53 protein-coding genes and 1 pseudogene (2 of these 54 running past the window's edge) are annotated in these 57,671 nt (G+C 49.7%); 22 read left to right on the plus strand and 32 right to left on the minus strand.

Going from position 1 to position 57,671, the window contains the following annotated elements; genetic code table 11:
• Positions 1–393 carry the beginning of an NAD-dependent succinate-semialdehyde dehydrogenase gene (locus ICL55_RS28075; RefSeq protein ID WP_188103890.1) on the minus strand. The gene continues 963 nt to the left of window position 1, outside the view, so only the first 393 of its 1,356 coding nucleotides appear in the window; its start codon is at positions 391–393; the stop codon falls past the left edge of the window.
• Positions 394–516: 123 nt separating this feature from the next.
• Here ICL55_RS28075 and ICL55_RS28080 point away from each other — a divergent pair, with 123 nt between their 5' ends.
• Entirely contained in the window at positions 517–1,674 is a 1,158-nt protein-coding gene (locus tag ICL55_RS28080) for an MFS transporter (RefSeq protein ID WP_188103892.1), read from the plus strand.
• Positions 1,675–1,935: 261 nt separating this feature from the next.
• Here ICL55_RS28080 and pyk read toward each other — a convergent pair whose 3' ends face one another.
• Together pyk and pfkA are read right to left on the minus strand one after the other, a co-directional pair.
• Positions 1,936–3,423 (minus strand): pyruvate kinase, encoded by a 1,488-nt coding sequence (pyk, locus tag ICL55_RS28085; RefSeq protein ID WP_188103894.1) that lies wholly within the window; start codon positions 3,421–3,423, stop codon positions 1,936–1,938.
• Between the two features lie 12 nt (positions 3,424–3,435).
• On the minus strand, positions 3,436–4,416 hold the full coding sequence (gene pfkA, locus ICL55_RS28090) for a 6-phosphofructokinase (RefSeq protein WP_168869406.1): 981 nt from the start codon (positions 4,414–4,416) through the stop codon (positions 3,436–3,438).
• 176 nt (positions 4,417–4,592) lie between these two features.
• Between pfkA and ICL55_RS28095 the strand changes: the two genes are divergently transcribed.
• Positions 4,593–6,677, plus strand: coding sequence for a prolyl oligopeptidase family serine peptidase (locus tag ICL55_RS28095; RefSeq protein WP_188103896.1), 2,085 nt, complete (start codon positions 4,593–4,595; stop codon positions 6,675–6,677).
• 184 nt (positions 6,678–6,861) lie between these two features.
• Complete coding sequence (locus ICL55_RS28100; protein WP_188103899.1) at positions 6,862–7,758, plus strand: SDR family oxidoreductase; 897 nt, start codon at positions 6,862–6,864, stop codon at positions 7,756–7,758.
• Between the two features lie 3 nt (positions 7,759–7,761).
• On the opposite strand, the gene ICL55_RS28105 is transcribed toward ICL55_RS28100, so the two are convergent.
• The 3 genes from ICL55_RS28105 to ICL55_RS28115 form a co-directional block, all read right to left on the minus strand.
• The gene (locus tag ICL55_RS28105) at positions 7,762–8,721 is read right to left on the minus strand and encodes an HU domain-containing protein (RefSeq protein WP_188103901.1); all 960 of its coding nucleotides are present in this window, start codon (positions 8,719–8,721) and stop codon (positions 7,762–7,764) included.
• A gap of 134 nt (positions 8,722–8,855) precedes the next feature.
• Entirely contained in the window at positions 8,856–10,505 is a 1,650-nt protein-coding gene (locus ICL55_RS28110; RefSeq protein ID WP_188103904.1) for a porin family protein, read from the minus strand.
• Between the two features lie 53 nt (positions 10,506–10,558).
• Positions 10,559–13,639, minus strand: coding sequence for a tetratricopeptide repeat protein (locus ICL55_RS28115; protein ID WP_188103906.1), 3,081 nt, complete (start codon positions 13,637–13,639; stop codon positions 10,559–10,561).
• Between the two features lie 233 nt (positions 13,640–13,872).
• Here ICL55_RS28115 and ICL55_RS28120 point away from each other — a divergent pair, with 233 nt between their 5' ends.
• From ICL55_RS28120 to ICL55_RS28135, 4 genes are all read left to right on the plus strand, one after another.
• Positions 13,873–14,292 (plus strand): DoxX family protein, encoded by a 420-nt coding sequence (locus ICL55_RS28120; protein ID WP_188103908.1) that lies wholly within the window; start codon positions 13,873–13,875, stop codon positions 14,290–14,292.
• Between the two features lie 117 nt (positions 14,293–14,409).
• The gene (locus ICL55_RS28125) at positions 14,410–14,820 is read left to right on the plus strand and encodes an acyl-CoA thioesterase (RefSeq protein ID WP_188103910.1); all 411 of its coding nucleotides are present in this window, start codon (positions 14,410–14,412) and stop codon (positions 14,818–14,820) included.
• Between the two features lie 106 nt (positions 14,821–14,926).
• Positions 14,927–16,174, plus strand: a complete 1,248-nt coding sequence (locus ICL55_RS28130) for a CinA family nicotinamide mononucleotide deamidase-related protein (protein ID WP_188103912.1) — start codon at positions 14,927–14,929, stop codon at positions 16,172–16,174.
• A 71-nt stretch (positions 16,175–16,245) separates the two neighbouring features.
• Entirely contained in the window at positions 16,246–17,583 is a 1,338-nt protein-coding gene (locus ICL55_RS28135; protein ID WP_188103914.1) for a dihydrolipoamide acetyltransferase family protein, read from the plus strand.
• Positions 17,584–17,826: 243 nt separating this feature from the next.
• On the opposite strand, the gene ICL55_RS28140 is transcribed toward ICL55_RS28135, so the two are convergent.
• The 3 genes and pseudogenes from ICL55_RS28140 to ICL55_RS28150 form a co-directional block, all read right to left on the minus strand.
• Positions 17,827–18,144 (minus strand): RNA recognition motif domain-containing protein, encoded by a 318-nt coding sequence (locus ICL55_RS28140; RefSeq protein WP_078672202.1) that lies wholly within the window; start codon positions 18,142–18,144, stop codon positions 17,827–17,829.
• Between the two features lie 307 nt (positions 18,145–18,451).
• Positions 18,452–20,233 (minus strand): annotated as a pseudogene (locus ICL55_RS28145) (S8 family serine peptidase); the annotation flags it as partial.
• Positions 20,234–20,252: 19 nt separating this feature from the next.
• The gene (locus ICL55_RS28150; protein WP_188103918.1) at positions 20,253–20,699 is read right to left on the minus strand and encodes a hypothetical protein; all 447 of its coding nucleotides are present in this window, start codon (positions 20,697–20,699) and stop codon (positions 20,253–20,255) included.
• 438 nt (positions 20,700–21,137) lie between these two features.
• Here ICL55_RS28150 and ICL55_RS28155 point away from each other — a divergent pair, with 438 nt between their 5' ends.
• Positions 21,138–21,854: a hypothetical protein gene (locus ICL55_RS28155; RefSeq protein ID WP_188103919.1), complete on the plus strand. Its 717-nt coding sequence runs from the start codon at positions 21,138–21,140 to the stop codon at positions 21,852–21,854.
• Here the strand turns inward: ICL55_RS28155 and ICL55_RS28160 are convergent, their stop codons facing one another.
• The 7 genes from ICL55_RS28160 to ICL55_RS28190 all read right to left on the minus strand — a co-directional run bounded on the left by ICL55_RS28160 (position 21,855) and on the right by ICL55_RS28190 (position 32,614).
• The gene (locus ICL55_RS28160; protein WP_188103920.1) at positions 21,855–22,478 is read right to left on the minus strand and encodes a DUF4230 domain-containing protein; all 624 of its coding nucleotides are present in this window, start codon (positions 22,476–22,478) and stop codon (positions 21,855–21,857) included.
• A gap of 98 nt (positions 22,479–22,576) precedes the next feature.
• Positions 22,577–23,080 (minus strand): cupin domain-containing protein, encoded by a 504-nt coding sequence (locus ICL55_RS28165; protein ID WP_188103921.1) that lies wholly within the window; start codon positions 23,078–23,080, stop codon positions 22,577–22,579.
• A gap of 48 nt (positions 23,081–23,128) precedes the next feature.
• Positions 23,129–23,581, minus strand: coding sequence for a GNAT family N-acetyltransferase (locus ICL55_RS28170; protein WP_188103922.1), 453 nt, complete (start codon positions 23,579–23,581; stop codon positions 23,129–23,131).
• A gap of 41 nt (positions 23,582–23,622) precedes the next feature.
• Positions 23,623–24,438: an AraC family transcriptional regulator gene (locus ICL55_RS28175; RefSeq protein WP_188103923.1), complete on the minus strand. Its 816-nt coding sequence runs from the start codon at positions 24,436–24,438 to the stop codon at positions 23,623–23,625.
• A gap of 270 nt (positions 24,439–24,708) precedes the next feature.
• A complete protein-coding gene (locus ICL55_RS28180; protein ID WP_188103925.1) occupies positions 24,709–27,546 on the minus strand; it encodes a S9 family peptidase in 2,838 nt (945 codons plus the stop codon).
• Between the two features lie 209 nt (positions 27,547–27,755).
• Positions 27,756–29,429 carry a RagB/SusD family nutrient uptake outer membrane protein gene (locus ICL55_RS28185; RefSeq protein WP_188103927.1) on the minus strand — a complete coding sequence of 558 codons (1,674 nt, stop codon included), beginning with the start codon at positions 29,427–29,429 and terminating at the stop codon, positions 27,756–27,758.
• An 11-nt stretch (positions 29,430–29,440) separates the two neighbouring features.
• On the minus strand, positions 29,441–32,614 hold the full coding sequence (locus ICL55_RS28190; RefSeq protein WP_188103929.1) for a SusC/RagA family TonB-linked outer membrane protein: 3,174 nt from the start codon (positions 32,612–32,614) through the stop codon (positions 29,441–29,443).
• A gap of 303 nt (positions 32,615–32,917) precedes the next feature.
• Here ICL55_RS28190 and ICL55_RS28195 point away from each other — a divergent pair, with 303 nt between their 5' ends.
• A complete protein-coding gene (locus ICL55_RS28195; RefSeq protein WP_188103931.1) occupies positions 32,918–33,667 on the plus strand; it encodes a DeoR/GlpR family DNA-binding transcription regulator in 750 nt (249 codons plus the stop codon).
• Here ICL55_RS28195 and ICL55_RS28200 read toward each other — a convergent pair.
• The 4 genes from ICL55_RS28200 to ICL55_RS28215 all read right to left on the minus strand — a co-directional run bounded on the left by ICL55_RS28200 (position 33,664) and on the right by ICL55_RS28215 (position 37,667).
• A complete protein-coding gene (locus ICL55_RS28200) occupies positions 33,664–34,554 on the minus strand; it encodes a DMT family transporter (protein WP_188103933.1) in 891 nt (296 codons plus the stop codon). The two genes, ICL55_RS28195 and ICL55_RS28200, sit on opposite strands and share 4 nt — an antisense overlap.
• Before the next feature lie 114 nt (positions 34,555–34,668).
• Positions 34,669–35,409, minus strand: coding sequence for a polyprenol monophosphomannose synthase (locus tag ICL55_RS28205; RefSeq protein WP_188103935.1), 741 nt, complete (start codon positions 35,407–35,409; stop codon positions 34,669–34,671).
• A 73-nt stretch (positions 35,410–35,482) separates the two neighbouring features.
• Entirely contained in the window at positions 35,483–36,256 is a 774-nt protein-coding gene (locus tag ICL55_RS28210; protein ID WP_078672215.1) for a 3'-5' exonuclease, read from the minus strand.
• 55 nt (positions 36,257–36,311) lie between these two features.
• The gene (locus ICL55_RS28215) at positions 36,312–37,667 is read right to left on the minus strand and encodes a UDP-N-acetylmuramate--L-alanine ligase (protein WP_188103937.1); all 1,356 of its coding nucleotides are present in this window, start codon (positions 37,665–37,667) and stop codon (positions 36,312–36,314) included.
• Positions 37,668–38,146: 479 nt separating this feature from the next.
• Here ICL55_RS28215 and ytxJ point away from each other — a divergent pair, with 479 nt between their 5' ends.
• The 3 genes from ytxJ to aroQ are packed head-to-tail and all read left to right on the plus strand — an operon-like array spanning position 38,147 to position 39,557.
• A complete protein-coding gene (gene ytxJ / locus ICL55_RS28220) occupies positions 38,147–38,479 on the plus strand; it encodes a bacillithiol system redox-active protein YtxJ (protein ID WP_188103940.1) in 333 nt (110 codons plus the stop codon).
• Positions 38,480–38,513: 34 nt separating this feature from the next.
• Positions 38,514–39,083: a UbiX family flavin prenyltransferase gene (locus tag ICL55_RS28225; RefSeq protein ID WP_188103942.1), complete on the plus strand. Its 570-nt coding sequence runs from the start codon at positions 38,514–38,516 to the stop codon at positions 39,081–39,083.
• 51 nt (positions 39,084–39,134) lie between these two features.
• The gene (gene aroQ / locus ICL55_RS28230) at positions 39,135–39,557 is read left to right on the plus strand and encodes a type II 3-dehydroquinate dehydratase (RefSeq protein ID WP_188103944.1); all 423 of its coding nucleotides are present in this window, start codon (positions 39,135–39,137) and stop codon (positions 39,555–39,557) included.
• Positions 39,558–39,658: 101 nt separating this feature from the next.
• On the opposite strand, the gene ICL55_RS28235 is transcribed toward aroQ, so the two are convergent.
• Positions 39,659–40,585, minus strand: a complete 927-nt coding sequence (locus tag ICL55_RS28235) for a terpene synthase family protein (protein WP_188103946.1) — start codon at positions 40,583–40,585, stop codon at positions 39,659–39,661.
• A 181-nt stretch (positions 40,586–40,766) separates the two neighbouring features.
• Here ICL55_RS28235 and ICL55_RS28240 point away from each other — a divergent pair, with 181 nt between their 5' ends.
• Positions 40,767–41,534 (plus strand): hypothetical protein, encoded by a 768-nt coding sequence (locus ICL55_RS28240; protein WP_188103948.1) that lies wholly within the window; start codon positions 40,767–40,769, stop codon positions 41,532–41,534.
• Positions 41,535–41,649: 115 nt separating this feature from the next.
• On the opposite strand, the gene ICL55_RS28245 is transcribed toward ICL55_RS28240, so the two are convergent.
• The 4 genes from ICL55_RS28245 to ICL55_RS28260 form a co-directional block, all read right to left on the minus strand.
• Positions 41,650–42,750 carry a M42 family metallopeptidase gene (locus ICL55_RS28245; RefSeq protein WP_188103950.1) on the minus strand — a complete coding sequence of 367 codons (1,101 nt, stop codon included), beginning with the start codon at positions 42,748–42,750 and terminating at the stop codon, positions 41,650–41,652.
• A gap of 62 nt (positions 42,751–42,812) precedes the next feature.
• Positions 42,813–43,655, minus strand: a complete 843-nt coding sequence (locus ICL55_RS28250) for a UbiA family prenyltransferase (protein ID WP_188103952.1) — start codon at positions 43,653–43,655, stop codon at positions 42,813–42,815.
• Positions 43,656–43,742: 87 nt separating this feature from the next.
• Positions 43,743–45,281, minus strand: a complete 1,539-nt coding sequence (locus tag ICL55_RS28255) for an acyl-CoA carboxylase subunit beta (protein ID WP_188103954.1) — start codon at positions 45,279–45,281, stop codon at positions 43,743–43,745.
• 90 nt (positions 45,282–45,371) lie between these two features.
• Complete coding sequence (locus ICL55_RS28260) at positions 45,372–45,821, minus strand: hypothetical protein (protein ID WP_188103956.1); 450 nt, start codon at positions 45,819–45,821, stop codon at positions 45,372–45,374.
• Positions 45,822–45,968: 147 nt separating this feature from the next.
• Here ICL55_RS28260 and ICL55_RS28265 point away from each other — a divergent pair, with 147 nt between their 5' ends.
• From ICL55_RS28265 to ICL55_RS28275, 3 genes are all read left to right on the plus strand, one after another.
• Positions 45,969–46,952 (plus strand): LuxE/PaaK family acyltransferase, encoded by a 984-nt coding sequence (locus tag ICL55_RS28265; RefSeq protein WP_188103958.1) that lies wholly within the window; start codon positions 45,969–45,971, stop codon positions 46,950–46,952.
• Between the two features lie 157 nt (positions 46,953–47,109).
• Entirely contained in the window at positions 47,110–47,616 is a 507-nt protein-coding gene (locus tag ICL55_RS28270; RefSeq protein WP_188103960.1) for an ester cyclase, read from the plus strand.
• A gap of 50 nt (positions 47,617–47,666) precedes the next feature.
• Entirely contained in the window at positions 47,667–48,242 is a 576-nt protein-coding gene (locus ICL55_RS28275) for a Crp/Fnr family transcriptional regulator (RefSeq protein WP_188103962.1), read from the plus strand.
• A 1-nt stretch (position 48,243) separates the two neighbouring features.
• Here ICL55_RS28275 and ICL55_RS28280 read toward each other — a convergent pair whose 3' ends face one another.
• The gene (locus tag ICL55_RS28280; RefSeq protein ID WP_188103964.1) at positions 48,244–48,969 is read right to left on the minus strand and encodes a hypothetical protein; all 726 of its coding nucleotides are present in this window, start codon (positions 48,967–48,969) and stop codon (positions 48,244–48,246) included.
• Between the two features lie 340 nt (positions 48,970–49,309).
• Between ICL55_RS28280 and ICL55_RS28285 the strand changes: the two genes are divergently transcribed.
• The 4 genes from ICL55_RS28285 (at position 49,310) to ICL55_RS28300 (ending at position 51,707) form a co-directional block, all read left to right on the plus strand.
• Positions 49,310–49,642 carry a hypothetical protein gene (locus tag ICL55_RS28285; RefSeq protein WP_188103966.1) on the plus strand — a complete coding sequence of 111 codons (333 nt, stop codon included), beginning with the start codon at positions 49,310–49,312 and terminating at the stop codon, positions 49,640–49,642.
• Positions 49,643–49,716: 74 nt separating this feature from the next.
• Positions 49,717–50,541, plus strand: coding sequence for an HvfB family MNIO-type RiPP peptide maturase (locus ICL55_RS28290; RefSeq protein WP_188103968.1), 825 nt, complete (start codon positions 49,717–49,719; stop codon positions 50,539–50,541).
• Positions 50,525–51,274 carry an HvfC/BufC N-terminal domain-containing protein gene (locus ICL55_RS28295; protein WP_188103970.1) on the plus strand — a complete coding sequence of 250 codons (750 nt, stop codon included), beginning with the start codon at positions 50,525–50,527 and terminating at the stop codon, positions 51,272–51,274. The genes ICL55_RS28290 and ICL55_RS28295 overlap by 17 nt, the downstream gene beginning before the upstream one ends.
• A 4-nt stretch (positions 51,275–51,278) precedes the next feature.
• The gene (locus tag ICL55_RS28300; protein ID WP_188103972.1) at positions 51,279–51,707 is read left to right on the plus strand and encodes an HvfX family Cu-binding RiPP maturation protein; all 429 of its coding nucleotides are present in this window, start codon (positions 51,279–51,281) and stop codon (positions 51,705–51,707) included.
• Here ICL55_RS28300 and ICL55_RS28305 read toward each other — a convergent pair.
• Positions 51,704–52,456 (minus strand): NAD(P)H-dependent oxidoreductase, encoded by a 753-nt coding sequence (locus ICL55_RS28305; RefSeq protein WP_188103974.1) that lies wholly within the window; start codon positions 52,454–52,456, stop codon positions 51,704–51,706. The genes ICL55_RS28300 and ICL55_RS28305 overlap by 4 nt on opposite strands.
• A gap of 119 nt (positions 52,457–52,575) precedes the next feature.
• On the opposite strand from ICL55_RS28305, the gene ICL55_RS28310 reads away from it, so the two are divergent.
• Positions 52,576–53,430 (plus strand): AraC family transcriptional regulator, encoded by an 855-nt coding sequence (locus tag ICL55_RS28310; protein ID WP_188103976.1) that lies wholly within the window; start codon positions 52,576–52,578, stop codon positions 53,428–53,430.
• On the opposite strand, the gene ICL55_RS28315 is transcribed toward ICL55_RS28310, so the two are convergent.
• The 4 genes from ICL55_RS28315 to ICL55_RS28330 form a co-directional block, all read right to left on the minus strand.
• Positions 53,431–53,856 carry a response regulator gene (locus ICL55_RS28315; RefSeq protein ID WP_188103978.1) on the minus strand — a complete coding sequence of 142 codons (426 nt, stop codon included), beginning with the start codon at positions 53,854–53,856 and terminating at the stop codon, positions 53,431–53,433.
• A 129-nt stretch (positions 53,857–53,985) separates the two neighbouring features.
• Positions 53,986–54,822 carry a ThuA domain-containing protein gene (locus ICL55_RS28320; RefSeq protein ID WP_188103980.1) on the minus strand — a complete coding sequence of 279 codons (837 nt, stop codon included), beginning with the start codon at positions 54,820–54,822 and terminating at the stop codon, positions 53,986–53,988.
• A gap of 40 nt (positions 54,823–54,862) precedes the next feature.
• Positions 54,863–55,612 (minus strand): SDR family NAD(P)-dependent oxidoreductase, encoded by a 750-nt coding sequence (locus ICL55_RS28325; protein ID WP_188103982.1) that lies wholly within the window; start codon positions 55,610–55,612, stop codon positions 54,863–54,865.
• A 76-nt stretch (positions 55,613–55,688) separates the two neighbouring features.
• Positions 55,689–56,267: a Crp/Fnr family transcriptional regulator gene (locus ICL55_RS28330; RefSeq protein ID WP_188103984.1), complete on the minus strand. Its 579-nt coding sequence runs from the start codon at positions 56,265–56,267 to the stop codon at positions 55,689–55,691.
• A 68-nt stretch (positions 56,268–56,335) separates the two neighbouring features.
• On the opposite strand from ICL55_RS28330, the gene ICL55_RS28335 reads away from it, so the two are divergent.
• Positions 56,336–56,887, plus strand: a complete 552-nt coding sequence (locus ICL55_RS28335; protein ID WP_188103986.1) for a hypothetical protein — start codon at positions 56,336–56,338, stop codon at positions 56,885–56,887.
• A 103-nt stretch (positions 56,888–56,990) separates the two neighbouring features.
• On the opposite strand, the gene ric is transcribed toward ICL55_RS28335, so the two are convergent.
• Positions 56,991–57,671 carry the 3' portion of an iron-sulfur cluster repair di-iron protein gene (ric, locus tag ICL55_RS28340; RefSeq protein WP_188103988.1) on the minus strand. It continues 60 nt past the right edge of the window, so 681 of the gene's 741 nt are visible here — the last part of the coding sequence; its start codon lies beyond the right edge, outside the window — the gene reads right to left on this strand; its stop codon occupies positions 56,991–56,993.

Consider the following 57,671-nt stretch of genomic DNA (forward strand, 5'->3'; position numbering starts at 1 on the left):
AAAATTCCACGGCATAATGGCGAGAATGATGCCTTTGGGCTCATAACTCACATAACTTTTATAGGCTTCCGACTCGATGGGCCGTGGCTGTAATATTGCTGTAATGTTATCGGCGAAGTATTCCGCGGTGGCGGCACATTTCATTACCTCCGATCGGGCTTCTTTCAGCGTTTTGCCCATCTCCTGCGTGATCAGGGTGGCATGTGCTTCTACGTTGGCTTTTAATGATCCTGCCACCTGCATCATCCATTTCCGGCGCTGCTCCAGGGGTACCTGTAACAGCGTGCGGTAGGCCTTTTCTCCTGTCTGTAGCTTCTGTTCAATTTCCGCCGGGGTATGCGGCGTGTATTCAGCAATGGTCTTCTGTGTAAACGGATTGATACTTGTAAACATAGCTGTAACCTTTTTGCCCGTAAGCAGTGAAATAATGACAAATTTAGCCATTTCATATTAAACACTCTTTCCGGCAGGGATGAACGGAGAACTGTATCTTTGCATCTCCAAAAGACAGGTTATATGGCATTAAGCAGATGGAACATCATGATCATGGCCCTGTGTACGGGGCTTATCGTAGCAAATATTTATTATAGTCAGCCGCTGCTGGTACTGATGAGCCAGGAGTTCGGCGTATCGGAAAGCAACGCGGGACAGGTGACTTTCTTTACACAGGTAGGTTATGCGCTGGGACTCCTCTTCTGCGTACCGCTGGGTGACAAGCTGGAGCGTAAAGGGCAGATCATCGCCATGACCACAACAGCCGTAGCAGCCCTCGCAGCGGCAGGCTTCTCCCAAAACATCCTGATGCTCAAAATCACCGGACTGCTGATCGGGTTTACTTCTGTGGTGCCTCAACTGATACTGCCGCTGGCAGCGCATCTGACAGATGCGGCCAACAGAGGCAAGGTGATCGGTACTATCATGAGCGGACTGCTGGTAGGGATACTTTTATCCCGCACGCTGAGCGGTGTGGTAGGCCACCATTGGGGCTGGCGCGCTATGTTCTTCATCGCTGCCGGTATCAGCGCATTACTGGTGGTGATAATGATCTTTACGTTTCCCCAAAGCAGGCCACAGTTTACCGGTAGTTATGGCGACCTGATGAAGTCGCTGCTTACGCTGGCAAAGGAACAACCCATGCTGCGCGAAGCATCTGCCATCAATGCCTGCTGCTTTGCCATGTTCGGGATGTTCTGGACAACAGTGGTATTTCTGTTGTCTGAAAAACCATTCCTGTATACGAGCGAACAGATCGGCCTGATGGGACTGGCTGCGGCGGCGGGCGCACTGGGTGCCCCATTGATTGGACGCATCGCAGATAAAAAGAATCCGCGTATAGCCATTGGGTATGGTATCATCTTCCTGTTGGCGGGTTATGCGATGTTTTATGTCTTCCAGGCAAACATCATTGGAATCATCATCGGTATCATCGCAATAGACCTCGGTTTACAAGGTATCCATGTGTCTAACCAAACACGCATATACGCACTGCTGCCGGAAGCACGTAACCGGTTGAATACCGTGTTTATGACCACCAGCTTTATCGGTACCTCTATTGGTTCAGGACTGGGGTTGTGGGTTTGGTCAGTTGGCAAATGGAACGGAGTCTGTTTGGCCGGCACACTGCTGATACTCACTGCATTGGTGATCTATCTCGCTACCTACAAAAAGAAATAGCACACAGGCTACGTGCTAAAATCATGACCATGCCTTCTCTGTATCACATGCGTGCGCTATAACCACACTTCCGGTTATCAGGGTCAAAACTCCTTATGTCCCATCCAGAGACAATAATCTGATCATCACGGTTCCCTGATAAATCAGGAATTTGAACAACATCGTAGCCCAGGGCTTTAGCTCTGGGTTTTTTGGATAAAAAAAGAACGGCCGACCATTTGGTCAGCCGTTCTTTTTACAGATATCGGATTCCCGCCGAAACTATTCCACGCGGGTAATTTTGAGCATATTGGTCGGCAGGTGCAGTTTTACCGGTGTGCTACCAGTGTTTACGGCCACATCGCCCACTTTGATGAATCCTCTTTCTTTCAGGATGTTGATCTGATCGAATACGATATCATCGAGGCTTTCTTCTTCTTCGTAGTAGAAGGCGCGTACACCCCAGCTGAGGCTCAGCTGATTCACCAGTGTTCTTTCTTTGGTGAATACATACAGCGGAGAGCGTGGACGGTAGCTGCTCAGCATAAAGCCGGTATAGCCGCTCTGGGTCATGCCGATGAGGGCATCTGCATCCAGGTCTTCCGCGATTTTACAGGCGTTGTAGCACAGCGCGTCGCTGAGGAAGGTAGGAGAGTGGCGGTGAGGGATCAGGTTACGGTTGTAGATGATCGCTTCTTTTTCCACTTCCATGATGATTTTGTGCATGGTCTGGATCACCAGTTCAGGGAACTGTCCGGTGGCGGTTTCACCGCTGAGCATCACGGCGTCGGAGCCTTCCAGTACGGCGTTGGCCACGTCGGTGATTTCGGAACGGTTCGGACGGGTACGGTCGATCATGCTTTCCATCATCTGTGTAGCCACGATAACGGGCTTCGCACGGTGGATACATTTGCGGATAATATCTTTCTGGATCATCGGGATCTGTTCTACCGGCAGTTCCACGCCGAGGTCACCACGGGCGATCATCACGCCATCACTTTCCCAGATGATTTCTTTCAGGTTTTGGATCGCCTCCGGTTTTTCGATCTTGGAGATGATCTTGATTTTGGAGTTCCTTGCTTCCAGGCGTTTACGCAGATCGGCCAGGTCTTTTACGCTGCGTACGAAAGACAGCGCTACCCAGTCCAGTTCCTGATCGATAATGAACTCGAGGTCCACGACATCTTTTTCTGTCAGGGCAGGCAGGGACACTTTGGTGTCTGGCAGGTTAAAACCTTTTTTGGAAGACAGTACGCCGGGTAAGCTTACTTCTGCCTTGATTTCACCGGTAGGAAGCAGTTCCTTTACTACTGTTTCGATTTTACCATCGTCCAGCAGAATTTTCTGGCCAATGCGAAGATCTTTGTACAGGTCAGGGTAGGAAACGTAAATTTTTTCCATGTTGCCCACTACTTTTTCGTTGACAAAGGTGAGGATATCACCTTTTTTCAGCGGCAGGGCGTTATTTTCAATTTCACCAACGCGGAGTTTAGGTCCCTGAAGGTCTCCGAGCATGGCTACGTTGTAAGGTTCGGTTTTGTTGATCTGACGGATATATTCGATGATCCGCAGTTTATCTTCATGCGAGCCGTGTGAAAAGTTGAGGCGGAATACGTTTACGCCTGCTTTCACCAGCGCCAGCAGCTGTTCATAGGTATCACAGGCCGGACCAACGGTTGCCACGATTTTTGTTTTGCGGGAAGAGTGTGCTCTACCGGCAGCGTTGTCCATCTGCTTGTGATAGTATTTCGAAAGATCCTTTGTACTCATAAGTCTTATTTTTTAACTCGCAAGAATTTTAACAATCTTAAACCATTCGGGGTCAATTTCCTGTTTTGCTTTAACGGCTTTGTCCAGGGGGGTGTAATGGATCTTGTCGTTTACGATCCCGATCATGACATTGTGAATGCCTTCGAGGAGGGCGTCTACAGCGGCATAGCCCATGCGGCTTGCCAGGATACGGTCTGTACAGGAGGGAGAACCACCCCTTTGGATATGTCCAAGGATACATACTCTGGTATCCAGTTGCGGACAACTTTCTTTAATGCGGCGTGCTACTTCATTGGCGCCGCCGGTTTCGTCACCTTCGGCCACCACGATCAGATTAACCAGTTTTTTGCGGCGTTCATTGGCCTGCAATTCTTCAATAATGTCGTGTAATTCGGTTTTGCGTTCCGGCATCATAATATGCTCGGCACCAGTGGCGATACCGCTGTGTAATGCGATGTAACCGGCATCACGGCCCATTACTTCGATCACAAACAACCGGTCATGCGCGTCTGCAGTGTCCCTGATTTTGTCAATGGCATCGATCGCAGTATTCACCGCCGTATCAAAACCAATGGTGTTGTCAGTTCCCGCAATGTCCTTGTCAATAGTACCAGGCAAGCCTATACAGGGAATGTCAAATTCCTGGCTGAATTTCTGAGCCCCATTGAACGAACCATCTCCCCCGATCACAATCAAACCGTCAATGTTGTGCTTTTTCAGATTTTCATAAGCTTTTTTTCGCCCTTCATATTCATAGAACTCTTTGCACCGGGCGGTCTTTAAGATGGTGCCTCCGCGTTGAATAATGTTGGCAACAGATTTGGACTCCATCGGGAAAATCTCATTCTTTAAAATTCCCCTATATCCATACATGACGCCGAACACATTCAGCTGATGATAAATGCCCGTTCTTACCACCGCACGAACGGCTGCGTTCATGCCCGGGGCATCTCCACCGGAGGTAAGGACTGCAATGTTGTTCAATTTTTTCATATAAATTGCTAAAAAAATATCTTAAAGGCGCACAAAAATAACATTTTGCAATTGTTTTCTAACAGTTATCTTATGAATTAACCTAAATATTTAATTTTAATCAAACAAAGTAGCTAATTTTTTTAAAAAATATAGGCATGTTGAAAAAGACTAATAAGACTTGGTTGATATTAGGCATGAGTTTAATGACTATGGAAGGTATAGCACAACAAAAAAACTGGCAATATCCGGTTGCTAAAAAAGTAGATACTGTAGATGACTACCACGGAACTCGTATCCCTGATCCCTATCGCTGGCTCGAAGACGACCACAGCGCAGAAACCAAAGCCTGGGTGGACGCTGAAAACAAAGTGACCCAGGACTATCTCGCTACCATCCCTTTCCGCGCTTCCGTTAAAAAGAGACTGGAAGAACTCTGGAACTACCCTAAAACAGGTGCGCCGGTCAAACATGGTAATTATTATTACTTCTTTAAAAATGATGGCCTCCAGAACCAGGCTGTCCTGTACCGCAGCACTACTCCCGACGGTACCCCGGAAGTATTCATCGATCCTAACAAACTGTCCGCCTCCGGCACTACCGCCCTGGGGACCCTCACTTTCTCGAAAGACGGGAAATATGCGGCCTACCTGATCGCGAAAGCCGGGTCCGACTGGCAGGAAGCTTATGTGATGGACGTGGCCACCCGCCAGCTCCTCTCCGATAAACTGGAATGGATCAAATTCAGTGGCCTCAGCTGGAGAGGCGACGGCTTCTATTACAGCCGCTACGACAAACCGGACGAGCAAAGCAAACTGTCCAAAAAGAACGAATTCCAGAAAGTATATTTCCATAAAATAGGCCAGCCACAGGAACAGGATGAACTGATTTATGTGGACAAGGACCATCCGCTCCGCAACGCTACGGTGGGCGTAACGGAAGATGAACGTTTCCTCATCCTCTCCACTTCAGAAGGCACCTCCGGCAGGGAAATCTGGTACCGCGATATGCAAAATCCGGCGCAGACCTCTTTCTCGCTGCTGGTGAAAGGCTTCGCCAACGAACCTTCTGTAATTGATAATGACGGTGGAAAACTGCTGGTGCTCACCAATCATCAGGCGCCTAATTATAAAGTGGTGCTGATTGATCCGGCTAATCCGGCTGAATCCAACTGGAAAGTCATTGTACCGGAGAAAAAAGAAGTACTGCAAAACGTAGGCGATGCCGGCGGTAAGCTGTTGTTGTCTTACCTTAAAGATGCTTCCACCCGCGTATACCAATATGATTACAGCGGCCGCCTGGAACATGAAGTCAAACTGCCGGGCATCGGTACGGCCGGCGGCTTCAATGGCAGAAAAGAAGATCAGGAACTGTTTGTTACCTATACCTCTTTTGTGGCGCCGCCAACTGTTTATCGCTATGATATCAAAACAGGTAAAATGTCCCTGTTCAACAAAGCGGCGGTGAAATTCAATCCGGACGATTACGAAACCAAACAGGTATTCTTCACCAGTAAAGATGGTACCAAAGTGCCGATGTTCCTGTCTTCCAGAAAAGGGATGAAGAACAATGGCAACAACCCGGTGCTGATCTACGGTTACGGTGGATTCAATATCGCACAAACGCCGGGCTTCAGCGTGTCCAACCTGTACTTTATGGAACAGGGAGGCACTTACGCGGTAGTGGCATTGCGCGGTGGCAGCGAGTATGGAGAAGCATGGCACAAAGCCGGTATGAAGGAAAAGAAACAAAACGTATTCGATGACTTCATCGGTGCGGCAGAATACCTGGTGAAAACAAAGTACACCAATCCTGCTAAAATAGCTATCCGCGGCGGTTCCAACGGAGGCCTGCTGATAGGCGCCTGTATGACGCAGCGCCCTGAACTCTTCAAAGTGGCGCTGCCGGCAGTAGGGGTAATGGATATGCTGCGCTTCCAGAAATTCACCATCGGCTGGGCCTGGGCGGTGGAATACGGCAGCAGCGATAATGCGGAAGATTTCAAATATCTCGTGAAATACTCTCCACTGCATAATCTGAAGAAAGGGGTTGCTTATCCGGCTACGATGGTGACCACTGCAGATCATGACGACCGTGTGGTGCCGGCGCACTCCTTTAAGTTTGCGGCCACACTGCAGGAAAGCAACGCAGGCCCTAATCCGGTGCTGATCCGCATAGAAACACAGGCGGGGCATGGTGCAGGCAAACCTACGTCCAAACTGATAGAGGAGGCAACAGACATGTGGTCGTTCACCATGTATAATCTGGGGATGAAGCCATAAGCCGGCTGCTCCCACTGCATATAACGTTAGCGGAAAGTACAGGACAACAATACTGTGCTTTCCGCTAACTTTTTTTACAGGCTGACGGCCCTTTTGTCTAAAAAAAATCCCCCGTACACGTTAATTGCTGAATGCTGACAGCTATTTTTTCTTATCTTTAAAGACAGCGTACTAATATGGCATTATGAAGGTATTAATTACAGGTAGCAATGGACTGCTGGGACAACATTTAATTCCGGTATTCGTCCAAAACAAGACATACGATGTAATAGCCACCGGCAGAGGTGCTAACCGTTCCCCTCAACGCGACCATTACATTTACGAAGCGGTCAACCTGCGGGATGCCGGCAGCGTACAGCAGCTGGTCCAGAAACATCAGCCGGACCTGATCATCCATAGCGGCGCCATGTCACAGGTGGATGACTGCGAAAAAAACAAAGACGCCTGCTGGGATACCAACGTAGGCGCTACACGTTATCTCGTCAACGCGGCAGAAAAAGTAAACGCCGCTTTTATTTTCCTCTCTACGGACTTTGTGTTTGATGGCCTCAGCGGACCTTATGACGAAGATGCGCCGGTCAACCCCATTAACTATTATGGTACCAGCAAAGCAGCGGCAGAGCGACTGGTGCGTAACAGCAAGCTGTCATGGGCCATCGTGCGTACCGTGCTCGTATACGGCGTGTCCAACGATCCGCATCGCAGCAATATGATCACATGGGTGAAAAACAATCTCCAGCAGGGTAAAAAGATCAAAGTGGTAGACGACCAGTGGCGTACACCTACCCTTTGCCAGGACCTGGCCACGGGATGCCTGCTGCTGGCAGAAAAGAAAGCAACCGGTATGTTTAATATCTCCGGTAAGGAAGTATTGACTCCTTATGACATGGCCCTTAAAACAGCTGAATATTTTCAGCTGGATACCAGCCTCATTGAAAAGATAAGCTCCAAAAGCCTCGCCCAGCCAGCCGCCCGCCCGGCTAAAACCGGCCTGATCATCGATAAGGCGGTCAATGAACTGGGATATCATCCGCATACCTTCGCGGAAGGACTGGATATCGTGGCAGCGGAAATCAAATAAGCTTTAATATTCCAGATAAGCTTTATTGATACCGAATTTACTCCTGTTTTCCTGTAGCGTGCTTGTAGTGTCTATCGGTAAGGATCTTACCGGTACGGCTACTTTATAACGGTTATCGCGGCGATACATCACCACATTTTGTTTCCAACTCTGCCTTTTCACCGCTTTTTTGGCGGCAGAAAGACTGTCCTGGAACTCCTCCAGTACAACGAAGTAGGAGATAGAGTCAGACACAGCAGGCGTTGCCACAGCGCTGCTGTCGGGAACAGTCGCCTGTTTCGTGGTATCTCTGGTTACCACCGGCGCAGGGATGTTCACCGGCGCCTGACGGCCAATATACCACCAGGCAGCCAGTCCGCCGAGCAGAATAAGCGCGCCGGCCACGGCCCACCACCATTTGAAAATACTGCCTTCTGTGACGGCTTCCAGCGTGTTCTCCTCTTCAGGGGTCATCACTGGCTCTACAGGCGCAGCGGCTGGGGGAACGGGTGGTTCCACCGGCGTCATAGCGGTAGTAGGTGCAACTACAGGTACTGACGTTGTGGGCGCAGCGGGGTCTTCCCGCAGTATCGGCATAATGGGCAGGTCGGAAGGGTCTACCGGCAGCTCCTCCGGATGGAAATGCAGATTACCGGCAAAATCGCCCTGTAACTTGCCAATACCAGGCAGTTCCAGCGCTTGTCCGGGCTGCAGCGCCTCCTTAAATTCTTCAATGTACTTCTCCAGCTTCCTTTGGGCTACAGCAGGCACCAGGTTCTCTTTCAGGGCTATCCATTCCAGACAGGAGCCATCATCCTGCCACGACTGGGTGAACACCACCTGATCGCGCGGGGGAAGCAACGTTTGTGCACCGGCGTTATACCGTGCCGGAAAATGCTGGATGGAAAAGGTACCGATGTGGGGAACAACGCAAATCCGCTGCCTGAACAATACTTCCTGGATATATTGCTGTAGTATCAACATGAAGAGGTGTTTGATTTACGATTTTTTGATTTACGATTTTTTGATTTTATGATGTAGGGAAAACGCTTGGGATTCCCTACAATCACAAAATCGTAAATCAAAAAATCGCAAATTCTATTCAAGTTAACTCAAAATCAGAACTTCACCATAATTCCGCCTACGATGTTGAAACCATAGGTCGGATAAAGGTACCAGCGTTGATAATGAGAATTGAAGATGTTATTGGCGTTCAGCCACAGATTGAAGTTTTTACCGATATCATAAGATGCGCCGGCATTCATGTCCCAGGCGCCGCTTGTTTTGCCGAAATCCTTGCTGGGCAGCACATAATAACTGCCGCTGAGGGCAAACAGGTCCGCATTCAGGTGCAGCTTTTTATTCAGGGTGTACTGTACAAACAGGTCGCCCTGGAAAGGAGGCAGATGCCATGGTTTTACTTCGGTCGTTTGTTTGTTGTAGTTGTACCAGTCGAAAGTCACCCTCGCCTGAAATTTCTCTTCTTCAATATACCCTACTTCTGCATGCAGCTGGAAAGCGCGTAGCTGCTCTTCGTTGCGGGTGGTGAAGTATTTGGTATCTGCGGCGTCATTCACGAACAGGGGCATATTATACCAGGTCACAGACGCAAACTTGGTATTGTAGTTGAAATGGCCGCCCAGCGTACCTTTGATGCCGGTGTACTTTTCTTCTACACGGGTATTGAGGATGCCGTCCACCAGACCGTTGAGGAACGGATTTTTATTGGCCAGGTTGCGGTAGGAGTTCTTGTCGAAATAAGAAATCCAGCCGCTGCTCAGGATCAGTTTTTTACGTACCAGGTGTGATTCGTTCACGATGTCTGGCAACAGATAGAACTTGTCGTTGGTCCAGGTGGGGTTTACGCCGGCATGCAGCACAAATCCCGGTTTGATGATGTCCACTGACGGATGAATGGCCACCACATTGTTGTTGATGTTACGGCCATTATCCTGTTTGTAGGTCGACAGGTCGAAAACACCTTCTGCTTTGATAAAGATATCTTCAAACACCTGCTTACGCACGGGTATTTTAGCGATGAAAGTATTCTCGGTACGTTTATACGAATCGTTGAAAGCGATGAATTTCACAGTAGGCTGAAACTGAAACGCCCAGTCGTTTTGTGGACGGTTCTTCAGTCCTACCTGTGCTGTCAGCGTGTTAAAAGTCTGTGCTACATCTTTTTTATCGTATTTCAGGCTGTCGTGATTATAACCATAATAGTGGATGGTATTCCGGTCATAACCGATACTGGCATCCACCTGCATGGTAGGCAGCAGATAAGAACCGGAGGCCAGCGCGTTGAGGGTGCTGTAGTTCTGGTCGGATATTTCCTTGCCTTGTGAGCTGGTGTAGTTGACAAACAGGCCGTAGTTGTACAGATCTTTGCGGCCGCTGCCGAAACCTGCCTGCACATATGGTGTTTTATAGTTACCGTAGCCGAGTTTGATAAAGTTGTTCTGCAACACGGACAGGGAGTCTTTACCCAATGCCAGCGGTTTCAGCGGGGCTGCCTGGTACATGAAGTTCAGGTTCAGGGCCGGCACCTGGTATTTCAATACGGGCCTGCTGGTGTCTACACCAGGCAGGGAGGCGGTCAGGTTCAGTTTATAGGCGTCGCGCAGCTTAGGCTGATTGGTGGAAATGATATCGATCGTTTCCTGTTTCAGCGGCTCCTGTGCCCATGCCTGCTGCTGATGAAGGATGCCTGTGAGGCACATGCCTGCTATGATAAAAGCGCGTTTGCGATGTATGTTGAGAATATTCATGCTGTCGTAATCTTAAAATCTTAAAATTTGAAAATTTAGAAATTCTCAAATGGCTACGGTTTCTTAGGTTTTTTACCAGCTGCTTTTTCTGCTGCTTCTGCTTTGGCGAACTTGTCTTTTGCTTCGGCTTTCAGCTCCGGAATGGGGCAGTTTTCAGCGATGCTCTGGAAAGTAGCTTTGGCATTGAAGTAGTCCTGCTGACGGAAATACACATCACCCAGCAGGATATATGATTTGGCCACCCACACATCGTAGGAAGGCGTGTTTTTGATCACATCAAAGCCGGCTTTCTCCGCACCTGCCAGATCGTTCTGTTGCAGATAGCAGTCGGCCATATCGTAGCGGGCTTCTGCACCGGTTTCGGATTTGGTAAGACCGGCAACAGTTTTGAACTCTGCCAGCGCGTTGGCATATTGTTTCGCTTGTTTTTGCGCTTTACCCAGGTAGAAGTGTGCGATGATCTGGTCATCGGTGCTGATATTGGCGGTAGACAGCAGCATTTCTGCATAGTTACCTACTTCATCCCAGTGTTTCAGCTGATAGTTGCTGCGCAGCAGGCCACGGGTGGCGGCCAGGCTGTTTTCCTTGCTGGTGGCCAGGTCTTGCAACTGCAGGTAGTAACCCCGCGCTTTATCATAATCTTTAGTTTGATAGAAATTGATGTTGGCCGCCTGCAGGGCTGAACGCTCAGCGTACAGGCTGTTGTTGCGGGACAACACAAATTCATACGCCGGCAGCGCGTTCGTATAGTCTTTGTTGTTATAAGAGCATTCTGCTTTATAGAAATGGGCTGGCAGAATAAACTGGCCGTTGGGATATTTCTGGATATAGCTGTTGAAAGCGGTGATGGCGCCGGAGCAGTCGTTGTTGGTGAAACGCGCTTCCGCAGCGGCATAAGCCAGAGAATCTTCTGCGGTGGCAGTCACGGTACGGCCGCTGGCTTTCAGGAAAGCGAGGTAGTCGTCTGTTTTGCCCTGACTAACGTAGATAGACTTGATGCTTTGCAACGCTTCGTTGCTTTCCGGTGAACCGGGGAATTTCTCTACCACCTGACGGTAGTAGGCGAGCGCTTTGCTTTCGTTGTCTTTGTTATAGTAGCAGAGGCCCAGCTTCAGCAGTGCCCGTGGGGCATTGGCACCGTTAGGTTGTTTTTGCAGTACGTTTTCCAGATAAGGAATGGCTTCATTGTATTTTTCCTGCGACAGGTACGTGTTGGCGATTTCCATGTCTGTCTGGTTGCCGAAGTCGGAGCTCGGGAACTTGTTGCCGAGTTGTTTCAGCAGCGCCAGTTTATCGGCCTGTTTGCCCTGAAGACCGAGGATAATGGCTTTCTGGTAGATGGCGTAGTCGGCGCCGGGATCGTTGTTCGTGATGATACGATCATACAGCGCGAGTGCTTTCGGGAACTGACGCAGCATATAATAACAGTCGGCCGCGCGGAGGGTAGCATCGGTAGCTATCCTGGTAGCATTGGGGCCGCTGGCTTTCTGTGCTGTTTCAAAGTGAGGCAGCGCTTCGGCATATTTGTCCTGCTTGAGGAGGCTGTAGCCGAGGTTGTAGCTGGCGGTCTGCGCATTGGCTTCGCCGGATACCGGCGGCGTGCTGCTCAGATAGGCGTTCAGGTTAGTGATCGCTTTGTCTGTTTTATTCTGGCGCAGGGCTATTTCTGCTTTCCAGAACTGGGCCAGCTGCTTGGTTTGTGCGTCGTAAGGGTTGTTGATGGCGATATCGAGCAGGCGGTCGGCTTCTGCCAGCTGCTGGTCGTTGATCAGCTCAGTGGCTCTGCCGTAGGCTATTTTCTGATAGGCTTTGAGCACGGTCGGGTTTTTATCACCGATCTGCTCGATGGTGGCCAGGCCATCGCGATAGTTGTTGGTATTCATGAAGAGGCTCACCAGCACTTCGCGGGCTTCTTTGTTGTAAGCTGACTGCGGGTAGGTCTTCACGAACTGTGTCAGTTCATTGAGGGCCGCATCCTGATAGCCCAGCTCATAGGAGAGCTTGCCGTAGTTGAACCGGGAAATCTCCTGTTGCTGTGCGTTGGAGCTGTTGTTGGCGCAGAAGGCGAAGGCGTTGCGGGCATTGGCTTTCTGGCCGGTACGCAGGTAGCAGTCGCCCAGCAGGTACATGGAATTCTGTCCCAGAGAGTCTTTGGAGCTGCTGAGTTGTTTGAAGCCGGTGATGGCTTTGTGCAGGTTACCGGTCTGATAGTAGGAATAAGACAGCTGATAGATGTCTTCATTGCGTACTTCATCGGAGTTATCCTGAAACTCCTGCAACAGGGGCAGTGCTTTTTTATAGTCTTTACGTTCGAAGTAGGCTTTACCGAGCAGCTGTTTCATTTCTGCTTCGTAGTACTGGCCGCCCTGACGCAGCAGGGGCTCTGTATACGAGATCAGCTGGTCGTGTTTGCCCTGGAAATAGTATATCTCAGCGATGTAGTACGGTACTATGTTTTTGTACTTCGGATCTTCCACTACCTTCTGGAAGCTGCTGAGTGCTTCTCCGTACTGATGGTTGTAGTAGGAGATAAAGCCATAGTAGTAGTTGGCCGGCACATAATATTTGCCTTGTATCTCCCGGATGCCGGCAAACAAAGGTTGTGCTTTCTGGAAGTCCTTGACATTGAAGTAGCAGTAGGCCAGTTCAAACTTCGCTTCTGCTATCTCCGCGTTGGAGAGGTTGTCGATGCTGGCTTTTTCGTACAGCGGAATAGCATCTTTGAACCGGTTCTGGTGGAAATAATATTTACCCAGCTGATAGCTTACCAGCTGTTCGCGGGCGTTGTTGTTGAATATTTTAAGGTATTCCAGCGCTATTTTTTCTGCGTTGTCCTGTCCAAGTTTGAGCGCACAAACGGTGTAATAATAATAGGCGTCAGACTTTACCAGGTCGCGGTTGGTTTCATGGAAATAATCGATGTTATCGATCGTTTGCTTGAAAAGCTGCATGGATACGCTGTACTTTTCCTGCTGGAAGTACTGTTGTGCATCTTTGAACACTTTTTCCGGATCGGTATAAATACGCGTTTGCTGCGCATGGGCAGCGGGCATCCCTGCGATACCTGCGCCGGCGAAAGTCAGCATGGATAAGTACAGATGTCCTGGAATAAAAACTTTTCTTATGAACTGCATGCTTTTGCTGTTATATCTTGAATTATGCGTTTAAAACGAATCCTTCCCGGAAAATATTTTCCCGTCAGGCATTATACGGAACAGTATCAGGGACACAAACCAGGCAAATATAAAAGTAATATCCTTTCTTTTCTGATCGGTTTTCCAACAATGTGGATAACTCCGGCTGTCTGGCAAAGGCTATTGCGCTATATTGCGGCAAATAATTTTATAGCGCAAAAACCTTACCTGTTATGAGAAAACTGTTCTCAACTGGCTACACCGGCGGTGCTGTGAGCTTTTCCATGCTGATATTACGGCTGATGTTCGGTGGCCTGCTGTTATTGCACGGATGGCCCAAACTGATCAATTTTGCTGCCAAAATGAATTCTTTCCCGGATCCTTTGGGCGTGGGACATAAATTTTCATTGGGGATGACTGTTTTTGCGGAAGTTTTCTGTTCGATTTTCATCATGCTGGGACTATTGACCAGACTGGCTGCTGTGCCACTCGTGATCTGCATGTCGGTGATCGTGGGGATGATACACCGGTCAGACCTGCTGGGCTTTAAATTTGATGAGATTGAACTGCCACTGATGTATCTGACTGGTTTTCTGGTGATCCTGTTTACCGGGCCCGGTAAATTTTCCATCGATGGCGCACTGGGCAAATAATATCATTTTGATATTTGGTTATTTTGACATTTTTTTATTGAAGTTTGCCTGGGGCCCCTTCAATAATAAGAGTCAAAATAAGAAAATATCCAAATAAAAAAATAAACAAATGGAATCATGTTTAGCAGTATAACAACGATCAGGGTACGATACGGAGAAACGGACCAGATGGGATATCTTTATTACGGTAATTACGGCCTGTATTATGAAGTAGGCAGGGCAGAAGCCATCAGGGAACTGGGCTTCAGCTACCGTGAACTCGAAGAACAGGGGGTGATCATGCCGGTAGCGGAACTAAATGTAAAATACCTGCGGCCGGCGTATTATGATGACCTGATAACGGTGAAGACTATATTAAAAGAGCTGCCGAAAAGTTCCCGGATACAATTTCACAGTGAGCTGTATAACGAGAAAGGGGAGTTGCTCAATGTAGGCGTGACCACCCTGGTGTTCTTAGATGTGAAAACCAAACAAAAAGCAGGCCTGCCGGAAGCATTGAAAGAACGGCTGGAACCATTTTTTAAATAGACATTACGAATTACGAATTGAGGGCTCGCTATGTGGCGATAGTGCTGCACTAATGCCTTATAATAAGCCCTCAATTCGTAATTCGTAATTCGTAATTTCTTCAACTATGAGCAAAATAACCACCAGCATCATTACCATTGGTGATGAACTGCTGATAGGACAAACGATCGATACAAATTCTGCGTGGATGGCGCAGGAACTCAATGCGTTAGGTATCTGGGTGCACCGGCGTGTAGCCATTGGCGATGTCCGCGAAGATATCCTGGACACCCTCGCCAGAGAGGCAGAATTGTCTGATATCGTGTTGATTACCGGTGGACTGGGGCCTACGGCCGATGATATCACCAAACCCACCCTCTGTGAATATTTCCAGACCCGCCTGGTACAGGATGAAGCCACGCTGCAGCGGGTACTGCATATCTTCGAAAGCCGCGGCCTGCCGATATTGGAGCGTAATGTGGCCCAGGCCATGGTGCCGGAATCCTGCACGGTGATTGCCAATGAAAGAGGCACCGCGCCAGGCATGTGGTTTGAAAAAGAGGGAAAGATCTATGTGTCTATGCCGGGTGTACCGCATGAAATGAAGGGTATCATGGAGAATTATGTACTGCCACAGCTGGCTGCACATTTTAATACCCCTGCGGTGGTGCATCGCACACTGATCACCTCCGGCATGGGGGAATCCTTTGTGGCAGAGCGGCTCACGGCTTTTGAAGCCAAACTGCCGCCACATATCAAACTGGCTTACCTTCCCAGCTACAGCCTGCTGAAGCTGCGGCTCACCGCCTTCGGGGTGGATAAAGTGACCTCCGCGGCTGAACTGACGGTCTATTTCCATGAACTGATGGCATTACTGCCGGATATTACCGTCACCGATCAGGACATCTCCATCGGAGAGGTGCTGGGGCAGCTGCTGAAAGAAAAAGGCAAGACTGTCGGTACCGCTGAAAGCTGTACCGGCGGACAGATCGCTACCTGGATCACCGCTATCCCCGGTAGTTCCGCTTATTACAAAGGCAGCGCCATTACCTATGCCAATGAGATGAAAATGAAGCTGTTGGGCGTAAAAGCCGCAACCCTGCAGGCACATGGGGCCGTGAGCGAGGAAACCGTAAAGGAAATGCTGACCGGCGCCCTGCAACTGCTGGAAACAGATTATGCAATAGCCGTATCCGGTATTATGGGCCCTGATGGCGGTACCCCCGAAAAGCCGGTCGGCACCGTATGGGTGGCCGTGGGCAGCCGCGAGAAAATGACGACCATCAAATATCACCTGCGGTACGACCGGGAACGGAATACCCAGATGACCGCCGTTTATGCGATGAATGAGCTACGTAAGCTCATTTTGGAATAAGCCGCAGGGCTGACTGATTGAATTGAGACAATTCCCTTATTTTTGTCCACACTAAAGCTAAAAACAATCTTATGGCCATTGTAGAATTGGTAATGCCAAAAATGGGAGAAAGCATCATGGAAGCCACCATTTTGCGTTGGCATAAAAAGACGGGTGATCACGTTAAAGTGGATGAAACCGTGTTGGAAATTGCTACGGATAAAGTGGATAGTGAAGTCCCCTCGATTGATGAAGGGGTGATCACCGAAGTACTCTTCAAGGAAAATGATGTAGTACCGGTAGGCACTGTGATAGCACGTATCAATACCAATGCCGATGCAGCGGTCAATACTGCACCTGTACCTGAAACACCGGTAGTGGCTTCTGAACCGAAGTTTACCGCTGCTGCTGTACCTTCTGCTGCCCCTGCTGCAGCTCCTGCCTCCGCACCTGCTGCCGGTGGCGCCAGATTCTATTCCCCGCTCGTGCTCACCATTGCACAACAGGAAGGCGTTAGCTTCGCCGACCTGGAAAGGATTCCCGGTTCCGGCAGCGATGGCCGCGTAACGAAAAAGGATATCCTGCAATATGTGGCCGACCGTAAGGAAGGTAAAGTAATCCCCGACGTAACACCCGTTGTGGAAACCGCTGCGGCTCCTGCCACTGTAGTGAGCACTCCGCCGGCAGTAACCACCACCGTTGCTTCTCCTACCTATAACGGCAATGTGGAAATTGTGGAAATGGACCGCATGCGCAAGCTGATCGCCAATCACATGGTGATGAGCAAACAAACCAGTCCCCACGTGACCAGCTTCGCTGAAGCCGATGTGACCAATATGGTGAAATGGCGCGATCGCATGAAAGGTGAATTTGAAAAGAGAGAAGGCGAAAAACTCACATTCACGCCGCTGTTCGTTGAAGCCATCGTGAAATGTATCAAACGTTTCCCGCTGATCAACTGCTCCCTCGACGGCGACAAAATCATTATCAAAAAAGATATCAATATCGGTATGGCCACCGCCTTACCTTCCGGCAACCTGATCGTGCCTGTGATTAAAAACGCGGACACGCTCAATCTGACTGGCCTCAGCAAACAGGTGAATGGCCTGGCCAATGCTGCCCGTCAGAATAAACTGAAACCGGAAGATACACAGTCCGGTACCTTTACCCTTACCAACGTAGGTACTTTCGGCAGCCTGATGGGAACTCCCATCATCAACCAGCCGCAGGTAGCTATCCTGGCTGTGGGCGCTATCAAAAAACGCCCCGTGGTAGTGGAAACCGAACAGGGTGATTCTATCGCTATCCGCCACATGATGTACCTGTCCATGTCTTACGATCACCGTATCGTGGATGGCTCTCTGGGCGCTACTTTCCTGACCGCCGTGGCGCAGGAACTCGAAAACTTCGACCCGAAAAGGGCGATATAATCATTGGGCTATTTGATCATCTGGGTATTTGATTATTACGATCGCCAGGATCAGTAAATAACAGGATAAACCTATCAGAAAATAAAAGAGAGCAAAAGTCAACTCAGACTTTTGCTCTCTTTTTATGAAGGGACCGCATCAACAGCTAAATCCAATAATCCAATAACCAAATAAAAAAATGGCTAAATAAAAAGAGGCGCCGTTGAAAGCGCCTCTTCAATTCCTTTGTGCCCGAATAAGGGATTAGTAACGACGGTCGCGGGAGCCATATCCTCCTCCGCCACCACGATTACCACCACCTTTGAAATTATTATTCGGCTGTTTAGGTCTTGCTTCGTTTACCATTAATTGCTTGCCTTCTATCTCGCTGCCGTTTAAACTATCCATAGCCTTGGCTCCTTCTTCCTGATTAGGCATTTCCACAAAACCGAAACCACGAGAGCGGCCTGTTTCATGGTCTTTGATAACCTTAGCGGAGGTAACCTCTCCATAATCGCTGAAAATCTGATGGAGATCCTCATCGGTCAACCTATAGTGCAGGTTGGCTACGTAAATGTTCATGATAACTGAAATTAAAAAAATGAAAAATAATATACTGAAGTTATGAAATAAACATCAATAAAGTGGTGAAGGTTAAAAAATATTTCCGGCGAGTGTTATCCCGTTGCTGCCCAATCACCTTGAAACCCTTTACAGACAACAGTATACGGCATTTCAATTTTGCTGAAATAGTTTGTGATTTATCATATAATATCGTTATTTATTGTTTTTATTTTGCATATGAATGGGGCGGTAAATCATGTTTACAACCCCATTCCTGCCGGTCATTTTAGTTGACCTGACTGCGGTTTTACCGCTTTGTATCCTTTTATTCTGTTTTGATCAGCGGCAGATTGCTTTGATGTACACCGTCAGATATCTGCAGGTAGTAAACATCTTTGGGTAAATGACTCACGCGGATAGTGGCCGTTTTCACGCCGGAGGGATACTGATAAAACCCTTTGCGGTTCCCCATTTTGTCCAGTACCAGAATTTGCCGGATAGTTTCAATCTGTTGCTGCTCTTTATGGCCTGTTTTGGCCGGCGGCTTCGTGGTTTTGGTATCTTTCGCCCGCTGCGGTACCGGCAATAAATTGACGGTGACGGTAGTGGTAGCAGGATTGGGATACAGTGTCACGTTGGTGACATTCGCGGAAGACAAGGCGGTGAAAGAGGCGCAGGGGATGTCTGTACCCCTCTTGGGAGACAAGCCACATGGCGTCTTGGCCTGTACTGTCAACATTCTCTCCCCGTTATATAAACCGCCAGGTCCGCAGATAGAACTAGGACCAGTAGTTACATCGTATAAATAATCGTCAATGTACCAGTAATAGGCACTTGCACTGGGTACGGGCGTAACGGACACGTCAAAGTAGTCTCCCGCGCCACCACAATGTGCCCAGCTAAATTGAGGCGACCATTGAACGGGGCTGTATAAATAGCTGAAAAGAAAGCTGCTGGTTCCCGTTGAATAGGTACCAAAATTTGCTTTTACACTGAGTGTAGCGTAGCAGCCATCCAGTATATTCGGAAAACTTAGACTAATGGTGGTGGCCGTAGTGGTGTAGGTCTGTTGACTATTGGCGGTGAAAATCACATCGGCGCCATTTGACCCTCCTGTTACAGTGTAGGTATAGCCGGTCGCGAATGCAATCGGATTAATACTGAAACTGGCCGTATTATTACCGCAAAGTACATTGGGGTTGGAGCTTGAGAACGTAGGAGTTACGTTTGTGGCCAACGTCTGCTGCAATGCCTGAAAAGCATTGATCCGCCCATTGCCCAATTCATTGCTGACACCATTGGTGTAGGTATATCCGCCTACTTTGTCGGCAGAGCCGGTGATGATGTTGAATACCTGTTGTTGCGTCAGATTAGGGTTGACAGACAGGATGAGCGCAGCAAGGCCGGACACCTGCGGACAGGCGGCTGACGTGCCGCCAAACCGGCCGGTGTAGGCATTGAAATTAGTACCTGAAGAAGGAAGTTGTTCGCCGGTAGCCGGTGGATGTGGAATATTAGGGTCCGCAGGCCATGGATTATATCCGGTGTTGCCGGGAATATCGATACTCCATACTTCCAGTGTTTCATTGAAGTTTTGTTGCGGATAAGCCCGATGAGACGGAGCCACTACATCAATAATCTGATTATTTCCGCTACCGGGATTAGAAGAGGGGCTGTAATCCGACTGCCGGTCGAATCTGTCAGACGCGCCTACGGTCAGTACGCCAGGAATATTCACGTTGCCGGGAAAATTCACTGTTCCGTTATTGCTGGCGCTATGCCAGGCGGTATTGCCGGCAGAGAAAACAACAACCGAGCCTTTGCCGCCGCGGCCATAAGTAGTGGCATTTTGGATGGCCGATACAATGACAGGAAAAAGGTTGGGGTCGGAGGAGTTATATCCCCAGCTGTTAGATAAAACAGCTGCTCCGTTCTGATACGCGAATGTCAGGGCGTCTGCAAGACGGTTGGCGGAGATGCTGCTGCTACCGCTGCTAAAGATGCGTATCGGCATAATCCTGCACAACGGCGCCAGCCCGCTGATGCCCTCATTGTTGTCCTGTGTGGCTGCAATCAGGCCTGCGCAGGAATTGCCATGGTCCATATCGCCGGTGGGAGATGGGTTGTTACACGCTTACACGGTACGCTTTATTGAGACTGTCGATATAAGCGGGCCGTACACCTTCCCGAAACTGTACAATAAACTCGTCTGTCAGTCCCAGTTCATCTTTTTCATCAACAATATATACCGGATGCGTAGCCACCACATCCGGTTGTTTGCCAAGGACCTCGGCCAAACCGGCTGCTCCGTTTTTATCAGACAGGTCCATGATGACGGTGCGGTCATCCACCCATTCCTCCCGGAAGCCGCCAGCCACTTGTTTTAGCTGCGACAGGGCGGCTTGCCTGCTTATATTTTCCCGATAGCGGACGACCACTTTACCGGGATGAATTTTTAACATTTTTTTCGTGGAAAAGGTATAGTAGAAAACTGGTTTGGCCACCTGCTTAAACGATAGCATGCCAAGGATAACAAAGATGGCCAGCAGACTGACGGCTAGAATTTTTTTCATGTGGAGGGTTTTAATTTGAGGAAATGATTGAAAAGGCATGACGGCCCCGCAACCGTAGTTAGGTTATGCTACAGGCAGGAAACACCATCAGTATGGAACATATTATTACATCAGCGGGAAATGGATTTTCTTCGTTTCATATGCTATAGGATTGATTATTGTCGCATCGAAGAATGCAGGATAAACACCTCGATTCGCGTTGGCAAATAATCAGGCCGTAGGTAACAGGCTAACCACCAGAAAGCGTTTTTTAACAAGACAGGACCACTTAGTACGGGATGATCATTTCGGTCATAAAAGTTAACAAAGTTTATTGAGATATAAAAGCGGATTTCCATACTTGTAAAGAATAATAGGTAGGGTAAAAATGCTCCTTCCCACCCGTGTTTTGTCCCCTTTTTTTCGTAAATTAATAGTAAGCCATTAAATTCATTTTTTATGGGAACGCTGAGCGAAACCTGGTTTGCGGACGGGTACATTGATTTTGAGCTGAAGAAATACACCTTGTTATCTTACCTGCAGGACATCCACCGTGCCTTTAATCAAAACAAGCTGTATCCCCAGCTGGCCGATATTATCTTTCATTTTAACAACCTTCGGGCTTTCCGGGAAAACAAGCAACTGATGGAACAACAGTTCCCGAAACGGTTGACCGGCATTGACCTGGAGAAGCTGATGCTGCTGTATGAAAAAGTAAGCGCAGATGATGAACTGATGCAGGAGCTGGAAGAAATCATCGGATATGCGCTGTCTGCCATGAACGATACGATCCGCGACGGAACGGAGATCTATGAGTTTGTGCAGGACAAGCTGCGGATTTCACCGGTGGGACTGGTGCCGCTGGAAAACACATCGGGCTACCTGCTGCTGTGCGACGGACGTTACAGCGATACGCTGGTATATAGCTACCATCTGACCATTTTTGAACGGCATGATGAACAGTACCGGGGTATCCGCACAGAATACCTCGAAGCCTACAGAAAAGACCTGATACATACCTGTGAACATATCAAAACCATCCTGCTCCGGAAAAATAATCAGGCCAATCCGGCAGTATATTGTGTGGAAACGTCCCTGGTACTCCCGGTCAACGAGACCCTGCTGCCTATAGCCAAACGCAGCCTGGTGCGGTATATCGCCCTTAATGCCGCCTGATCAGTTGAGCGGTGGGGTAGTGGCCGTAGCGGCGCCGTCAAACTGTACCTCCAGGGTATGGTCTTTCAGGAAGGGTGCATAGTACTGCTCCATCATCTTCCGGATCTTGTCTTTGGACTGCTGTATATACAGCTGGTTGTTTTCCAGCTGGGCGCGGGAGGTCTGGTACAGTTTCTTCTGAACAGCCGTATAGGTTTCATCGTCCTGCGACAGGAACCATCCTTTGCGGTTGGCTGTTTCCATTTTGTCGACTTTCAGCTCGTAGCTCATGAGCTTAGGCACCGGCAAACGAACAATGATCTTTTTGTTGCTGACTTCTACTTTAAAATGTTTTTCGTCGATGTTCACGCCGTATTTGGCCTGATAGGGGATAGACACCCAGACGGTGTTTTCTAGGAAGGTCTTCTTCAGATTATCGCTCCATCCGCCACTGTCTTCAATATTGCTGCGCTTGATGCTGGCCGTGCCCTGTACGTCCAGGCTGGCCAGTTCCGCGATCTCTTTTACAATGGTGCTGTTGGAGATCACCTGCTCACTGACATTGGTGGAACCAAAACGTTTGCCCAGCCAGAAAAGGAGGATGGCCAGCAGCAGAAAAGCAACAATATAGAGGATCTTTTTCATGAGGATGATTTGACAAAACCAGGCAATATAGTACCTGCTCCGGCTGTAAATTAATAAAAAGCCGGGAGTATGATGTGCGTTTAAGCGTTAACGTTAGATTACCGGGTAAGGCTGTCGATTAACGCAGCATGTTGCGGATAGGCAGCCTGTAAGGTGGTTTTGTCTGCCAGTTCAAAATCGGCGAAGTCGAATCCCGGTGCTACGGTGCAGCCGGTGAGCGCATAGCCGCCGGGTATTTCCACACGGGAGGCGAACCAATTGCCGGCACAGATAATCACCTGCAGGCGCTCTCCGTTTGGGATATCACGCCCCAGTTTGTGTACCCGGAGCTGACCGCCCGGTTCAATCTCATAAATGGTCAGGGTATGGCCATCATAGAAATGCCAGATCTCGTCGGCGGCAATACGGTGAAAAGCGGAAAACTGCCCTTCTTCCAGTAGAAAATAGATACAGGTAGACGCATTCCGGTTGCCCCCCATGCCTGCCGGCAGGGTGCTCATGTCCAGCATCCACTCTGAACGGTACGTTTCCAGAAAAGCACCACCTTCCACATGTGGTTGTAGTTTTAGTTGGTCTCGCCAGTGGGCGGCTGAATATTGCATATAGCACCAGATTGTTGGGGTAATATAATGAAAGGAATAGTAATCGGACTATTTCGTATATATATTCGGGTTATGAAGCTGCATAAATTTCTCCGGATTGGGTACTTCCGTGAAGCCAAACTGCCGGTATAATTCGTGTGCATCCTGTGTTACCAGCAGCCATCTCCGCAGGGTTTGCAGCTCCGGGTGGTCCAAAATGGCGCGCATCAGCATTTTGGAAAGGCCCTTGCCCCGGTAGTCGGGTATCACAAACACATCGGCCAGATAGGCAAAAGAAGCCAGGTCAGTAATCAGCCTGGCAAAACCTATCTGCCGGTCGCGGTAGTATAACCCGAAACATAAAGAACCTGCCAGTGTTCTTTCCACAACACTGACAGGAATATCTTTTGCCCAGTATGATTCTTGGGCCAGAAAATGGTGTATAACACTGATATCCAGCCTTGATTTGTCAGTAGAAACAGTATAATCTCCGTCTTTAACGAGGTAAATCGTAGTTGTCATAGTTAGTAACATTGAGCGTTACTAAAAATAGACAATTTTTTCTAACTCGCCACCGCTACCGGTTGCATAGACGGGGACGGCATATGGGCTATCGTTGCCGGCATATTATACCAGGAAGGCATCTCGCCGTTGAACTGCAAATGGTCCTGGATAAACATGGCCAGATTGTAATAGGCGGTGGCCGGCATCTGCGCGATATCTGTTTGCTGCAGCGCATTCCGGAAACGGACCATGCGGGCAAACAACTGCGGCGGCATGCCTATCACCCGGTTGAACAACCGCTCCAGCGTGGGGCGGGACAGCTGAAACGCTTTCGCCAGTTCTTCCACACTCACATTACCCTGGCGGGCCAGCAGGTAATCTGCCATCTCGTCGGCCTGCTTCAGGCAGGGCGCATCACATTGTAATATCTGCCCGATGGTCTGATTCAGCAAAGCGGTGATCTCCTGCGGGTCGCGGAGCGTCTGCAGGTGATGGCCCAGCTGTGACCATACCGGATTTTCATGCAGGTCCAGGTTGCGGTAGTAATTGGTGAAGGACTGCCCGTCGATGCCCAGCATACGATAACAACCGTAGGCATTCAGTTGCACGATCACCATCCTCACCGGACCGCTTACCTGCAGCTGACATGCATTGGTAAAATGACCGGTCACGGCATGACGCGGCAGGGTGAAGGCTGCATGGGCTGCCGGCGTTATCACAGCCGTTCCTTCCGGAATAAATACCATGTACTGGTCGCCCAGCGTGAATAAATGCTGCGGTAACTGGATCGGGCCGCGGGAATCATCTTCCCAGTAATAAAACTGTTTGACGAATGGACGTAATGCATCTCCGGGTTGGCAGATATGGAAGTTCATAGGTACTAAAAATGTGGTGTTAGTGGATATCGCTATCGCTGCAAGTCACACCATACGCTAAAGTGGCGATTATTCATTGTAAATATATGTTTTTTATTAAATATTTTAGAATTTTTTCACGCAAAGGCGCCAAGCAGCAAAGACGCAAAGAATATATAAGCAAGCAAAGAGAGCAAAGGGGCGGAGATCAAATTTGATCTCCGCCCCTTTGCTCTCTTATAATTCTTATTTGTTTTCTTAGCGTCTTTGCTGCTTGGCGTCTTTGCGTGATTATTTCACGTCAAAACCCCAGTTGATGCCCTTCTCCGTAGCAGGAACACCGGATTCCAGCCATTGTGGCGCCGGCGCGCCTTTCAGGAAGTGGTCGAAGAACTGTTGTTCCCGACGCTGAATGTCCTTGCGGTTCTGGCGTTGTACGAGGTTATGTGCTTCGTTGTTGTAGTTGAGCAGCCACACCGGTTTGCCAAGGCGGCGCAGGCCGGTGAACATTTCAATGCCCTGGTACCAGGGAACGGCGCCGTCGGCATCGTTGGCCATGATCGCAATAGGCGTATTCACTTTCGGCAGGTTAAACAGCGGAGAGTTCTGGATATACAGCTCCGGTTTATCCCACAGGGTGGCGCCAATACGGCTCTGGGTGTGCTCATACTGGAACTGGCGGTTCATACCGCTTTCCCAACGGATACCGCCGTAGGCGCTGGTCATATTGGCTACCGGTGCTCCCGCCCAGGCAGCTTTGAAGAGGTTGGTCTGCGTGATCAGGAAGGCCACCTGATAACCGCCCCAGCTCTGGCCTTGTATGCCCATGTTTTTACCGTCTACCCATGGCTGTTTGGCGAGATTTTCCGCCGCGCTCACGATATAGTCGTAGGCGCTTTTGCCCGGGTGACCGTTTTCGTAGACGATATCAGGTGCAAACACCAGATAACCGCGGCTTACGAAGAAAGATATATTCAGGCGGGAAGGCGTAGGCGCCGGCGCCTGATAGTTGTAAAGCCCGTCGGTCAGTATCTCATAGAAATAGAAAATAACCGGGTACTTTTTGTTCGGATCGAAATCTTCTGGTTTGTACAGGATACCTTCCGACTGTTTGCCGGAGAAAGTGGTCCATTTATACAGAGCGGCAGTGCCCCAGTTGTAATCCTGTTGTTGCGGGTTGGTATGGCTGATTTGAACCGCTTTGTTCAGCTCACCGGTATACACGTCAGGCGATTCGGTATAACTGGCACGGGTATACGTATATACATTGGCGTCTTTCGCTTTCAGCAGGTCCAGATAGCTGTTGGGGCCCAGTATCACCTGTTGCGGCCGGCGCAGCTTCTCGTTTTTAGCCTGCAGCTGCAGGGTATAGAAACCGTTGTATTTAGTGCTGTCCTGGAATGTGCTGAGCACCAGCTGGTCGCCGGGGTTATAAAACCGCTGTTCCTCATCCAGCTTCAGGACGCGGAAACGTGTTTTTTCCTGACGGCCCTTGCCAAAGGTGATCATGGAAGGAGCTATTTTACCGGTGGGGTCTACTTCCCAGATATCGTAGCGGTCATAGATGTATACAAACCTGTCGTTGTTGAGCCATCCTGCAAAGCCGTATGATTCCGGCACGTCCGGAAGATCATTTTCTTCATCAGACAATGAGGTCGGGATATTTTGGGTGATGTTGACGATGGTGCCGGTGGCGTTGTGATAGGTAAAATATTGTTTAGTCGCCAGATCATGCCACAGGATATACTGACCGTTGGGAGAGATCGCATAGGAGCCATCCAGTTTGTCTTTGATTTTTTTGCGGGAACCGTCTTCCAGGTTGATCAGATAGGCGGTTTTAGGGGTGCGGCCCATCCATTGCAGCTGGATACGCTCGCCTTTATCGGTATAGCCGAGTGCATAACGGCCATTGCCTTCTGCGGGAATGACTACATTTTCGAGGTCCTGGTCGCCCAGTTGGAGGATACGTTTGGTGCCGGGATAATACACGGCGGCGTAGCTCCTTTTCAGTTCCTTGTCTGCGTTTTTGAGCTGCATCGGCTGCAGGTAGTCGTCTTTATAGTTCCAGATATCTACTTTGGCCACTTCAAAATCCACGATGTTGGTGTCTTTCACCGGCAGGACAGGGGCGGTGCCGAAGAAGAGGCGTTGCCCGTCTTTACTGAACCATATCAGGCTGTTGGCGCTGATGGTCCAGCGGGAAGGGATGCCGCTGCTGTTTTTGTCGGCGGCGGTGATGGCGCTGTCTTGTCCGGGTTTATAGAAGAACAGTTGATAGAACTGCTGGAGTGATTTGGCGCTGTCGCGGGTACCGAAATAGGCAGCCTGTTCTCCTTTCTCATCGAAGGCGAACTGTTTATAGTCGCCATAGCCGCGGCTCAGTGTATCGGCTTTGCGGTTGGCGGTATGCCAGAGCAAGACGCCGGAACGGGACAGGGAGTCTTTTTTCTCGGAAGTGATTTCTATCAGAAGGTTGTTGCCTGGCTTGCTAAATACGTATTCCGCCACGTTTTTAACGGAATCCTGGCTACCGTCTTTCAGCTGACGAATGAAGAGGGTGCCGTTTTCATTTTTATCGGCGCTGCCTTTCTCGTCATCTGCGCGGTCGTCGTCGGTTGTTTTGGTGATCGTTTTACCTTTGGTTTTGGCGCTGTCCGTGGCTGGTTTTTCAGCCAGGTAAGCCAGCCATCCGCTGCCTTTGGCGGGTGTTTTAAACGATTTGATACCGGGGAATTTCTGCAGGTCGCCGGTAGCAAGGGTCACGATGCCCATGGAATCTTTCGGCATTTCGGCCGGTTTCTTCTTTTTGATGCGGGCTTCGCGGGTATCTTTAAACAGCGGTTTAATGCTGAAGATCACGTGCCGGGAGTCGTTGGTGATCACCGGGCTGCTGCCACGGGCAATGGTCCGGGAGTGACCTGTTTTGCGGTCATAAATAACCAGGGAACCATCTCCTTCCTGTAAGGTGACGGTATATACTACCCATTGTCCATCGTTGCTGATCAGCTTTGTACCGATATTCTGCCAGCTGTCGTACACGGAATGGTCCAGCGGCTTTTTGGCAGGTTGTTGTTGCGCATAAGTAAAAGAGCCCCCCAGCAGGAAGAGGGCCAGTAACGTATTTCTCATGCACGCAAAGTATACATTTTTCGGGCAAAAGTGTAAAGACTTTTACCAGCGGCGGGGTTTCACGCAAAGGCGCTAAGCAGCAAAGGCGCAAAGAATAAATCTTTAAGAATTATAAGAAAGCAAAGGAGCGAAGACCACATTTGGTCTTCGCTCCTTTGCTTTCTTATTATATCCTTTGCGCCTTTGCTGCTTAGCGCCTTTGCGTGAAATTACCAGCCCGGGTTCTGTGTCAGTCTTCCTGCGGGATAGAGGGAAATCTGTCCGCTGGGGATAGGCTGGAGATAGTTTTTCGGGTCGGAGAACACGCGGGTAGCGCCGGTGAGGTAAAGCTGGATGTAGCCATTCGCATCACGGTCGAGTTTTTGACCAGCAGGTGGTGGCGGCACTTTCGCTCCTTTGGCGATATCCGGATTGGTGGTGGTGTTCAGGTTAGCGCCCAAAGACCAGCGCATGAGGTCATGATACCGGAAACCGTCCAGCATCAGTTCCACTCTTCTTTCCCGTCTGATTTCCCAGATGAGGGGCGACACATTGAAGGTGTTAGCCGGGTCATTGAACGCCACGCCATTTACACCTACCTGCTGCTCGGAACCGAGGAATTGCAGCGGGGCAATACCAGCCCTGGCACGAAGTTTATTGATGGACTTGTCCAGATCGGCCTGGCTGAAGGTGTATTTGCCCATATTGTTCAGTTCTGCGGCGGCTTCTGCATAGTTCAGCAGCACTTCCGCCAGCCAGAACAGCGGAGCGTCGGTATCGTTGTAAGGCGCTACCACATTGGCTACGGCCGCGTTCAGGAACTTGGTCGGACGATAACCGGTGGAACTTTGTCTGCCGGCCACCAGGTTGGTAGCGTAGCACAGCAGGGTATCCACGGACAACAGCAGGCGTTTGTCCCTGTTGGCACGGGTGTTTTGGAGATTATCGTCGCCTTTGTACAGTGGTGAAAGTTTAATAGGCAATCCATCTGTACAAACGAAAGATTCGATGGCGTTTTTGTTGATGCCGGACATGGTGGTGCTGCTCGTCAGGTAACCGATCAGGGAGTGGGTCAGGTAGCTGGGCACATATTTTTTGCATAACATCACTTCCTTGTTGCCGCTCAGGTCCAGGGAATTGTAGGTGGTGGTATACACGTCATTCAGCACATAGGGGCTGGTGGTGATCAGCTTCTCAGCGGCATCTTTTGCGGCGAGGAGGAACTTGTCCGCATCGGGCAGGCCTACTGTGCTATGGTATTTACGCCAGGTACCTTCGTATAGGCATATACGTGATTTAAGTGCCAGGGCCACATACTGGTTGATCGTATTTTCCTGATCTTTCACCCGCAGGTTGCCAATAGCGAAGTCCAGGTCTTTCAGTACGCTGTCCATCACCATGGTACGCGGATCGCGGCCTTTGTAGATGTAACCGCTGTCGCTGATGTCCATGGAATGGCCCAGCCAGGGTACATCACCAAATTCTTTTACCAGATTGAAATAACTCAGGGCGCGGAAGAAAGTGGCTACCCCTCTCCAGTGGTTTTTAGCCTCATCAGACATCTCTACCCGGTTTACCCGTTCCAGCAGGATATTGGCTTTGCGGATATAAGAGAAGTCCCATTTGCTATTGCCGGTGGGGATGTTAAGGGTCAGTTGCTGGATATTGGGCGCTGCCTGGTCATCTGACAGGGAGCTGAAGTAGAAATCTCCCAGGACACTGCCGTTGCCGTAACCCATGAACATTTCATAAAAAGGCCAGCTGTAAACACGGACATTGTCTTCTGTACGCCAGAAGTTATTGTCATCAAAGGTGTCGGGCAGGCCTTTGTCAACATACTTTTTGCAACCAACCGTTGCGATGATCATTAGTAATATAACGGGTATATATATACGCTTTGTCATGTGCTGCTGTTTTAAAAGTTAACCTGTAATCCGAATGACCAGGTTTTCTGGAATGGCCAGGTCCTGCCGTAAATGTTGGCTTCACCGGTAGTGATTTCCGGGTCAATGGGAACACCTACATTGGAAATGGTGGCGATATTCTGTGCACTGCCATATACCCGTACTTTCTGCAGGTGTGCACGTTTTACCAGTGCATCAGGCAGGGTGTATCCGAGGGTGATGTTTTTCAGGCGCAGATAAGCCAGATTCAGCAGGTATTTGGACTGTGGGTAGAAGTTATTGCCACCGTTAGCGGCAGCGAGGCCCAGGACCTTACCATTGGCGTTGTTCGGATAAGGGTTCGGGTATTTGGCATTTGGGTTGTCTTCCGTCCAGTAGTCCAGCTGGTGATCATAAAGAATGTCGCCGGCACGGTACAGAGGGATGGCCAGGTCGCCGGTACCCCAGTAGTTTTGCTTGCCTACACCCTGGAACAGTACGTCGAAATCGAACTGTTTGAAGGAAGTACCCAGGCGTACGCTGTATTGGTAGCGAGGCAGGGTGTTACCGATACGTTTCAGGTCTCCGTGTTCGGCCAGGGTACCTTTACCACCGTCGATGACGCCGTTGCCGTCCAGGTCTTTGAACTTGATGTCGCCGGGGCCATATTTAAAGGTACCGTCGGTCAGTTTAGACTGGTCGGGCATTTTGCTCATGTCGTCATCTTTGGTAAAGTAGCGGTCTGTTTCAAAACCCCAGATTTCACCGAGTTGTTTGCCTTGGTAGTTCTGGGTCAGCAGCATAGACGGGTTGTCCCATTCAGTCACATAGGTTTTGTTGTCCCAGAAGCTGAGGGTTCCATAGATCATCCAGTCTTTTCTCAGCGGGTAGTTGGCGTCTACGGATATCTCATAACCACGGGTACGCAGCGAGCCACTGTTCACCATAGGAGCGGCGGTGCCGAAGGCGGAAGGTACAGCCTTGCTGGTGAGCATGTCGGAGGTACTACGCTGGTACCAGTCAAAGGTTACGTTGATATTGTTATTGAACAGGCTGATGTCTGTACCAAAATCGAGTGTACGCACGGTTTCCCAGGTGAGGGATTTGGTCACGGCGGTAGGAGCGCCTACGCCGGGAGCATTGATGCCATTAACGATCCAGTTCAGGGAGCTGGTGCCCATATAAGGGATGTAATACACGCCGCCCAGGTCCTGGTTGCCCAGAGAGCCATAAGACGCACGGATCTTCATGTCTGACAGCACTTTGCTAAGCGGCTGCATAAAGTTTTCCTGGCTGATGCGGTAGCCGGCGGAGGCAGAAGGGAAGAATGCCCAGCGGTCGGCAGGAGGGAAAGAAGAAGCGCCATCATAACGGCCGTTCAGCTCCAGCAACCATTTGTCTTTGTAGTTGTAGTTTACCCTGCCGAAGAAACCAGCATAGGCACGGGCCAGATGGTAACCACTGGTGGTCATATTACCGACAGCAAGGTTAAACTCCGGTTTGGACTGGTCCAGCGGACTTAACCGGGAAGCATTGACGCCCACGGTATCTGCATCTTCAGCGTTAGCACCTACCATCACTTTGATGGAGTGGTCTTTATTCAGCTTTTTATCATAAGTGGCGTAGATGTTAAAGGTGTTCACCTTATAACGGCTGGACCTATACGCCATTTTGTTGTCGCTGGTGCCGTCTACCAGGTCTTTCAGCGGCATAGAAGCCTGCCAGAAGTCCCACAGCATTACTTTACCGCCTATCTCATGACGCATAATATTGTCGCGGCCAATGGTATAATCGGCCCGTACGTTCAGGTCTTTGGTAAGTTTCAGCGTAGCGCCCATGTTTACGCGGGTGTAGTTGTCTACTACGTCGTTCGTAGGCGCGTTGGCGATATAGCCCGGCGTATGGCGGAAATAGTTGCCTTTGTAGGTACCATAAGGGAAGTAAGCTCCCCAGCGCCACATATACTGGAAGTAGTTTTGGTACTGGTAAGGATAATCGTACTCAAAGTTACGGTACATCATTTTCAGGTCGAGGTCCAGCCAGTTGGTCACAGAGGCATTCACGGCACCGGTGATGTTGTACTTCTTCACCTGGTCCGGGTTGAGTTTCATGACCCCGCCGGTATTGTTGTAGCCGGCAGACAGGAAGTAGGATACTTTTTCACCACCTCCCTGTACGCTCAGGTTATGCACCTGTTGGGGCGACCATTTTCTGAGCATGATATCTTTTACGTCCCATACCCGGTAGAAGTAAGCCGGGCTGGTAGCGGTAGGCAGATCAAAGTCTTCGCCAGGCACCATTTCGTTGCTGGTGCGGTTGTTGGCATATTTATCCTGCCAGTTTTTAATGCCGTCACGCAGTTTGGACAGCTGCATACCGAACAGTTCGGGAGAAGCAGGGCCAACACGTTTGGCTGCATTGATGATACCGGTCAGTTCTTTTACGGGATCAGCGAAATCAGGCAGACTGGTAGGGGAGTTCCAGCCGAAGTTGTTGGAGTAGGTCACTCTTGTTGGCATGTTACGAACACCGGACTTCGTTTTGATGAGCACCACACCGAAAGCGGCACGGGCGCCATAGATGGAGGTAGAAGCCGCATCTTTCAACACAGAAACACTCTCAATATCTTCCGGGTTGATCATGGTGAGGTCTGGTGTCTCCACGTTGTCTACCAGGATCAGCGGGCGGTTACTACCGTTGATAGAGCCCATACCACGAATGTTGATGGAAGGACCGGCGGTGAGGCCACCATTGGAATACTGGATGTTGAGGCCCGGAGAGATACCCTGCAGTGCTTTGGACGGATCTGTGATCGGGCGTCCCTGCATGCTTTTGGTGACATCTACGGTGTTTACCGCACCGGTGAGGTTGGCTTTTTTCTGTGTGCCATAACCTACTACCACTACCTGTTCTAAGGAGCGTTCATCGGGCGACAGTAATATGCGCAGTGCATTTTTGCCGACGGGCACATCCTGCGGCTGATATCCGATAAAAGTGACGTGGACTACCAGAGTGCCGGCAGGTGCGTCCAGTTTGAACTTCCCTTCCGGATCGGTCACGGTACCTTTCTTACCGGCCGTTATCGTAGCCCCGATAATGGGTTGCTGATTGTTCTTGTCCAGTACGGTGCCCGTGATGATATTCTGGGCCCAGGAACTCGCATAAACCAGCAAAAAAATGAAAGTGAAAAGTAGCCTTTTCTTCATGTTTTTTAGATTTAGATGTTGGCTGTTTTAAAAGTTTTTAGTTATAACGTGTTGGAATACAGACTATTGAATCGATTTAGACAAGTGGTTACTGTTTCAGTTGGAACGCATTTTTTCGGTCGGGTACACGGGAATCTTGCATTTATTTGCGTTTTCATGCATGAAAGTAGCATAAAATATTTTGAAAAAAAGGCAATTTACAGGAAAATGCGTTTATTTAATGTGAAATAGTGCTAAAACACGCACAATCAATTTGGATTAGATTTTTCTACATTTGTGAACAAGCAAAAAATTCCCCATAGCATGTTGAAAGAAGAGCGCCAGGCGTTTATTATGAAGCAGATCAACCTGCACAACAAAGTGTTGTCAACCGATATCAGCGCCATGCTCAGTATTTCTGAAGATACCGTCCGAAGAGACCTGAAAGAGATGGCTGAAGAAGGTAAGGTATTGAAAGTACATGGCGGCGCCATCGGCCGCTCCTTCCACTATCCGTTCGATGAAGGCAATTCCGTCTATGCACAAGCCGCAAAAAAGCAAATAGCGGAAAAGACACTGAAACTGCTGAAAAATGATATGGTCATCCTCACCGGGGGTGGTACCACCATGATAGAACTGGCGAAAGCCATTCCGGTCAACCTGCGGGCCACGTTTTTTACCATCAGCCCCCTGGTGGCGTTGCAACTGGTGGAACATCCCAATCTGACGGTTATTACCATCGGCGGCCAGTTGTCCCGCAGCTCACATATTCATATAGGCGCCAGCGTTATCAACCAACTGGCGGAAATAAAAGTAGACCTCTGCCTGCTGGGAGCCAACGGCTTCTCCATACAGGATGGCATGACGGAATCCGACTGGGAAGTAGTGCAGGTGAAAAGGGCCATGCTAAGGGCTTCCAAGAAAATGGCGATCCTGAGCATCGCGGAAAAACTGAATTCTTCCCAACGCATGAAGGTATGTGACCTGAACCAGATCAACTACCTGATCACAGAACTGGAACCAGATAATCATTTTCTGGGCGCTTATCAGCACCTGGACCTGGAGTTGTTTTAAGCTGCCAGTGTCTTACCGGTTTTGTGCTGCCACGTAACCCGCGCCATTTGCAGGGCAACAGACAACACGATGCAAGCCAGTCCCGCGTAAAAAGCGTTGTTGAGGTGTTTGTTCTCGTGAAAGAGCATAAAGGCCAGCACAATGCTGTACACCGGCTCCAGGTTGAAGCAGAGGTTAACGGTGAAAGGAGAGATCTTTTTCAGCGCGTTCATGCTCAGCGTATACATACAAATGGTGCATAACCAGGCCAGTATCAGCAGGTACATCAGGTCGGAAAAGCCCGGTAACACAGAGCTGACAGGGAAAAAGTGCAGATAAAAGGGAAGGAAAAGAGAGAGTACCACCAGGCCGGTAGACAACTCGTAAAACGTAATGGTATTGGTATCAAAACGTTTGACCAACCGTTTGTTATACACTGTAAACAAGGCGGCAAACATCGCGGAAATAATACCCAGCACGATACCGGTACGGTATTGTGTATCAAAATGGAAGATCAGCAGAATGCCGAAAAGCGTCAGCATAGATAACAGCATTTCCGCCACATCAAAGCGTCGCCGGTTGATCAGCGGATCAAAAATAGCCGTAAAAAGACTGGTAAGGGAGAAACAAATGACGCCGATAGAGACGTTGGAATACTTGATACTACCATAAAAGAAAAGCCAGTGAAGGGCTACCACTATACCAGTGGCGCCTATGGGAACAATATCTTTCCAGGGGAGTTTGCGGAAGGTTCCTTGTAAGCGGAACAAGATATACATGGTAACCGCAGTGATAAGTAACCGGTACCATACCAGTAATCCTTCGTTCAGGGATATCAGTTTACCTAAGATGCCCGTAAATCCTGCAAGAAATACAGAAAGGTGCAGCTGTAAAAACGCTTTTTTCATACACACTCAGTTCGAACCCGAAAAATCGTGGTTCGCTATTCAAAATTCAGATATTTGGGTATTGCTGTGCAAGATAAATACCCAAATATCCAAATACGCCAACTATCAGATTAATTAATTGGTAACTCTTTTTTTATAATTGCGGAAAAGGCTCTGCCATTGAATTCTCAATACGCCCAACACGCCTTCTTTCACGATGCCTTTGCTCATTTTGGAATATCCTTCGCGGCGGTCTTTAAATGTGATGGGTACTTCGGCGATGGTAAAGCCCAGTTTCCAGGCAGTGAATTTCATTTCAATCTGGAAGGCATAGCCTACAAACTGTATCTGGTCGAGATTGATGGCTTCCAGTACGGTATTGCGGTAACATACAAAACCGGCGGTAGGGTCTTTTACCGGCATCCAGGTGATCATACCCACATAAATAGAAGCACCGTAGGAGAGTACAGCCCTGTCCCATGGCCAGTTTTCTGTTTTCCCACCTTTTACGTAGCGGGAGCCTACTGCCACGTCTGCACCGCCTTTGGCACAGGCGTCGTATAGGCGTACCAGATCTTTGGGGTTGTGGGAGAAATCGGCATCCATTTCAAAGATATACTGGTAGTTTCTGGCCAGTGCCCATTTGAAGCCATGGATGTAGGCGGTTCCCAGCCCCTGTTTACCGGAGCGTTCTTCCAGGAACAGTTGTCCCGGATGATCGTTTTGCAGTGATTTTACAATATTGCCTGTACCGTCAGGAGAACCATCGTCCACAATCAGGATATGGAAATTCTGCTGTAAGGAAAATACAGCGTCAATGATGTTACGGATATTATCCTTCTCATTGTACGTAGGAATAATGACAAGCTTTTCCAATTCAGCCGATGAAGTTTTGTGTACTGCGAAAATAGTTCAATTACGACGCAAGATACCTTGTTCCTGAAAAATATTACAGTTTTTTTAACATCATATTGTGATAGATTTCTGACAGTTTCTGCTTGGTATTGAGCGGAAAGTCAGCCTTCATCATCCAGTCATAGTATTGAGGCTCAGCCTTCAACACCTCTTTTACCGGACGTCCTTTGTATTTACCGAAGTTGAATACTTCCTGTCCTCCCTGCATCACGATACGACGGGCGAAGTCGATATATTCTTCTTCTTTGGTGAAGTCTGCCAGTCCGTCGATATCCTGTTGCAGGTTTTCGTAGCGGCCCAGCTGCGCTTCCAGAATCTCGTAAGTGGCCAGTGCGTCTGCTTCGGCGCTGTGTGCATTCTCCAGTTGTTTGTCGCAGTAGAATTTATAGGCAGCGGCCAGCGTTCTTTTTTCCATCAGGTGGAAAATGCGCTGTACGTCTACAAAGCGGCGTTTGGACACGTCGAATTCCATGCCGGTACGGAGGAATTCTTCCACCAGCAGGGGGATGTCGAAGCGGTTGCTGTTGTAGCCTGCCAGGTCGCAGTTTTCGAGGAACATTTTCAGTTCATTGGCCGCCTGTTTGAAGGTAGGGGCATCTTTCACATCTTCGTCTTTGATACCATGGATGGCAGTAGATCCGGCCGGAATAGGCATTCCGGGGTTGATGCGTTTTACTTTGGACTGGGTGGTTTTATCAGGAAATACTTTGATAATAGCGATTTCAATGATACGGTCTGTGGCCACATTCGTACCCGTCGTTTCCAGATCAATTACGGCCAATGGCCTTTTGAGGAGCAAAGAAGGCATTATATTTTGAAATTTAGATATTTAGAGATTTTTTGATTTGCGCAAAGGTAGCGTATTATTTGTGTAGCAGCTTCTTTAGCGACGGGAAATCCAGACCATCATAGGTTCCGGAGCTCATCAGCAGCAGATTGGCCTGGTGATAGTCCTGTGCTTCCAGGAAAGCTTCCAGCTGTGCGCGGTCGCTGAATATGTGGAGGTCGCTGCGTCCGAATTTCTCCCGGATCAGCGCCGGCTCCAGGTCGGGCATGCGTTTGATTTCCAGCGCATGTTTGCTGTAGTATACGGCCGCCACATCAGCGGGGTCCATAGCGCCCTCGTATTGCGACAGGAAGCTGGCATTGAGGCTGCTGTAGGTGTGCAGCTCCAGGACGGCAATCAGCCGGCGGTGGGGAAACTGCTGCCGGGTGGCTTCCATGGTAGCTTTCACTTTGGAAGGCGCATGGGCAAAATCGCGGTAGATCACACTGTCTTCACTTTTGGCCACCAGTTCCAGCCTTTTGGCTGCGCCTTTGAAAGAGGCAATGGCGGTGAGGAACTCCTCATCAGACAGTCCCAGCTCGTTGCACACCAGTTTGGCGGCGTGCATATTGAGCAGGTTGTGCTCCCCAAATACAGAGAGGTCTGCAAAACCTTCGTCGAAAAACACACGGGTAACGCCTTCCCGGATCATGTGGATCGGGGTGGTGTAAGGCACCAGGCGCAGGTGACGGCCTTCGGCGGCCACGAGGCTGTTGAGCTCCGTATCTGAACTGTTATAGATCAGTGCGCTGCCGGCTTCCATCTGGCGGATAAAAAGGGCAAACTGTTCTTTATAAATATCGTAGGTAGGGAATACGTTGATGTGGTCCCACGCAATGCCGGTCAACACGGCGATCTGCGGGTGCAGGAAAAGGAACTTGGGCCTTTTCTCGATCACGGAAGCGGGGTATTCATCGGCCTCGCAGACGATCAGTGGGGCGTCGGTGACGTTGACGGACTGGCTAAAGCCTTCCAGTTTGGCGCCCACGAGATAATCGAACTGACGTTGGTTGTATTGTAATACATGCATGATCATGGCGGTGGTAGTAGTTTTACCATGACTACCGCCAACGGCTACCCGTGTTTTATTTTTGCTTTCCTGATAGATGTATTCCGGGAAAGAATAGATATTGAGTTGTAGTTCACGGGCCCGGACCAGTTCGGGGTTGTCTTCCCGGGCGTGCATGCCCAGGATCACCGCATGGATGTCGGGAGTAATACGGGCGGGGTCCCAGCCGATGTTATCGGGTAAAATACCTGCCTGGCGCAGGTTGGACAGTGCCGGTTCAAAGATTTCGTCATCACTGCCGGTTACTTCATAACCTTTTTGTTTGAGTGCGATGGCCAGCTGGTGCATTACACTTCCACCTATTGCGATAAAATGTACCTTCATAACTATTGGGTTATCTGGACATTTGGTTATTTAGTTATTTGATTGACGGATTTTGGAATTTTTCGATGTTGAGATGTGGGGGATAATCAACCAAACTGGTAAACAGTTGTTTAGAAAATAGATCCTTTTTACATTCAACATCAGAAAATTCCAAAATCCGTAAATCAAATTTTAAAATTTTAAAATATCCAAATAAACAAATGTATTGTTGTTTTTTTTAATGCATTTTTTATATTTGCAAAATAACGTTACAAAAGACGATTAAAAAAGTTGTCGTTATCATAAATTCCTATGAAATTTCGTTTACCATTTAAATTTTCTCCCATGAAATCGTATGTAAGAATTTTGGGCTGCGCCGGTATGGTTTGTATCTTTGCAGCTTTCTTAACGTCCTGCGCAAGCCGCCAGAAATTAGGATGTCCGATGAGAGGGATGGCTAAGGCACCTGCCGCGACGCACAATAAAATGAGCTAATAACAATGAATTGGAAAACGTTAACCAGTGAGGAACAGCTGCTGGAAATCAATGAGGCGTCAGCACAGCAGCCAATAGTTATTTTCAAGCACAGCACGCGGTGTTCTATCAGCTCTATGGCTAAATCCCGGCTGGAACGTGCGGCAGCTCCGGAAGGGTTAACGTTTTATTATCTGGACCTTTTGGCGCACCGCGACCTCTCCGGCAGGATAGCGCACCAGTATCAGATACCCCATGAGTCTCCCCAGGTACTGCTCATCCGTAATGGCGCCTGTATCTATGATGAGAGCCATAACGGCATCAACATGGATGAGATTGCCGATCACCTGAACGGATAATAAACTAGCTTTGTGCTATATATCGTATAGCACCATGAAACATCGTATAGTAGTAGCAGTTACCGGCGCCAGTGGGTCTATCTACGCCAGGCAGTTGCTGAATAAGCTGCATGCCGCGGCCGACCAGCTGGATGAAGTAGCCGTTGTCATGACCGAGAATGCCAAAACCGTTTGGCAGACAGAACTGAAGAATGAAGATTACCGTCAGCTGCCTTTCCGCTTTTATACGCAACAGGACTTCCACGCTCCTTTTGCTTCCGGCTCCGGAAGATTTAATACCATGATTATCTGCCCCTGTTCCATGGGTACATTGGGACGTATCGCTACCGGTATCTCCAACGACCTGATCACCCGGGCGGCCGATGTAGTACTGAAAGAAAGGCGCAAACTGATCTGCGTGGTCAGGGAAACGCCCTATAATCTGATGCATATCCGTAATATGGAGACGGTCGTACTGGCCGGCGGCATTATCTGTCCCGCCACACCCTCGTATTACAGTCTGCCTGCCACCATCGAAGATGTGGCTGCCACTGTGGTAGACCGTATCATCGACCTGGCCGGCGTGGAACAGCAGACGTTCCGCTGGGGCAGCGACCATAAATAATACACCGGATTAATTATCTTCGTCGTTCATCAATTTACTTTCATCAATATCATGAAGATAGCCATCATCAACGGGCCTAATCTCAACCTGCTCGGCAAGCGGGAGCCCGGTATCTACGGCAGCGAATCTTTCGAGGATTATTTCCAGCAGCTGCAAAAAGCTTTTCCGGCAGTGGAATTCAGCTATTTTCAGCACAATGTGGAAGGGGAGATCATCAACTATCTCCACCAGACCGGCTTTTCCCATGATGGTATCCTGCTTAACGCCGGCGGCTATACGCATACTTCCGTGGCCATCCGCGATGCCATCGCCGCCATCAAAACACCGGTGATAGAGATCCATATCAGCAATGTATACGCCCGGGAAGAATTCCGGCATACCTCCCTCATCGCACCTAAATGCGTGGGTTCCATCTGTGGCCTGGGCATGAAAGGATATCGTCTCGGGGTGGAATATTTTGTTTCCCAGGGCTAAAGCCCCGGGCGAAGATGTTGTTCAGGCCCTTTATTAAAAAGGACCTCCTCCTGATAAAAAAATTGACAGCGGCCCGGAAATCTCTTCCGGGCCGCTGTATTTTACTGGTACCTGGGATTGTCCCGGTACCATTCTAAATGGCCACTGATGAGCCAGTCCAGCCGGAGGGCATAGGCAGCCACGGCCTCCCGGTGTTCTCCAAAATTCGGCCAGTGGGCACACAAATGCAGATATGCTTCCACCTGTTCGTCGCGCATACGCAGGGCTATATTATAGGCTTCCTGCAGCAAACAATTGTGTTCATGCCGGATCACCGCCACCAGGTTCATCGCCTCGAGGCTGCGTTGTTCCTTTTCAAAAGAGAGCAGGTCGTTGTCCCACGTGGTCAGCCGGCTCACAAAAAACCTGCGCTGCTGAATGGCCGGATGCCCGAACACTTCGGGAGGTAGCATAAAGCCGGAGGTTACCTCTACCAGGTCAATAAAAGGATAGGCAGCACCTAACTTTTCCCGCAGGTCCAGATACGCTGCCAGAGAGGGGTAGGTGAGATCGTGCTTATAGCTGTATTGCTTTTCGAGCAGCTGTCCTTCAAAAAAATACTGCCAGCTTGCGATATAGCGTGTCATCCAGGCCTGGGGCAGCAGGTGGCAGGCCAGTTCCTCATATACCATAGCAAACTGCTGAAACATGGCGTCTTCCCCCGGATAGGAAGGACTGCCGCGAAGGATGGCTGTGAGCCGATCGTGGGCGCCTTTTAGCTGAGGCAACGGCCAGCGTGCGCCCACATCATCAAAAATAAATGTCCAGGTGAGCAGGCGTGCCAGCGGTATCAGCTGCCGGAGTGGACTGTCAGGGAACCAGAGCACGGTTAGCCGGCCGAAACCGGCTGCTTTGAATTGTTGGCGCGCTTCGGGCGAAAGGGAAGTGTAGGAATCTATGAACGCGTGTACCTCTTTTTCAATCAGGGCATGGTCAGGATGGATCCTTGAGGGAAAAGGATACTGCAGTTCAGCTAATAATGACTGCATAATTAAAAGGTTTTCATGTGGCTAAATATACAGCGTGTTACTGTGAAAAGGAAGCCCGTCGGCGTGAAAAACTTGTATATATCATTGGAAATTAGTTTCTTGCGGTCACTCAAAAAATAACCAAATCACACCATGATCCGATAACCAATTATCTAATAACCTCTATCGCAAAACCATTGCTATGAAAAACACCTTGTTGAGCGGCAAACTGCTCGTTTGCCTTTGCTTCGCCGCCCTTTTCTTTTCGGCCTGTAGTAAGAAGGATGATCCCGCACCGCCTGTTCCGGTGTATAACATGGACACCCTCTATGCCCGTGCCGTAGCCGACGCCACGGTGGCCGACAGCAGCGAAATTTCCAATGCGCTGTGGCCTGTCACGCAAGACAACACCAACCTGCAATGGAAAACCATTAATGGTCAAAACTATGTGCTGATGGCTACTTTCATGCGTTTCCCCTCCAGCTATCCGGAAGGTGATTCCATCACCAATACCTGGGGCGAGGCCTGGCTGTTCATCCCCAAACAGATGAAAACCCGCATCGGGCAGGACTTTAAGCCGGGGTCTGATACTGTTCAGCGTATCTGTCAACTGCTTGGCCTGCCGCCCGTGAATGCCAAGAGCAATACGCACATTGCAGAAGTATGGGTGAAAGCAGAACGGCTATACCGGCCGGCGGGCAATCCGGCCATCAACACTACCACTACCGGCTATACGCTGGTAAGCGGCGTATCGGCGGATTATACCACCTGGTTTAACAACTATATCATTTTTGCCTATTATCGTCCGTTGATCGCCGCTACGGATTATCATTATCCGTGGACACGCATGGGTTATACTTACGATTGGGCGCCGGGAGCCAGTAAAGTGGGATTGAGCGAGTATGTGGAGTTGCCTTCTTCCGGTATGTGGGTGGAGAAAGTACGCAGGGCGGCAGACTACTTCCGTTAGTCAATTACAAATTACGAATGACGAATGACGAATGAAGGGCTTACTATGAAGCAGTAGTGTAGAACTTATGCTTTATAGTAAGCCCTTCATTCGTCATTCCTCATTCGTAATTGTTTTAGAGGTATTTAAAGTTTGTTTTCGGCGTGATCTGCAGTAAGGTCTGGTAGATCAGCTGAATGGTATTTTCGACGTCGTCACGTTTTACCATTTCCACGGTGGTGTGCATATAGCGCAGCGGCAGGCTGATCAGCGCAGAGGGCGTACCGTCATTGGAATAGGCAAAAGCGTCGGTATCTGTACCGGTGGCGCGGCTTACGGCGTGCAGCTGGTACGGGATATCGTTCTTTTTAGCGGTCTTGATGATCAGGTCGCGCAGGATGTTGTGTACAGCGGGACCGTAGGTAATGCTGGGACCACCACCGCATTTGATTTCCCCTTCGATGTTTTTGTTGATCATCGGGGTAGTGGTGTCGTGGGTAACATCGGTAATGATGGCCACATCGGGTTTGATCCGTTTGGCGATCATTTCAGCGCCCCGCAGGCCTACTTCTTCCTGTACGGCATTTACGATATACAGACCGAAAGGCAGTTCCTGTTTTTTCTCTTTCAGCAGGCGGGCTACCTCCGCGATCATGAAACCACCGATACGGTTGTCGATAGCGCGGCAGATGAAGTAGTCATAGTTCAGTTCCTCAAAACCATCATTAAAAGTACAAACACATCCTACGTGGATGCCCAGGTCTTCTACTTCTTTGCGGGAGCGTGCGCCGCAATCCAGGAAGATGTTCTCCACTTTGGGTTGTGGCTCTTTGCCATCGCCGCTGCGCAGGCGGGTATGAATGGCGGGCCAGCCGAATACGGCTTTCACAATGCCTTTCTCGGTATGGATATTCACGCGCATGGATGGCGCAATCTGCTGGTCGGAGCCGCCATTGCGGATCACGTAGATCAATCCTTCCGGAGAGATATAGTTGACAAACCAGGAAATTTCATCCGCATGGGCTTCAATCACCACTTTGAAAGGGGCTTTGGGATTGATGATACCTACCACAGAGCCATAGGCGTCTACCTGGTGTTCGTCAATATATGGTGTCAGATATTTAAGCCACAGCTTTTGTCCTTCTTTCTCAAAACCGGTGGGAGAGGGATTATTCAGATAGTCTTTAAGGAATGCCAGTGATTCCTTCGTGAGTATGGATTTCTGTTTTTTGGACATAATAGTATAGCTTTTTGAGATCGGACAAATGTAGCAAATTACCCATTATGACAAAGGCCTCTTTATGGGAACAGGCTGACCAGCACCAGATGGAGAAGTGCGGAGAGGGCCATGAGGCCGTCCAGTCCGAAGTAGAACAGGTAGTCAGACGGGTTGTGGTGTGCTTTTTTGGTGAGCAGACCGGTCATGACAACCGGCGCCAGCAGGGTGACTATCACGGGGATGGTGGTGTAGCGGCCCAGCATTGCTGCGCTCACGGCGGAGAGCAACAGGGTCATATAATAAAGCCGGTTGAGGCTTTTATAGTCGAGATAGGTGATCAGGCTGCGGATGCCTTCTTTTTTGTCTGATTCTATGTCCCGGAAATCGAACAGGATGCAGATAGCATATATCAGCAGGAAGCGATGCAGGGTGAAGAGCACCAGTGGCCAGGAGAGGCCCTGATTGGCCACAAACGCAGGCAGCAGCGTGGTCACGTAAGTCCATACGGCGGTAAGGAACAGCGTTTTTCCGATAGCTATCCGACGCAGCCAGGTGAATGGTTTATAGGGCACTTTGGGGGCTGAATAGAGAAAGGTGAGGAGGGCACCGCCGCTGAGTACCAGCCAGTGGCTGCGTAGCGGCCAGAAGTAGAACGCTGCGCCGGCCAGTCCAACGCCACAAAGCATCAGCATCAGGTCCCGGTAACGGTCGCTCCATTGTAGTCTTTCCGAAGAGGAATAGGAGCTGGGCGTCAGGTACCAGTGAAAGTTATAGCTGCAAATGGTAGAGAAGAAGACGAAGAGGTAGAAGGTGGGTTGCGGATAATGCAGGCCCAGTAGCTGATTGGTTTGCCATATCATCAGCAGGGCGCACAAGGCAATGTATACCGATGTAAAGAGGATGAAATTAAAGATGGACCTCATCAATTACAAGTTACGAATGACGAATTACGAATGGGGATTACCCTTTACGTTAAAATCCGTAATTCGTAATTCGTCATTCGTAATTGACTACAAAGGTATGTTACCGTGTTTTTTTCTCGGCATGTTCACCACTTTATTTTCCAGCATTTTGAAGCCTTTGATGAGTTTGGCGCGGGCTTGTTGCGGCATGATGACTTCATCGATATATCCTTTTTCGGCTGCCAGGTAAGGGTTGGCAAATCGTTCGGTATAGTCGGCCACCAGTTCGTTGGTACGTACTTCCGGGTCCGGAGCGGTATCAATTTCTTTTTTATAGATGATTTCCACGGCTCCTTTAGCGCCCATCACGGCTATTTCAGCCTGTGGGAAAGCGTAGTTGAGGTCGGCCCCGATATGTTTGGAGTTCATCACGCAGTAGGCGCCGCCATAAGCTTTGCGGGTGGTAACGGTGATCTTGGGCACGGTAGCTTCACAGAGGGCGTACAGCAACTTAGCGCCGTTGGTGATGATACCGTTCCATTCCTGATCGGTACCGGGCAGGAAGCCGGGCACATCTACCAGTACCAGCAGTGGTACGTTAAAGGCATCGCAGAAGCGGGTAAAGCGGGCGCCTTTAACGGAGGCGTGGATGTCGAGCACGCCGGCCAGTACAGCAGGTTGATTGGCCACAATGCCGATGCTTCTGCCGCCGATGCGGGCGAAACCAACGATGATATTGTCGGCAAAGTCCTTATGTACTTCGAAGAAGCTGTCGGCATCTGTCAGATGGGCGATCACTTCTTTCATATCGTAAGGCTGGTTGGGGCTGGCGGGGATCAGTGTATTGAGGGCTTCCCGCAGCTCGTTGCCCGGCTCGTACGGATATACGGGCGCTGTTTCCTCGCAGTTTTGCGGGATATAGCTCAGCAGTGTTTTGATGTTTTGGATACATTCCACCTCGTTGGCGCAGGCGAAGTGAGTCACGCCGCTTTTGGTGGCATGCGTTTGGGCGCCGCCCAGTTCCTCTGAGGTTACTTCTTCATGGGTCACCGTTTTTACCACGTTAGGGCCGGTCACGAACATGTAGGAGGTGTTTTCCACCATCATGATAAAATCGGTGATGGCGGGGGAATATACAGCACCGCCGGCGCAGGGGCCCATGATGGCGGATATCTGTGGAATAACGCCGGAAGCGCGGGTGTTGCGGTAGAAGATATCGGCATAGCCGCCGAGGCTCACCACACCTTCCTGTATACGGGCGCCGCCACTGTCGTTCAGGCCCACTACCGGAGCACCGTTCTGCATGGCGAGGTCCATGATCTTGCATATTTTGCGGGCATGTGGTTCGGAGAGGCTGCCGCCATATACCGTGAAATCCTGCGAAAAGACATAAGTAAGCCTGCCGTTGATCGTACCATAGCCGGTTACCACGCCATCGCCGGGAAACTGCTCTTGGTCGGTGGTGATGCCACGGTTACGGTTATGTACCAGCATGTCCAGCTCTTCAAAAGAACCTTCATCCAACAGCAGCTGAAGCCGTTCGCGGGCGGTCAGTTTACCTTTTTTATGCTGGGAAGCGATCCTTACTTCTCCACCACCTAACATGGCCTCTTTAATCTTCGACTGTAATTCCTCGATCTTATTCATATGCGGAAAATGAGTGATAAATCTGTTCCAAAAAATAAAGGATTCCTTTTAAGGAATCCCTGCGGTTGTAAATGTAATGTTTTTGAAAGACTATCTGTTCCGGCGGAATGGAAATTTTGGCGTAGCGATGGTGTCGCTGATGTTACCGGAATTATCGCGCAGGAAAACAACATAATGTGCGCTGTCGCCGGGCGCCGGGTTATACGCTGCTGCAAAGTCGATCTCCCCGAAAGGCATAATCACATCGGCTTTTACGCTATTGCCCCTGTTTTGCCCGATTTTTGGCATTTTAAAGAATGTCCAGATGGTATCTTTATTGATGGCTTGTTCGCTGTCTTTGAGCATCCCTACGCCGATGCTGTCCTCAATATCTCCGTCTCCGTCCTCTACCCGCATGGTGAGAATAAACTGTTTGGTATCCGGGGTGATGCTGTCTGGTTGATAGCTTTTAAAGGATAACAATGGTTTGGAGCCGATCTTATCTTTTTTACAAGCATAGAGCAAACCCGCGGCCAGGAGCAAATAGAGAATTTTCTTCATAAAACAAACCTACATTAATTTAGGAAATATACAAATATTCGGCTATCTCTGTCTCTCCAACGAAAAACGTTTTTTTGCCAACATTTGTTACTTGCTGGCTAAATTTATTCTTCTCCCTACCTTTGTGATCTTTAAAGACCGATATACATGCGCGTAGTTTCGCCCGATTATATATTTTCCCTGCAGCCAGATGAGCTGGAAACCGCCGCCCTGGAATTGTTTCACTATCAGTACCAGGAGAATGCGCTTTACAGGGCTTATACGGATGCCCTGCGGATACAGCCCCGTCAGGTGAGCAGCATCCTGGAGATCCCTTATCTGCCCATCCAGTTTTTTAAGTCGCACCAGGTGGTATGCGGACAGTTTGAGCCGCAGCTGGTATTTGAAAGCAGCGGCACCACCCAAACCATCAACAGCCGGCATCTGGTGAAAGACGCTGCTGTCTATACCCGTAGCTTTATGACTGCTTTTGAGCAGTTCTATGGACCGGTGACCGATTATGTGGTGGTAGGGTTGCTGCCTTCCTATCTGGAACGGCAACACTCTTCGCTGGTATGCATGGTACAGGAAATGATCGTCCGCAGCGGCCATGAGGAAAGCGGTTTTTACCTGTACGAACATGATAAGCTGTATCAGCAGCTACAATGGCTGGAAGCGCGTGGACAGAAAGTGCTGTTGATCGGCGTTACTTTCGGTCTGCTCGATTTTGCGGAGAAATACACCCTGGAACTGCAACACACCATCGTCATGGAAACAGGCGGCATGAAAGGCCGTCGCGAAGAATGGACCCGTGAGGAGGTACATGCCTACCTGAAAGAAAGGTTAGGCGTTACCGTAGTCCATGCAGAATATGGCATGACTGAACTGTTGTCGCAGGCATATTCCCGCGGGCAGGGCTACTTTGAAACCCCTGCCTGGATGAAAGTGCTGCTGCGTGATGAGAACGATCCGTTTCAGCTCACCGCCGGCAAAGGTTCAGGCGTCATGAATGTCATTGACCTGGCCAATATCTACTCCTGTGCGTTCATTGCTACTGAAGATATCGGTAAAATCCACGCCGACGGCCGTTTTGAGGTGCTGGGACGCCTCGATAACTCCGCCCTGCGCGGTTGCAGCCTGATGGTCAGTTAGAATTACGAATGACGAATGACGAATGAAGGGTTCTTTATAGTAAGTAGCCGCTCTATAAGGGAGTCCTTCATTCGTCATTCTTCCTTGAAAAATGGTAACATATATCATTGTTTGAGGATTTTACCGGTAGGAGCTTTGACAGACATAAACTCCTTTTATGATTGTCAACTTTTTCTACCGGCAGATATTACCGGCAGTTTGTATGATACTGGCCACAGTGGCCTGTAACCCTTCGCCTTCGTCCCCGTCTTCAGGGGAACAACATAAGAATATCGTCCGGCGCTACTTCGGCGAAGCCTGGAACCAGGGGAAGCTGGAGGTGCTCGACAGCCTGTTGGCGCCGCAGTATATTAATCACACGCCCAGCACACCCAACCCGCCACGTGGCCCCGGAGGACTGAAACCTATCATCGCCGCTTTCCGGAGAGCCTTCCCTGATCTGCATTTTGAAATAAAAGACCTCATCGCCAGCGATAGTATGGTGGTGGCGCGGGTGGTGATGACAGGCACCCAGCAGGACAGCCTGTTCCAGCTGCCGCCTACCGGCAAAAAGGTGGAGGTGAACCAGATCAACATTGAAAAAATCAGTAACGGCCAGATTGTAGCGCACTGGCGGGTGACCGACGAATTGAGCCTGATGCGGCAGCTGGGGTTTGTGCCCTGAGGCAGGAAACCTAAAAAATTGTAACTATGCAGTCATGAATGCCATTGGTTATGCATCCGTTACTGCTTCAAAATTTCAGCCGGCACATCTCCCTGTCGGACGATGAAACAGCCTTATTGCCCGCTTATTTCCGGCACCGGAAATTGCGGCGGAAAGAGCTGTTGCTGGAAGAAGGGGAGGTGTGCCGCTCAGAATACTTTGTGATAAAAGGTTGCCTGCGCCAATACGAGACAGCGGAAGATGGCCGGGAACATGTGATCCAGTTTGCGTTTGAAGACTGGTGGATTTCTGACCCCTACAGTATGCATACCGGTACCCCCTCCATCTACCACATTGATGCGCTGGAAGACAGCGAAGTATTACAACTGGACCTTGAGAGCCAGCAGCAGTTATTTACTGATCTGCCTCAAATGAATGTCTACTGGCGTATCGTCATGCAGCAGGCATTTATAGCCCTGCAACGCCGGGTGTTGTTTCTGCAGAAGCCGCTGGAAGAGCGTTATCAGGAGTTCCTGCGCACCTATGCCTGGTTTGAGCAACGTATTCCACAACATCAGATAGCCGCCTACCTGGGCACGTCCCGTGAGTCGCTGAGCCGGGTCCGGAATACGGTATTGAAGAAATAGTCTATTCAGGGCTGTTGGCAGCTACTTTCAGCAGTGCCGGCAGTTTAGACGGGTCATACATCATATTGGCGAGCGTCGTCATATAGGGGAAAGAGTAGTGGTCCATACCGAATTTATTCAGCAGGTATACATCCAGCTGTTCGGGAGCAGTGTGCCCTTGTATATAATCGCCCACATAGAACAGAAATCTTTGTCTTTCCTTTTCAAACAGCAGTACCAGCGCCACTTTATCTTTCAGCTGGTCATGGACCGGGTTCCTGAATATTTTCAGTGCCTGCGTATAATGCGCGGAGGTGAGTGGTTCCGGTGGATTGGGCAGCAGCTGTGTACAGAAATAGTCTACCGCCAGATCATCAAAGTAGCTGATGCCATTATCTTCTCCCGGATCATTATGCCAGGTGGCCCATTGCAGGAGATCTGCCGGGGTGCTGTTGCCAGACAGCAGTGCTTCCAGCTGATGTATAACGCCTTCCCGGGTAGGCGTGGAGTCGGTAGCCTGTGTAAGGGCGCCCACTATTTGCTGATAGTAATCTTCGTGCATGGCCGTGGCAGTCCTCAGCAGAAGGCGGGTCACATCTTCGCCCGACCCATCCAGGTCGGCAGGTTGTAGGTTTATTTCTCCGTACAGGTCCTGTAGGACTTCCTGTTTAGTTTTAGTTCCGCGCAAGTAAGCCTTCAGCAAAGCAATAAAATAAACAGAGGTTACAGGGGGCATCTTATCTTTCATGGGCCATTTTTAATCGCGCAATTGCGTTCAGGCCAAAAATAGGATAAATTAGATAACAATTATTTGCCTGTTGTGGAAAACTAAAACATTTAATTTTCCGTAAGCTTTCTACAGGCAAACGGAAAAGTGGCCGGTTCCCATAAAACTGGTGCAGTAATTGAGGAGTACTTTTCCGCGTTTCTCATCATCTTTTCTATACAGTAAGGCTATACGAACCGGCCATGGCACAGGCCGGCACCGGCATTTTTCAAATAGATACCCCTTTTCGATATAACGGAAACACGTTACTGGTCCTTTATTACCTTTAGCTTTTTCACTCAGTTTTAAAAATTCACGAAAAATGGAAAACAAATCAATCAGCAAAAAAGTGCTCTTTTCCGGCTCGCTCGTAGCCAGCGCTATCCTGGGCCTGACTGCCCTGCAAACCAATGCCAACCCGGTGAGTTACACCAATCTGGGCTCCGGCGCCGCTGTCAGAAGCGTGTTGACCGGCACCGCCTCTTCTGTTAACACTGTAGAGTTGGCCTGCTCCAAAGACTCCTCTGCTGCCAAATCCAAAGAACACAAATGCGCGCAGGGCAAATGCGCTGAAGGCAAATGTGTGGGCGCCCCCAAAAAAGGTAAAAAGGCAGGCGGCAAACACAAGTCCGATACGACCAAATCCGGTCAGTAATCTTTCCCACAGGAGAGGCCGGAACAAAGCAGGGCCGGCCTTTCTGTTTTTCCTGTCATCACAAATGCACCATCATGGTAGGACTAGGCTTTCGCCGCGAATTTGCGGAAGAGATGATCAGTGGGACGCTGATCACGCCCGACTTTATTGAGTTTGCGCCGGAGAACTGGATGAATATCGGCGGTTACTGGAAAAAAATATTGCATCGGGTATTGGAAAAGTACCCGGTGTTATGCCACGGCCTTTCCTTGTCACTCGGTAGCCCCGAAGAGCCGGACAAGGATTTTCTGCGTTATGTGAAGTCCTTTCTGGAGGAATATAACGTACGTATTTATTCTGAACACCTGAGTTATTCCAAATGTGACAATGCGCACCTGTACGACCTGCTGCCCATGCCTTTCCGGATGGATGCCGCGCGGCATATGGCCACGCGCATACAGCAGGTGCAGGAGTATCTGCAGCGGCCGCTGGCCATGGAAATCATTTCCTACTACACGCCGGTGGCGCCGGAAATGAGTGAGGCCGACTTCATCAACGAGGTGGTGCAACGCTCCGGCTGTCAGCTGCTGCTGGATGTGAACAACATTTACGTCAACGCCTTCAATCATCAGTACGATGCCAAAGCTTTCATTGCACAATTGCCGCTGGACAGGGTGGCCTACATCCATATGGCGGGGCATGAGCAGGTATCTCCTGATATGATCCTGGATACGCACGGGCATCCCATCGCTGATCCGGTATACGAACTGTTTGAATGGACCATCCGGCAGATACGGCCGGTACCTGTTTTGCTGGAGCGTGATTTTAACATCCCGCAGATGCAGGACCTTCAGAAAGAACTGACCCGGCTGAAATCTATCTGTCATCAACAATGGAAACAACATGAGCTCGTTGCCTGACAGCCGCCAGTTACAGCAGCGGTTTGCCCAACACCTGCGTACCGGCGTGAACACTGCTATCCCCGGTGTGGCCAAAGACAGGCTGGCGCATTATCGCCACGCTATTTTCCATATGGTAAAAGATACCATGGAAAGTGCTTATCCGGTGACCTGCGCCAATATTCCGGCGCGGAAGTGGGACCGTATGGTCCGGAACTTTTTCGCGCATCATGCCTGTACGTCCCATCAGGTATGGAAGCTTCCCCTGGAGTTTTACACGTATGCCGTGGAGAACAACTGGGATGAAGGGTATGATATCCCGTATCTGAGCGATCTGCTGGCTTTTGAATGGGCAGAGATCGAAGTGTTTAATATGGAAGATGTAGCCCCGGCTGCTTTCACTTCCACCGGCAGCTGGATGGAAACTCCGCTGGTACTGAATCCTGAATACCGGTTACTTTCTTTCAAATACCCCGTTCACCGGGAAGCCAGACGTGCCCGGTTGTTAAAGGAGCAGGGCGCATGGTTTGTGCTGCTGCACCGGGAGCCGGTGAGTGGCCATGTGCAGTTTACCGGCTTGTCGCCGTGGCTGGCTTTTGTGACAGAGCAGCTGGCGGCAGGTATAACGGTGAAGGATATACTGGAATATGCGCCACAACTGGGTATAACGGTAACGGCTGAACTGGAAAATGATACCGTCGCTTTCTTAGTCGATATGCAACGCCAACAATTTGTGTTGGGCTTTCAACCCTGAAACCATGCGCGCTTACGCTTCTTACGCACGCCGGCTATCGGCGCTCAGAGACATTCCGCTATTGTTGCTTCGGCTGGTGCTGGCTTATGGTTACTACCATCCGGCACGACTGAAGTGGCAGGATATCCATGGCATTGGCGACTGGTTTGGCCAGTTGCACATTCCTATGCCTTATGTCAGTGCCTACGTGGTGGCCATTACAGAATCGGCGGGCGTGGTCCTGCTGACGCTGGGCCTTTGGGTACGATATATCACGTTGCCGTTGATGTTCAGTATGGTGGTGGCCATCATCACGGTGCACTGGGCCAACGGCTTTGAAGCCGGCGATAACGGCTTCGAAATTCCCCTCTACTATATCCTCATGTTGTTTACCCTGCTGGTGTACGGCAGCGGCAGAATAGGGCTGGATGCGCTTTTGGAACGCTCCCGTTAATCCAGCAGGTGTAAGGCAAAGCCGCTTTTGCCGCTTGTGACAAAGTGAGATTGCAATACTTCCTGTTCATCATAATCCTGTTTACCCATCCTATAAGGGATAGGAGCGGTGTGAGGGATATCCACCAGCCGCTGTTCCAGGTCTTGCAGAATGGTGGCGAACCGTTCCGCTGATATGTGATTGGCACTGTTGACCACAAACGGTGGCAGCGGTGCCGCGCCTGCGTACCAGAATACGCCATGGTGTACAGGGAACATGAGGTCCATGATATCGCCATGGATGCCGTGAGGGCCCAGGGGCGCTGCGGAAGCGCCGGCGGTGATCATGAGCATTACTTTTTTGCCTTTGAGGGTGCCGTTGCCATAGCGACCGCCGGTGCCGTAGCCAAAGCCGTTGGTAAAAGTACGGTCTATCCAGCCTTTGAGGATAGCCGGCATACCAAACCACCACAGGGGAAACTGCAATAAGATCACATCTGCCCATTTTATTTTCTCTTGTTCTGCCGTGATATCCGGGGATTGCTGGTTTTCCAGAAAGGCTTTTTTGGAGGCGGCGCTATAGATAAGCCGTTCCTCAGCAGGCAGTGCAGGGAAGTCCTGCCGGTCTGCGGCGGCTTCCCATTGCTGTTGGTAAAGGTCTGTTTCCACTACTTCATGACCATGCCGTTGTAATATCTCTATAGCGGCGTTTTTCAGGGAGGCATTGAGGGAGCGCGGTTCCGGATGCGCCAGTACAATCAATACTTTCATTTGTTTATGTTTTGTTGTTAGGGTAAATTTGATGACGTAAAATTGTACAATTTGACTGGTTGTTTTATTGTACTATTTTTCTATTTTTTTGTAACATTTTGTAACAAACCGGGGGTACCATGGCAAAGGAGAACATTCATCAACCCTTTGAGATTGTGGAAGTCATCACAGACAGCTGTCCACAGGTGGAGCACGGGCACAACTTTTTTGAGCTGGTATATATTGTGGAGGGGAGCGGACAGCAGTTTATCAACAACAATCAGTTTGCCTATCGTAAAGGGTATTTGTTTCTGGTGACCCCGGAAGACAAACATTTGCTGGAGGTAGAAGAAAAGACTCATTTTTTCTTTCTCCGGTTTAATAAAATATATCTGCAAAATCAGGATACAGCGTTGTTATACACGCAGGAATGGACGCGCCGGATGGAATTTATTCTGGAGCATGCCAGTCACCGGCCTGGCTGTATCGTGTACCATGAGCCGGACAAGCAGCTATTGCCCGCGCTGGTAGCCGGACTGATGCAGGAACAGGCGACCCAACCGTTATACCACAACGAAGTGGTGCGGCAGTTGGTCAATACCCTGATTGCCGTGGTGGCCCGCAATATAGCGATGAAGCTACCGGCGCAGATAGGAGACCACACGGCCGCGCCTGTGCTGAACATCATCGGTTATATACAGGAGCATATCTATTCGCCGCAGGCTTTAAGAGCGGCGGTCATCGCTAAACATTTCCATATTTCGCTGAGTTATCTGGGGCGTTATTTCAAAAAACATACAGGGGAGAATCTGCAGGATTACATTATGCATTACAAGTTGAAGTTGGTGGAGACCCGTTTAAAACACAGCGATCGTCGTATCAACGAAATTGCCGTTGAGCTGAGTTTCACAGATGAAAGCCATCTTACACGGTTGTTCAGGAAACACCGGGGCATCAATCCGTCTGCTTTCCGCAGGCAGTTTAAGCTTAGCTGATCAGCTGGCTATGGGGAAGGAGTAATTGCCGAGGCTGCAATCATGGAATTGTTGCATGATCTCTAATCCTTCTTCATAGGTGTCCGGCTTGATAACGAAAGCTTCGGCTCCGAGGTTGATACATTGTTGTTTCTGTATTTCATTGAGAAACGTAGAATAAATGATAACCCGGATACAATGGTAGCGTGGATGTTGTTTGAGCAGCTCCAGTGTTTGCGTGCCTGTTAGGCGCGGCATGTTCAGATCGAGGACAATCAGGGAAGGGAGGGGCTTTTCAAGCAATGTGTCCAGGTATTCGAGGGCCGTTACCCCATCCTGGACAAAATGGATGTGTTCAGTAAAAGCGAGCTCCTTACACATCATTTCCATGATAAATACATCTTCGGGGTCATCATCGGCTATGAGAATCTGCGGATACGTCTGCATGTCAGGACAAAAGTTTGTTAAAATTTTCACTGCAAAGCGAATGCCTTTCCTGTTAGACGGTATTTAAAGGCAATTTGCGGGTACGTTTGTCCGTGCCCGGCAACAAAATGAGGAAGAATGTCAGCGACCTCAGAGCGTAATCAGGGTATCCCTGCGGGTGCCCAGCCACCACAACGCCTGTAGTATCATTTGATTCTGAACGGGGCTACTGAAGGTATGCGATAGCGTTTGTTGGGTACCGTGTTCATAGTCCATATCGTTATGCCCCATATTGAAGTACACCATGCGGTATTTGCGGTTGGTCCATACAACGGGATAATCCCCGCTGTGCCATATTTCACTGGGCTTGGGGCCGGTGCCCAGCGGAAAACTGCTGCTGTGTACAGAGGCCAGTACCGTGATGTTCCGATTTTGCCGGAGGTCACCGCTCCAGCGGTACCATTCGTTGGGGGCGGTGCGGAACCTTTCCGGGAGGCCGCGGGTAGTGGGGTGCTGCCGGTTTTCCACCTGCAGCACCGCTGCGGTGGGCCGCCAGGTATTGCTGACGTAGGAACCGGAGCCGAGGAAAGTATAGTGGTACCAGTCCCAGTTTTGCGGTACGGCAGAAGGCGTTAGCGCGAAGGCAGCGAAATGAAAGCCTATCCAGGCGCCACCATTTTCCATATACCGTTGAAAGGCCTGTCGCTGCGCCGGTCCTTCAGGCCTTGTGTCCAGAAACAATACCACCTGGTAACGGGAAAGGAATGATTGGTTCAGTTGCTGCCAGTTGCTGGTAGTGTCGTACACGAAATGATAACGGGCTGCCATTTGTGGAAACCACTGGTTGGCTTCCCGGACAAAGCTGATATGAGCGGCATCTTCCGCTGCGGTAAAAAAAGCGATGACCCGGAAGGCCGGTGGTTGTGCCGTAATAGCGAGGCTGCATAACAACAGGCCAATTAACAGACTGGTGGCGTGGAATTTCATGTATACAAAATACAACGCCATCGCGAATATTTCTTCACTATTACCAGGGTATCTCCTGCCATTGATGGGTAAAGAACCGACTGGTGGGAACATCTTCCAGTGCGGCCTGCACAATAATCCCTGCCCCTTCGGGTATTTCAAGGAAGGCGGCAGCAGTACCCATGTCCGTTTTTACCCATCCGGGGCTGATCGTGTAGGCGCGAACGTTAGTATCCCGCAGGGCTTCCTGCAAATAGACAGTCAGGAGGTTAACCATTGTTTTTGAACTATTGTAAGCGAATTTTTTAACGTGATAAATAGGCGAGCTGGTATCAGCCTGTAGCTGGATGCTGCCTAATTCGCTGCTCAGGTTGATGATACGGCCGGCCGGACTTTTCCGTAGCAGAGGAAGCAAGGCTTGTGTGAGTTGCAGGGTGCCCCACACGTTTACCTCAAAGACCGCCTTTACGTCTTCCACGTTTGTTTGCAGAATGGTATTAGTCATTCGTTCCGCCGTTGGCGGTGTAGCTCCTGCATGTGTGATAGCGGCGTTATTGATCAGGATATCGAGGTGCCCGTATTGTTGTGTTATTTTATCAACAGCAGCGGAAACCTGTTCGGGATGGGTGATGTCCAGTGGCAGGAAGTTGATATGCGGAGAGACTTCGCGTAGTTGCGCTACGGCAGCCAGGCCTTTGGCAGAATCGCGGCAGGATAGGATCACCTGTACGTTTTTTTTGAGCAACTGGCGTGCAGTTTCCAGTCCAAGGCCACGGTTGGCGCCAGTGATAAGTGCTGTTAAGGCAGACATGATAAAAGAATTTTGTTAGTGCAAAATTCCTTTGATAGTTATCTGTATTAATTGTCTCAGGACAATTAATGCCAGCTCAACTTTGCATACGGCGCCGCATTCTGCTGAGCGAAGAAGGCGTGACGCCGATAAAAGAGGCGAGGTATTTAAGTGGTACCCGTTGCAGGTAGGAAGCGTGGCGCAGCAGCCGGTTATATCTTTCCTGCGGGCTGTCCAGCAGTAGGGAGGTGGCCCGGCACATGGTGCCTACCAGTACTTCCTCCATTAGTTTACGACCGAACGCCTCAAATCCGGGGATGGTGCGGTAAAGTACCTGCAGCGCATCATAGGAGATACCGGCTGTGACCGAATTTTCCAGTGCCTGCAAATAATAACGGCTGGGTTGTCGGGTGAGAAAACTGGCGGGTTCCATAACGAGCGTATCTTCAAATACAAGCCAGGTGGTGGTTTCATCGCCTGTGTCGTCTACAGCATACAATCTAAATAACCCTTTTATGACTACCGAAAGCGTATCACAAAGTTGACCTCGTTTTAGGATGATCGTGTTGGCAGCCACTTCCCTGAAAGTAAAATGTCGGAGCACGGTTTCAAGGTCTTTGTCAGGCAAGTCGCAGTAATAAGTGATAAAGTCAGTCAATATCTTTTGTTGGTCCATCGTGGTGAAATTAGGCATTTTCAAACTGGCACTACCTTTGTTTTTACCTGGATAAAATCACGCGAATCATGAAAAAGCTATCATTTCTTGCTTTATTGATTATCAGTGTTTTATTGTTTGTTCAACCTTTACAGGCACAGGTAAGACTGAATGTAAATGTGAATATCGGCAATCAGCCGGTATGGGGTCCGGTAGGGTATGATTATGCGCAGTATTATTATTTCCCGGACATTGATGTGTATTATGATATTCCCCGCGGACAGTATGTTTATTTAAACGGTAACAGCTGGCGTTTTGCGCCTACTTTGCCGCCGAGATATCATTTTGACGTGTACAGGGGTTATAAGGTGGTGGTGAATGAGCCTCAGCCGTGGTTGCACCCGGATGTATACCGTGGCCGTTATGCCCGTTACAAAGGACCGGGCTGGTATGGCAAACAGGATATCATCCGCGACAGCAGAGACAGCAAATATTATGTGGTAAAAGGCCATCCGATGTATGGCAAGGGAAATAACGGCAATGGCCGTGGGCGAGGGAACGACAATGATCAGGGACGGGGTAACGGTAATGGCAATGGCAACAGAGGCCGTGGTAACGGTCATGGGCATGGCCACGACTAAATCCGATAACGAATAGATAAATAATTAGAACGGATCCATCGTGAGAATTGGATAAATGGCCGGTCAGAGCTACCCCCCGGAAGCTTTGCCGGCCATTCCTGTGTTACAGCCGGCAGCTGCTGCCGGTCAGTGTTTTTTCGGTGCTGATAGTACGGGGAAAGAGAATGTTATTTTCCAGATGGATGTGTTGATGCAGATCGTCCTGAAATTCTTTTAGGAGGGCATAGGTGACGCGATAGGTATTGCAGGCGTCTTCCGGTGGTGTGAAGTTGTTGCTGAGGTCAGCTATTCTGCGGAACCGGTCGCCTTCATGATCATGTTCATCCATCATAGCGCTGATCGGCTTTTCTACGGCGCTGATGCTATGATCTTCCAGGTATTCGCCGGCAGCCTTTTTGCGGGCAATTTCCCGTATGCGGGGAAACAGGATCAGCTCTTCTTTGTTGAGGTGGTTGGACAGCTCCGCGGAGGTAGCGGTGAAGAGGGCTGCTATCTGCCATAATTCCTGATGGGGTTCACCATGTACCTGGCATACCTTGCGCAGGTACTGTTGCAGTACGGGTATTTTCTCGCGTACATATGCATGGTGTTTGCGGACGATATGATCTGCCAGCTGATCTAACGGCATGGTGTTGAAGTCCTGCAACGTACAGGCGGGCACCGCTGATATCTTTTCGAGAGCGTGGAGGATGGGTGCGATCTCCAGTTTTTTCTCGCGGCAAACATCACTGATCGGTTTGTTGCCTTTGCAGCAGAAGTCGATGCCATGCTGGCGGAACACGTC

Source organism: Chitinophaga varians (assembly GCF_014529945.1).
GTDB classification, from domain to species: domain Bacteria; phylum Bacteroidota; class Bacteroidia; order Chitinophagales; family Chitinophagaceae; genus Chitinophaga; species Chitinophaga varians.

Bases quoted from the DNA above. Each gene is read 5' to 3' on its own strand.
- ICL55_RS28080 (WP_188103892.1), top strand. From the start codon at position 517: ATGGCATTAAGCAGATGGAACATCATGATCATGGCCCTGTGTACGGGG.
- pyk (WP_188103894.1), bottom strand. From the start codon at position 3,423: ATGAGTACAAAGGATCTTTCGAAATACTATCACAAGCAGATGGACAAC.
- pfkA (WP_168869406.1), bottom strand. From the start codon at position 4,416: ATGAAAAAATTGAACAACATTGCAGTCCTTACCTCCGGTGGAGATGCC.
- ICL55_RS28095 (WP_188103896.1), top strand. From the start codon at position 4,593: ATGAGTTTAATGACTATGGAAGGTATAGCACAACAAAAAAACTGGCAA.
- ICL55_RS28100 (WP_188103899.1), top strand. From the start codon at position 6,862: ATGAAGGTATTAATTACAGGTAGCAATGGACTGCTGGGACAACATTTA.
- ICL55_RS28105 (WP_188103901.1), bottom strand. From the start codon at position 8,721: ATGTTGATACTACAGCAATATATCCAGGAAGTATTGTTCAGGCAGCGG.
- ICL55_RS28110 (WP_188103904.1), bottom strand. From the start codon at position 10,505: ATGAATATTCTCAACATACATCGCAAACGCGCTTTTATCATAGCAGGC.
- ICL55_RS28115 (WP_188103906.1), bottom strand. From the start codon at position 13,639: ATGCAGTTCATAAGAAAAGTTTTTATTCCAGGACATCTGTACTTATCC.
- ICL55_RS28120 (WP_188103908.1), top strand. From the start codon at position 13,873: ATGAGAAAACTGTTCTCAACTGGCTACACCGGCGGTGCTGTGAGCTTT.
- ICL55_RS28125 (WP_188103910.1), top strand. From the start codon at position 14,410: ATGTTTAGCAGTATAACAACGATCAGGGTACGATACGGAGAAACGGAC.
- ICL55_RS28130 (WP_188103912.1), top strand. From the start codon at position 14,927: ATGAGCAAAATAACCACCAGCATCATTACCATTGGTGATGAACTGCTG.
- ICL55_RS28135 (WP_188103914.1), top strand. From the start codon at position 16,246: ATGGCCATTGTAGAATTGGTAATGCCAAAAATGGGAGAAAGCATCATG.
- ICL55_RS28140 (WP_078672202.1), bottom strand. From the start codon at position 18,144: ATGAACATTTACGTAGCCAACCTGCACTATAGGTTGACCGATGAGGAT.
- ICL55_RS28150 (WP_188103918.1), bottom strand. From the start codon at position 20,699: ATGAAAAAAATTCTAGCCGTCAGTCTGCTGGCCATCTTTGTTATCCTT.
- ICL55_RS28155 (WP_188103919.1), top strand. From the start codon at position 21,138: ATGGGAACGCTGAGCGAAACCTGGTTTGCGGACGGGTACATTGATTTT.
- ICL55_RS28160 (WP_188103920.1), bottom strand. From the start codon at position 22,478: ATGAAAAAGATCCTCTATATTGTTGCTTTTCTGCTGCTGGCCATCCTC.
- ICL55_RS28165 (WP_188103921.1), bottom strand. From the start codon at position 23,080: ATGCAATATTCAGCCGCCCACTGGCGAGACCAACTAAAACTACAACCA.
- ICL55_RS28170 (WP_188103922.1), bottom strand. From the start codon at position 23,581: ATGACAACTACGATTTACCTCGTTAAAGACGGAGATTATACTGTTTCT.
- ICL55_RS28175 (WP_188103923.1), bottom strand. From the start codon at position 24,438: ATGAACTTCCATATCTGCCAACCCGGAGATGCATTACGTCCATTCGTC.
- ICL55_RS28180 (WP_188103925.1), bottom strand. From the start codon at position 27,546: ATGAGAAATACGTTACTGGCCCTCTTCCTGCTGGGGGGCTCTTTTACT.
- ICL55_RS28185 (WP_188103927.1), bottom strand. From the start codon at position 29,429: ATGACAAAGCGTATATATATACCCGTTATATTACTAATGATCATCGCA.
- ICL55_RS28190 (WP_188103929.1), bottom strand. From the start codon at position 32,614: ATGAAGAAAAGGCTACTTTTCACTTTCATTTTTTTGCTGGTTTATGCG.
- ICL55_RS28195 (WP_188103931.1), top strand. From the start codon at position 32,918: ATGTTGAAAGAAGAGCGCCAGGCGTTTATTATGAAGCAGATCAACCTG.
- ICL55_RS28200 (WP_188103933.1), bottom strand. From the start codon at position 34,554: ATGAAAAAAGCGTTTTTACAGCTGCACCTTTCTGTATTTCTTGCAGGA.
- ICL55_RS28210 (WP_078672215.1), bottom strand. From the start codon at position 36,256: ATGCCTTCTTTGCTCCTCAAAAGGCCATTGGCCGTAATTGATCTGGAA.
- ICL55_RS28215 (WP_188103937.1), bottom strand. From the start codon at position 37,667: ATGAAGGTACATTTTATCGCAATAGGTGGAAGTGTAATGCACCAGCTG.
- ytxJ (WP_188103940.1), top strand. From the start codon at position 38,147: ATGAATTGGAAAACGTTAACCAGTGAGGAACAGCTGCTGGAAATCAAT.
- ICL55_RS28225 (WP_188103942.1), top strand. From the start codon at position 38,514: ATGAAACATCGTATAGTAGTAGCAGTTACCGGCGCCAGTGGGTCTATC.
- aroQ (WP_188103944.1), top strand. From the start codon at position 39,135: ATGAAGATAGCCATCATCAACGGGCCTAATCTCAACCTGCTCGGCAAG.
- ICL55_RS28235 (WP_188103946.1), bottom strand. From the start codon at position 40,585: ATGCAGTCATTATTAGCTGAACTGCAGTATCCTTTTCCCTCAAGGATC.
- ICL55_RS28240 (WP_188103948.1), top strand. From the start codon at position 40,767: ATGAAAAACACCTTGTTGAGCGGCAAACTGCTCGTTTGCCTTTGCTTC.
- ICL55_RS28245 (WP_188103950.1), bottom strand. From the start codon at position 42,750: ATGTCCAAAAAACAGAAATCCATACTCACGAAGGAATCACTGGCATTC.
- ICL55_RS28250 (WP_188103952.1), bottom strand. From the start codon at position 43,655: ATGAGGTCCATCTTTAATTTCATCCTCTTTACATCGGTATACATTGCC.
- ICL55_RS28255 (WP_188103954.1), bottom strand. From the start codon at position 45,281: ATGAATAAGATCGAGGAATTACAGTCGAAGATTAAAGAGGCCATGTTA.
- ICL55_RS28260 (WP_188103956.1), bottom strand. From the start codon at position 45,821: ATGAAGAAAATTCTCTATTTGCTCCTGGCCGCGGGTTTGCTCTATGCT.
- ICL55_RS28265 (WP_188103958.1), top strand. From the start codon at position 45,969: ATGCGCGTAGTTTCGCCCGATTATATATTTTCCCTGCAGCCAGATGAG.
- ICL55_RS28270 (WP_188103960.1), top strand. From the start codon at position 47,110: ATGATTGTCAACTTTTTCTACCGGCAGATATTACCGGCAGTTTGTATG.
- ICL55_RS28275 (WP_188103962.1), top strand. From the start codon at position 47,667: ATGCATCCGTTACTGCTTCAAAATTTCAGCCGGCACATCTCCCTGTCG.
- ICL55_RS28280 (WP_188103964.1), bottom strand. From the start codon at position 48,969: ATGAAAGATAAGATGCCCCCTGTAACCTCTGTTTATTTTATTGCTTTG.
- ICL55_RS28285 (WP_188103966.1), top strand. From the start codon at position 49,310: ATGGAAAACAAATCAATCAGCAAAAAAGTGCTCTTTTCCGGCTCGCTC.
- ICL55_RS28290 (WP_188103968.1), top strand. From the start codon at position 49,717: ATGGTAGGACTAGGCTTTCGCCGCGAATTTGCGGAAGAGATGATCAGT.
- ICL55_RS28295 (WP_188103970.1), top strand. From the start codon at position 50,525: ATGAGCTCGTTGCCTGACAGCCGCCAGTTACAGCAGCGGTTTGCCCAA.
- ICL55_RS28300 (WP_188103972.1), top strand. From the start codon at position 51,279: ATGCGCGCTTACGCTTCTTACGCACGCCGGCTATCGGCGCTCAGAGAC.
- ICL55_RS28305 (WP_188103974.1), bottom strand. From the start codon at position 52,456: ATGAAAGTATTGATTGTACTGGCGCATCCGGAACCGCGCTCCCTCAAT.
- ICL55_RS28310 (WP_188103976.1), top strand. From the start codon at position 52,576: ATGGCAAAGGAGAACATTCATCAACCCTTTGAGATTGTGGAAGTCATC.
- ICL55_RS28315 (WP_188103978.1), bottom strand. From the start codon at position 53,856: ATGCAGACGTATCCGCAGATTCTCATAGCCGATGATGACCCCGAAGAT.
- ICL55_RS28320 (WP_188103980.1), bottom strand. From the start codon at position 54,822: ATGAAATTCCACGCCACCAGTCTGTTAATTGGCCTGTTGTTATGCAGC.
- ICL55_RS28325 (WP_188103982.1), bottom strand. From the start codon at position 55,612: ATGTCTGCCTTAACAGCACTTATCACTGGCGCCAACCGTGGCCTTGGA.
- ICL55_RS28330 (WP_188103984.1), bottom strand. From the start codon at position 56,267: ATGGACCAACAAAAGATATTGACTGACTTTATCACTTATTACTGCGAC.
- ICL55_RS28335 (WP_188103986.1), top strand. From the start codon at position 56,336: ATGAAAAAGCTATCATTTCTTGCTTTATTGATTATCAGTGTTTTATTG.